Here is a 56,656-nt window from a genome sequence, read left to right on the forward strand (position 1 = left end):
ACCACGATGACCGGCTCGTGCATGCCGACGCACATCGCGTTCGGCTGCGGGTCCTGCTGGACGTACAGCGGCGGGACCTTCTCCAGGTCCAGGATGTGACAGGCGTCCAGCAGCATCGCGTGCAGATGCTGGAACTGCCGGTCCGAGACCCGCACCGAGTCGGACAGGAACAGCAGCCGCATGCTCCGCTCGGGCAGCAGTCCGCTGAGCGCCTTGAAGACGGTGTCGAAGCCGCTCAGCCGGCGCAGGGCCACCAGCGCCGAGCGGTCGGCCGGGTGCTCGTACGCACGCGAGGAGATCTCCGGGAAGCGCCGGCGGCGCCTGCCGGGCGGATGCTCGGCTCCGGTCTGCGGATGGTCGTAGGACATCGGTCCCCCAGGTGCGTCGGTGTACCGGATCCGGACCGCACGCCCGGACCGCTGGCCGTCCATGCCCCCGAGGCAGGGCCCAGCCTAGGCCCTCCTGTCCGGATCAACCCGGCGTCGCGAGGTGCCGCACCTCACAGCCGGTCTGATCCGAACGGCAGAGCCTGGCGGAGATACCGTGGACGGGCAGCACAGCGAAGGAGTACCACGTCATGGAGTACAACGCCGCGTCCGCCTGGCTCATGGCCGCCGAGCAGGAGGGCGCCGGGAACTTCCTGCGCATCCTCCTGATCGTGATGGTGGTCGGCTGTGTGCTGACCGCCTGGCTCCTGCTCCGGGGTTACAGGCGGAAGGACGACTGATCGCGCGGGAAGGTTGCCCGAGAGCGGAGTCGGGGTGATCGCCGCGGAGTCGCCCGCATACGATGGGCCGACGTCTTTATCCCGCCCACACGCGATAGGTCCTGACGAAGATGAGCCTGCACACCACCGCCGCCCAGCTGGTCACTCTCGCCTCCGAGGGCGGGGAGCACGGCGGCAACCACAACAGTCTCAACCCGCTGGTCACCGGTGGCGGTGCGTTCATCGTGCTGATGCTGCTGCTGTGGGTGACCACCCGCTTCAACCGCGACCGCTGATCTCCGGGACGACTCCGGCCGTCGGAGTCCACAGACCGGGCCGGTAGGGTCTGCACGCATGGGAGAGCAGGACATGCCTACCGGTCCGGTGAACGAGACGCCACGGGACACGAGCGGCGGCAAGCGCCGTCTCGGCGTCATGGGCGGAACGTTCGACCCGATCCACCACGGTCACCTGGTGGCCGCGAGCGAGGTCGCCGCGGCGTTCCACCTGGACGAGGTCGTCTTCGTGCCGACCGGCCAGCCCTGGCAGAAGAGCCACCGCACCGTCTCCCCGGCCGAGGACCGCTACCTGATGACGGTCATCGCGACCGCGGAGAACCCCCAGTTCTCCGTCAGCCGCATCGACATCGACCGCGGCGGTCCCACCTACACCGTCGACACCCTGCGCGACCTGCGCGCGCTCAACCCCGACACGGACCTGTTCTTCATCACCGGCGCCGACGCCCTCGCCCAGATCCTCACCTGGCGGGACACGGAGGAGCTGTTCTCCCTGGCGCACTTCATCGGGGTCACCCGCCCGGGCCACCACCTCAACGACCCCGGACTCCCCGAGGGCATCGTCTCGCTCGTCGAGGTGCCCGCCCTCGCCATCTCGTCCACGGACTGCCGTGCGCGAGTCGCCAAGGGCGACCCCATCTGGTATCTGGTGCCGGACGGAGTCGTGCGCTACATCACCAAGCGCGAGTTGTACCGCGGCGAGTGAGCCGAGAGGGGCACCGGTGAACGACCGATACGACACGGGCCACGGGGGCGAGTACGGGGGTGACCCGTACGAGCTCGTCGGCTACGACGAGTACGGCCGCCCTGTCTACCGGCAGGTGCCGCAGCAGCAGCCGCCACATCAGCCGTCCCACCAGCAGTACGACGCCTACGCGCAGCAGCAGGCGCCGCAGCAGGGGTACGGCTACGACCCGTACGCCACGGGCGGGCAGCAGCCCGTCCCGCCGTACGACCCCTACGGGACCGGCCGGCAGCCCGCCACCCCCTCGTCGTACGACTCCTACGACTCGTACGACGCCTACGCCCCCTACGGGCAGCAGGCCGCCGCCCCGCAGCCCCGGGTCGCCGAGCAGACCGCCTACATCCCGCAGCAGACCGGACCGGGCGACGAGCGGGACGTCCCGGCCGCCCCCGCGCGGGACGACGACCGCGACTACCGCACCGAGCAGTTCTCGTTCGTCGAGGAGCCCGACGGCGACTCCGAGGACGTCATCGACTGGCTGGCGTTCACCGAGAACCGCACCGAGCGCCGCGAGGAGGCCCGGCGCCGGGCCCGCAGCCGGCTCATCGCCCTGGTCGTCGTCCTCGCCCTGGTCGCCGTCGGCGGCGTCGGCTACCTCTGGTACGCCGGGAAGCTGCCCGGCCTGTCCTCCTCCGACGACAAGACCGGTACCACGGCGGCCGGCGGCGCCCAGAAGCGCGACGTGATCGTCGTCCACCTGCACGACACCAAGAAGGGCGACACCTCCACCGCCCTGCTGGTCGACAACACCACCACGAAGCAGGGCACCACCGTCCTGCTGCCCAACTCCCTCGCCCTGACCGGCGACGACGGCTCCACCACCACCCTCGCCAAGTCCGTCGACGACGACGGCTCCTCCGGCACCCGCGAGGCCCTGGACACCGTCCTCGGCACCTCCATCCAGGGCACCTGGCGGCTCGACACCCCCTACCTGCAGAACCTCGTCGACCTCGTCGGCAACATCGAGATCGACACCGACACCGACGTACCCGACCCGGACGCCGAGAAGAAGGGCCAGTCGCCGCTGGTCAACAAGGGCGAGAAGCAGACCCTCAGCGGCAAGATGGCCGTCGCCTACGCCACCTACCGCGCCCCCGGCGAGGCGCAGAACGCCCAGCTGGAGCGGTTCGGCCAGGTCATGCACGGCGTGCTGCGCAAGCTGACCTCGGACACCGAGGGCGCGACCGTCACCGTGCAGACCCTCGGCATGATCATCGAGCCGCCGCTCACCGACAAGGACCTCGGCGCCTTCCTCGCCGCCCTGTCCGACCTCGCCAAGAGCGGCGACCACAAGACCGCGATGCTGCCCGTCCAGGGCGACGGCACACTGACCGCCGAGGCCGGCGACAGCGTGGTCAAGGACGTCCTCGGCGGCACCGCGAAGAGCCCCGACCAGGGCGCGGCCGTCCGCGTCTCGGTGCGCAACGCCACCGGTGTGAAGGACAACACCGAGAAGGCCCGCGTGGTCCTCCTCAACGGCGGCTTCACCTTCCTCGAAGGCGGCACGACGAGCGGCGCCGAAGCCACCTCCGAGGTCACCTACGCCGAGGCCGCCCACAAGCAGGACGCCACCGAGGTCGCCAAGACCCTCGGCCTGCCCGCGAGCGCCGTCACCAAGGGCGAGGTGTCGTCCAACGCGAACGTGACGGTCGTCCTCGGCCAGGACTACCGGCCGTAGCCGCGCACGGGCCCCGCGTAATGGCGTGGGGCCCCGTCGGCGGTCCGTGAGACCCTGGAAGGCAAACGACCGCCGACGGAAAGCCTTGTAGTGACCGCGACCGACCGCTCTCTCGAGCTCATCACCACCGCCGCCCAGGCGGCCGCCGACAAGCTCGCCCACGACGTCATCGCCTACGACGTGAGCGACGTCCTGTCGATCACGGACGCCTTCCTGCTGGCGTCCGCCCCCAACGACCGCCAGGTCAAGTCGATCGTCGACGAGATCGAGGAACGGCTCCTGAAGGAACTCGGCGCCAAGCCGGTGCGCCGCGAGGGGGACCGCGACTCCCGCTGGATCCTGCTCGACTACGTCGACATCGTCGTCCACGTCCAGCACAGCGAGGAGCGCGTCTTCTACGCCCTGGAGCGGCTGTGGAAGGACTGCCCCGAGCTGGAGCTGCCCGCCGACGCCAAGGCCACCCGCGGCAAGGCGGAGGAGCACGCCAAGCTCCAGGCCGCCGAGGAGGCCGCCGAGCTGGACGGTGAGTGGCGGTGACCGCCACCGGTGAGGTGACCGCCGGGAAGCAGGGCCGGGGCCGCCGCGTCATCCTGTGGCGGCACGGGCAGACCTCGTGGAACGTGGAGCGCCGCTTCCAGGGCACCACGGACGTCGAGCTGACCGAGACCGGCGTCGCCCAGGCGCGCCGCTCCGCCCGGCTGCTGGCCTCGCTGCGGCCCGACGCGATCGTCGCGTCCGACCTGCGGCGGGCCGCGAACACCGCCGCCGAGCTGGCCACGCTCACCGGCCTCGAGGTGGCCCACGACGAGGGGCTGCGCGAGACCTACGCGGGCGTCTGGCAGGGCCTGACGCACGACGAGATCATCGCCCGGTACGGCGAGGAGTACGCCGCGTGGAAGCGCGGCGAGGCCGTGCGCCGCGGCGGCGGCGAACTGGAGACCGAGGTCGCCGACCGCGCCGCCCCCGTGGTGCTGCGGCACGCCGAGAAGCTGCCCGAGGACGGCACGCTCGTCGTGGTCAGCCACGGCGGCACCATCCGCACCACCATCGGCCGGCTGCTCGGCCTGGAGGCCCACCACTGGGAGAGCCTGGGCGGCTTGTCCAACTGCTGCTGGTCCGTCCTCGGCGAGGGCGCCCGCGGCTGGCGGCTGCTGGAGCACAACGCCGGCACCCTGCCGGAACCGGTGCTCGGCGACGACGACTGACGGCCCGGGGACCCGGATTTCACTTTCCGGCAGGTCGCAGGCTAAAGTTCTTCTTGTTCGCCCGCCGAGCGGGGAGAACAGATGGGGCTATAGCTCAGTTGGTAGAGCGCCTGCATGGCATGCAGGAGGTCAGGAGTTCAATTCTCCTTAGCTCCACGGTTGAATCCCGTCCCCCACAGGGGGGCGGGATTTTTCGTCTCTGCCGTTGAGTGAAGGCGGCCCGAGAGGCGTATACCTCTTCGGAGGCGCGTCGGCGGGTGCCGTGTCCGGACTGGTACCACGGCGTCGCTGACCGTGTCGGTCCGGTCGTGGCAGAATCAAACGGCCGGAAGGGGGCGCGGCCCGACGGGAGGGAGTAGCGATGCCTTCGAGCATCCTCGAGGAGGTCGGCCACCTCCTCGGCGAAGCAGCGTTGACACGGAACACGGCCACCCGGCTCAGCTGCCCTTCCTGCGGTTCCGCGCACGTGGCCCAAGTCCTCGGCGACAACGGCGGAATCTCCTACGTGTGCACGGCCTGCGGCCACAGCTGGAGCTGATCGATGGGTGCACACAGGCGGAAGTGCGACTGGTGCGGCAGCGGCACGCCGATCGTCCGCGACATGGAACCGGTGAACCCCGACTACCAGTACTGGTGCGAGGAATGCGCGCGGGCGCTGATCATAAAAGGCGACCCGATCGAGACGTACCGTGAACTGGAGGGCGAGCCGATCTACGGCCGTCTGCTGGAGGAGCACTGCACTCTCAAGCGCTTCTATTCGTTCGTGACCGCTTGAGTCCCGGTGACCGCGTGAGCGCCGCGCACAGCAGGAACGCGCAGCCGGCCGCCGCGTAGAGGCCGGAGAGCGGCAACTCGGCGGTGCTCTGGCGCAATTCGGGCCGCCCGTCGCCATGTGGCACCCACCACAGGGCGTACGAGCAGAACACCAGGGCGGTGCCCGCGGCGGTCACGCGGTGTCTCCGCGCGGTGAGCAGCAGCACCAAGGGCACGCACCAGACCCAGTGGTGCGACCACGACACCGGGCTGATCAGCAGCGCCGTCACCGCGCACCCGAGCACGGCCCACGCCCGTTGCCCGCGCAACTCCGCCGCGACCGCCACGGCCAGCCCGGCGACGGCCGTGAGCGCCGCCGCCACGACCCACGCGGCCCCGGGGTCCGGGGTGTGGAGCAGCCGGGCCAGGACGCCGCGCAGCGCCTGGTTCGCGGTCTCCTCGGCGTGCCCGACCCGCCCCGCGCGGAACACCATGCAGCTCCAGAACCGCCAGGAGTCGTACGGCAGGACGGCCGCCGTGAGCAGGGTCACGCCGGCGAACGCGGCCACCGCCCCGCGCGCGTGCCGCAGCCAGGGAGCGCCGGTGCCCCTCGTACGGCGGGCGACGAGGCCGGTGACGAGCAGGAACACCGCGAACAGAGCGGGCGTCAGCTTCACCGCCGCCGCCAGGCCGATGCCGAGCCCGGCCAGGCGGTCCCCGGGCCGGCGGGTGAGGTCCCACAGCACCAGCACGGCCAGCAGCAGGTTGATCTGGCCGTACCGCAGTGTCGTCCACACCGGCTCGCACCACACGGCCGCCGCCGCGACCCACCAGACGGTCTCCGCACGGGTGTGCCCGACGAGCCGCAGCGACAGCCGGACGAAGGCGACCAGCAGGAGCAGGTTCCCCGCCGTCGCCAGGACGCGCAGGCTCTCGGTGTCCGGCAGCGTCAGCGGGGTGAACAGCAGGGCCGCGAAGGGCGGATAGGTGGTGGGCAGTTGCGCGGCGGTGGTCCGCAGGGCGTACAGATCGCCGCCCGCGCGGACGGTCGCGCCCTCCGCGCGGTACACCATCAGGTCGATCATCGACACCTGCGCGGACCGCTGCGCGACCCAGAACGCCGCGAAGGAGAAGAGGCACACCCCGAGGGCGGTCGGCACGTGGCGGTGGACTGCGGAGAACGCGATCACGGTCACCGGCCCGACCATAGCGCCCGTATCCGGGCAGAACGGAAACGATTTGGTGTTCCACCGGGTGGACCGTGTAATGTTCTCTGTGTCGCCGCGAGGAAAGACCGCAAGGAAAACCGAAACGGACGACACACCGCAAGGGGCTATAGCTCAGTTGGTAGAGCGCCTGCATGGCATGCAGGAGGTCAGGAGTTCAATTCTCCTTAGCTCCACAGCAGATCCCGCCGGATCGGAAATGATCCGGCGGGATCTTTTCGTGTATCCCGCCTCGTCCCTCAGCGGCCGAGCGCCCGGCGGCCGCGTCCCTGGGACAGCACCGGCAGATTGCTGCGGGCCGGCTGCTGGGAGCGGTTGTCCTCCTCCAGGCGCAGGGCCAGCGCCGGACAGCGGCGGACCGCGCGCAGCGCCTTCGCCTCGGCGTACCGGGGGACGGCCGCCTGGGCGACGGTCGGGAAGCCGTCCGCGCCCAGCTCGAAGACCTCCGGGAGGATGTCGGCGCACAGGCCGTGCCCCCGGCACAGCGTCCAGTCGACGTAGATCTTCTGGCGGCTGGGGCCGTTCTCCTCGTCCGTGGCGCCGCCCGGGACGCCCGTCGGGGCCCTGCCCCCCTCGAAGAGCGGCAGAACGCCCTCCACGGGCCGTCCGCAGCCGTTGCCGAGGACATGGGCGGCGAGGTCGTCGGTGAACGCCTTGACGGTCGACTCCAGGAACATCGCGGAGCCGTCCGGGTGCGAGCAGGCGCCCCGCCGTTTGACGTTCCTGGCGACCTGCTTGAGCGCCTCCAGGGCGGCCGGTCCGCCGCCGTTGAGGATGTCCTCCATGCCGCGCGCGGCGGCCGGCAGGCCGAGGTAGCAGGGGCCGCACTGGCCCGCGCTCTCCTCCGCCAGCCACTGCGCCACCCGCAGCGACTCGCCCAGCGGGCAGGTCTCCTGGCTGATGGGCAGGATCGCCCCGGCGCCCAGCGAACCGCCCACCGCGTCCAGCGAGTTGCGGGAGACGATCGCCTCGTTCACCGTCGCCGCGTCGATCCACTTGCCGTGGTAGCCGCCGGTCAGCACGCCCTGCGGGACCGGCGGGGCGCCGGCGAGCTGCAGGACGTAGCGCAGCGGCACCCCGGTGGGGACCTCGATCACCATCGGGCGGGCGACCGCGCCGGAGACCGTGAGCATCACGGTGCCCGGCTCGTCGTACAGCCCGGTGTTGCCGTACCGCTCCGGGCCGATCCGGGCGGCGATCGCCAGCTGGGCGAACGTCTCGGCGTTCGACAGCAGGGTCGGGGCGCCGCCGACGCCGCTCTGCGAGGCGCTGATCTTGCGGCCGGGCGGGATCGCCGGGCCGCCGTCGATCGAGCGGATCAGGGAGGCGGCGGCACCGGTGACCATGCGGACCGGGTTGCGCTGCACGCGTGCGCGCAGCGCCGACCGGCGGCCGTTGCCCAGACCGCGCTCGGCGAGCGCGGCCTCCATGGAGCGCTGGGTGGACTCCCGGGTGACCCCCACCACGAGCGTGCGGGCACCCAGGGCCTCGGCGCACAGCAGGGCGCCGTCGAGAATCAGGTGCGGGGCACGGTTGATCAGCACCGTGTCCTTGCGGCAGGCGGGTTCGTCCTCGCTTCCGTTGACCACGACCACCGGCCGTACGCCGCGGCGGATCGCCGACTCGGCGACCGACCGCAGCTTCTTGTGGAAGGGGAAACCCGCGCCGCCGCGGCCCCTGAGGTTGATGCGTTCGGCGAGCTGCGCGAGCTGCTCGCCGCCCAACGGTTCGAGCGGCCCGTGCACCTTCAGGTGCATGGGCAGATCGAGTCTTTCGACAAGGTCGAAGCCCGACGTGAGCTGAGGAAGTCCGACCACGCGGACTTCGGGTACGTCGGGCAGGGCCTCGTTCACTTAAAGCCTCCGGAAGGCGTGTTCCAAGGTTCGCCCGAACCCGGTGCGTCGAAGTCGTAGGACGCACCGGGCAGTGTTTCTGTGGCGGGACCGCTGTTGTCGTATGTGTCGTTCGGGTTGTACGTGCCGTAGAGGGGGTTCGACTCAACCGTGTCGTACACATCACCGCCGCCGTAGGACCCGGCGCCCGGATTGCCATAGGCGGGGATGGTGTGTCCGGTGTCCTGGAGGGGGTCGTACGCCGACCGGGGCGCCTCGCCGACCGGCGGCGGGGACGGGATCGGCCAGGAGCTGTCCACGCGGGGCAGCGATTCGGTGGGCTGCAGGTCCAGCGGCTCGGTGGGCCGGGCGTCCGTGAAGGACTGCTGGGCGCGGCGCGGGCGGGACACCGCGCGGTAGGCGGCCGCGAAGCCGGCGGTGGACTCGGCGGCGCGCTCCTGGTCCCCGCGCGGGGCGTCGTAGCCGGGCAGGGGGGAGGGCTCGGCGCCCGCCCGCGCGCGGCTCGCGTCCAGATCCTCGCGGCCGGGCCTGTCCCCGCCCTCGAACATCCCGTTGATCAGGTCCGCGACCCGGCGCTTGACGGGGCGGGGTGCCGCGCGCAGCGCCAGGGCGGCCATGACGCCGACCAGGCAGAGGCCGTAGAGGAACATGAAGACGGGCTTGGCCGCGCGGCCCGCGAACAGGCCGTGGATCAGGGCCGCGCACCAGGCCGGGTAGGCCAGCATGTGCATGGCCCGCCAGCGGGCGGCGACCGGGGCCGGGGAGGCGAAGGCGCTGCGCAGGGCGCCGGTGAGCCCCACGAAGATCATCAGCAGGCCGGCCAGCGAGCCCAGCCCGATCAGGCCCTGGGTGCCGGTGAAGCCGAGCGAGAACGGGATCAGCGCGCCGAGCAGGTCGACGTGATCCAGGGCCAGCTTGGTGATGACGTGCAGCAGCAGGAACGCGATCGAGGCGACCGCGGTCGTCCGGTGCACCGCCTGACCGATGATCCGCTGCCGCGCGTTGAGGAAGATCCGGTCCTGCGCCACCAGGCCCCAGATCACCGAGCAGGACAGGGAGACCAGGCTGAGCACGCCCGCGCCGAAGTTCAGGAACTCGCGGACCGTGTCACCTCCGGCCAGCACGAGCACCGGTATGAGGACAAGCACGGCAGCGCTCACCACACCGTAGGCCGAGCGGCCCTGGGTGGCGAGCGAACTGTTACTGCGACTACGACGAGAGTTCATGGGGGCAACTCCGAGCGGTTCGGGAAAGCGGTCCCGCGCCGCACTCTAGGTCGCGTCATACCGGCGGGTACGAGGTTTGAGTTATTGCGTTGTTATCAAATGACAATGCGCTTGTTGTGATGCCCCTTAGTGGCTGTTACGCGAAGTAATCCTTGACCTTGGTTCAGCTTTCCCGGACCCCGGTCCGGCTCCCGGCGGTCCGTGGAACGTTGTCGCGGCCCGGTCGGGCCCTGCGGTACCCTGGCGCCATGCGTGCCGTACGCCTTCTGCTTAGCGGGCCGCGCTGATCAGTCCCGGCCACCGGACGAGTCGAGTGGCCGGAATCGGCGCGGCGTCCCCTCCTGTGCGAGGGGATTTTTCGTTTCCCGGCAGCCGCAGGCAGAGACGATCGATGGAGCTTTGAGGATCATGAGCGAGACGAACCCCGCTGCCACCGCCGAGGTGGCCGCGCCGCACCGCTACACGGCCGCCATGGCCGCGGAGATCGAGGCACGCTGGCAGGACTTCTGGGACGCCGAGGGCACCTACGCGGCGCCGAACCCCAGCGGTGACCTGGCCGGCGACCCGGAGCTGGTCGCCAAGCCCAAGAAGTTCATCATGGACATGTTCCCGTACCCCTCCGGTGCGGGCCTGCACGTCGGCCACCCCCTGGGGTACATCTCCACCGACGTCTTCGCGCGCTTCCAGCGCATGACCGGCCACAACGTCCTGCACACCCTGGGCTTCGACGCCTTCGGCCTGCCCGCCGAGCAGTACGCCGTGCAGACGGGCACGCACCCGCGCGTGTCCACCGAGGCCAACATGGAGAACATGAAGGCCCAGCTGCGCCGGCTGGGCCTGGGCCACGACAAGCGCCGGTCGTTCGCCACGATCGACCCGGACTACTACAAGTGGACCCAGTGGATCTTCCTGCAGATCTTCAACTCCTGGTACGACGACGAGGCGAAGCGGGCCCGCCCGATCTCCGAGCTGATCGCGCGGTTCGAGTCCGGTGAGCGCCCCGTACCGGGCCACACGCGCGCGTGGAGCGAGCTGAACGCCGCCGAGCGCGCCGACGTCCTGAGCCGGTTCCGCCTGGCGTACGCCTCCGACGCGCCCGTCAACTGGTGCCCCGGCCTGGGCACCGTGCTGGCCAACGAGGAGGTCACCGCCGACGGCCGCTCCGAGCGCGGCAACTTCCCGGTCTTCAAGGCCAAGCTGCGCCAGTGGAACATGCGCATCACCGCCTACGCCGACCGGCTGCTGGACGACCTGGACGAGCTGGACTGGCCCGAGGCCATCAAGCTGCAGCAGCGCAACTGGATCGGCCGCTCCGAGGGCGCCCGCGTCGACTTCCCCGTGGACGGCGAGCGCATCACGGTCTTCACCACCCGCCCGGACACCCTGTTCGGCGCGACCTACATGGTGCTGGCGCCCGAGCACCCGCTGGTCGAGAAGTTCACCCCGGACACCTGGCCCGAGGGCACCCACGAGGTGTGGACCGGCGGCCACGCGACCCCCACCGAGGCCGTCGCCGCCTACCGCGCGCAGGCCGCCTCCAAGTCCGACGTCGAGCGGCAGGCCGAGGCCAAGGACAAGACCGGCGTCTTCATCGGCGCGTACGCCACCAACCCGGTCAACGGCGAGCGGATCCCCGTCTTCATCGCCGACTACGTCCTGATGGGCTACGGCACCGGCGCCATCATGGCCGTCCCCGCGGGCGACCAGCGCGACTTCGAGTTCGCGCGCGCCTTCGAGCTGCCGATCCACTGCATCGTGGAGCCGACCGACGGCCGCGGCACCGACACCTCGACGTGGGAGGACGCCTTCTCGTCGTACGACGCGAAGATCATCAACTCCACCGGCGAGGGCGTCTCCCTGGACGGCCTGGGCGTCGTCGAGGCCAAGGCGCGCATCACCGAGTGGCTGGAGCGCGAGGGCATCGGCGAAGGCACCGTCAACTTCCGGCTGCGCGACTGGCTGTTCAGCCGCCAGCGCTACTGGGGCGAGCCCTTCCCGATCGTCTACGACGAGGACGGCGTCGCCCACGCGCTGCCCGAGTCGATGCTGCCGCTGGAGCTGCCCGAGGTCGAGGACTACTCGCCGCGCACCTTCGACCCGGACGACGCGAACACCCAGCCCGAGACGCCGCTGTCGCGCAACGAGGAGTGGGTCAACGTCACCCTGGACCTGGGCGACGGACCGAAGAAGTACCGGCGCGAGACCAACACCATGCCCAACTGGGCCGGTTCCTGCTGGTACGAGCTGCGCTACCTGGACCCGCACAACAGCGAGAAGCTGGTCGACCCGGAGATCGAGCGGTACTGGATGGGCCCGCGTGAGGGCCAGCCGCACGGCGGTGTCGACCTGTACGTCGGCGGCGCCGAGCACGCCGTGCTGCACCTGCTGTACGCCCGCTTCTGGTCCAAGGTCCTGTACGACCTGGGGTACGTCTCGTCCGCCGAGCCGTTCCACAAGCTGTTCAACCAGGGCATGATCCAGGCCTACGTCTACCGCGACAGCCGGGGCATCGCGGTGCCGGCCGCCGAGGTGGAGGAGCGCGACGGCGCGTACTACTACCAGGGCGAGAAGGTCTCCCGGCTGCTGGGCAAGATGGGCAAGTCCCTGAAGAACGCGGTCACGCCGGACGAGATCTGCGCCGAGTACGGCGCCGACACCCTGCGCCTCTACGAGATGGCCATGGGCCCGCTGGACGTCTCCCGGCCGTGGGACACCCGCGCGGTGGTCGGCCAGTTCCGGCTGCTGCAGCGGCTGTGGCGGAACATCGTGGACGAGGCGACCGGCGAGGCCACCGTCTCCGACGCCGAGCCCGACGAGGACACGCTGCGGGCGCTGCACAAGGCGATCGACGGCGTGCGCGGGGACCTGGAGGGCATGCGGTTCAACACCGCCATCGCCAAGATCACCGAGCTGAACAACCACCTGACCAAGGCGGGCGGGGCCGTACCGCGGTCCGTCGCCGAGTCGCTGGTGCTGCTGATCGCGCCGCTGGCCCCGCACATCGCCGAGGAGCTGTGGCGCAGGCTGGGGCACACGGACTCCGTCGTGCACCAGGACTTCCCCGTCGCCGACCCGGCGTACGTCGTGGACGAGACGGTCACCTGCGTCGTCCAGATCAAGGGCAAGGTCAAGGCCCGTCTGGAGGTCTCCCCGGCCATCTCCGAGGAGGAGCTGGAGAAGGTCGCGCTGGCCGACGAGAAGGTCGTGGCGGCACTGGACGGGGCCGGGATCCGCAAGGTGATCGTGCGGGCGCCGAAGCTGGTGAACATCGTTCCGGCGTGAGCAGGACACGGGAGCAGGACACGTGAGCGGGCCATGTGAGCAGGCCATGTGAGCGGGCCACGTGAGCGGGGCGTAAGGGCCTGAATGGTCCCCTAGGGGGATGTTCGGGGTTTGCTGCGGGCAGGTTCGGGGTTCTCACGGAACTCCGGGCCTGCCCGTTGCGTTTACCGTGGAAGAGCGGCGCGGTGGGTGCCGCGTCGGCCGAAGGGCCGGAGGAGGAGCGTCGTGGAAGCAGTGATCGCAGTGGTGGCCCTGCTCTTCGTGCTCTTCGTCGTGCTCGGCGTCTACGCCACGGTGAAGGTCGTCGGCGCCGCCAAGCGCGGCGTGGACCGCACCCTCACCCAGGCCCGTCGCACGGTCGAGGACCACACCCTGCGGGCCAAGTCGTTCGCCCAGCCCGGCCCCGCCGGCGAGATCGCCCAGCTGCGGCTGAAGCTGCGCACCTCGATGCGGGCCACCCAGGACGCGCTCGCCGCGGGCGCCGCCGAGGACGAGTCCCTGAAGGAGTCGCTCGCCCTCTTCCAGCGGCTCAGCGCCCACGGACACGAACTGGACGCCGATCTGCGGCGCCTGGAGTCCGAACCGGACCGGGCGACGCTCACCGAGCGGCTGCCCGCGCTGCGGGAGCGCACCGAGCGCATCACGCGGTCGGCGGACTCCCTGCGCTGGGCCGCCCGTGACCGCGCCCACCGCTTCGCCGACGACGACCTGGACACGCTCAGCGCCCAGATCGACGTCGAGGCCGGCGCCCTGCGGCACTGGACGACGGAGGAACCCGCGGCGTCCTCCACCGGCACCCCGCCGCCGCCCTGGCCGGAGGCCCCCGCCGCCGACGCCGCCGCGGACCGGCAGACCTGGCCGGACACCCCGCAGTCGCGGACCGCCGAGGAGCCGACGCGGCCCGCCATCACCCCGCCGGGCCCGCGCCAGAGCTACCCGTGGCAGAAGAAGCCCCGCCCGGAGAGCACCACCTGAGACCAGCGCGCCGAGCCCCGTTCCGGTGCAGGCGAGAGGGCCGGGCTGCCGTACGGGCGGTACGCCAGGTAACCTCCAGCTCATGTCCCGCCATGTCGCGATCGTCACCGATTCAACGGCCTACCTGCCGCCCCGGACGACGGAGCGCCACGGCATCACCACGGTGCCCCTCACCGTGGTCCTCGGCGGCCGGGCGCTCGAAGAGGGCACCGAGATCTCGACTCGCTCCCTCGCCCAGGCACTCCAGAAGCGACGCCCCGTCACCACCTCACGCCCCAGCCCCGAGCTGTTCGCGGAGACCTATCGCAAGGTCGCCGCGTCGGGCGCCACCGGGATCGTCTCCCTCCATCTCTCCGCCGAGCTGTCCGGCACCTACGACGCGGCGGTCCTCGCGGCGAAGGAGGCACCGGTGCCGGTGCGGGTGGTGGACACCGGCATGATCGCGATGGCGCTGGGCTTCTGCGCGGTGGCGGCGGCCGAGGCGGCGGAGACCGGCGGCACCGTGGACGACGCCGTCACGGCGGCCGAGAAGCGGGCCGCCGACACATCCGCGTACTTCTACGTCGACACCCTCGAATACCTGCGCCGCGGCGGCCGGATCGGCGCCGCGCAGGCCCTGTTCGGCTCCGCGCTCGCGGTGAAGCCGCTGCTCCAGCTCGACGACGGCCGGATCGGGCCCCTGGAGAAGGTGCGGACGGCGTCCAGGGCCATCGCCCGGCTGGAGGAGATCGTCGCCGAGCGGGCGGGTGCCGCACCGGTCGACATCGCCGTGCACCACCTCGCCGCCGCAGACCGGGCCTCGGCGCTGGCGGAGCGGCTGCGGGCGCGGTTGCCCGGGCTGGCGGAGCTTCATGTGAGCGAGGTCGGGGCGGTGATCGGGGCGCACACGGGGCCCGGACTGCTGGGGGTCGTGGTCTCGTCGCGGTGACGAGCCGCGCTGAGCCGCGCTGGCTGAGCTGCACTGTGCTTCACGCGTGTGGGTGACGGAGTTATCCACAACTGGGCGGTAATCCCCGGGAATTGACCAAGATCATCGCGAGAGTGGCGATGTGCCCGATCCTCCTCGCATGGCACTTCGATCACGCACACACGGTACGTCCGCCACCAGTGGGCCGGGCCGAGTCCCCGGCTCGGACAGCCGGACCCGTCATCGCCGCCGCCCACCGCTGCGCGGCAGGGGCGCCACCCGGCAGCGGCAGGCCTCCGCCGAGGAACTCCGGCGGCGGGCGGAGCTGCTGTTCGGCGAACGCGCCCCGGAACGCGCCTCGGAACGCGCCGAGGAATGGCGGGAGTCGGGCGCGGGGCCGCCTCCCGACGAGGAGCGGGAGGCGCGGAGGCCCGCCGGGGCGGGGACTTGGCGGAACCGGGCGGGGCTCGCCCTGCGGGAGCGCATGCCGGTGTGGTTGCAGGCCCGGGTCGGGCTGGAGCGGCGGAGTGTGCTCGCGCTGGCCGTACTGCTCGTCGTGGCCGCCGGTTTCGCCGTGCAGCACTTCTGGAGCGGGCGCACCGAGACGGTACGGGCGCCGGAGGTGGTCGAGGCGGCGGCACCGCACGCGGAGGCGGATGCGGATGCGGCCCCGGGCGGTCCGGCCCCGGGGCGGAGGCAGGGGCCGGGCGGGGCGCCGGACGCTCCCTCGGCGGCCGCCACGGGCGCGCCGGGCGCCGAGATCGTCGTGGACGTCAGCGGCAAGGTCCGGGAGCCCGGGATCCACCGGCTGCCGGCGGGGTCACGGGTCGTGGACGCCCTGGAGGCGGCGGGCGGCGTACGGCCCGGCACGGACACCGCCGGGCTCAACCGGGCGCGGTTCCTCGTCGACGGCGAGCAGGTGGTCGTGGGCGGACCCGCTGCCGCTCAGGCCCAGCCGCCTGCCGGGGGAGCCGCGGCGGGCGCGGCCCCGACGGGCCCCGTCTCCCTCAACACCGCCACCGTGGAACAGCTGGACACCCTCCCCGGCGTCGGCCCCGTCCTGGCCCAGCACATCATCGACCACCGCACCCGGCACGGCGGCTTCCGCTCCGTGGAGGAGCTGCGGGAGGTCAACGGCATCGGCGAACGGCGCTTCGCCGACCTGCGGAATCTCGTACGGCCATGACACCCCGGGAACCGCACGGGGAGTCGGCGCCGGGCGCCGGCCGGCGGGAGGTGCACGCCGCGTCCGGGAAGCGGCTGGGCGACGCCCATCCGCGCCAGGAGGGACCGGCGGACCTGCGGCTCGTCGTACCGGCGCTGGCGGCCTGGGCGACGGCGGCGCTGACACTGGGGGCACCACCGGGGTGGGTCGCAGTGGTGGTGGCGGGCGGCACGGGCGTCGCGCTCGCCCTGCTGTGGGCGGCGCGAAGGCGGGATCGCGGCCCGGCGCGGGCGCTGCCCGCCGCATGGCCTCGGATGCCGGTCGTCGCCGTGCTGCTCTGCGTCGCCGGGGCCGCCGCCTCGGCGGGGCTGCACGGGGCGGATCTGCGCCGGGGGCCGGTGCCGGGACTGGCGCGCGAGTACGCCACCGTGACCGCCGACGTCGAACTCACCTCGGATCCCCGGCTGAGCCGCCCGCGCGTCACCGGCAACCGCCTCGCGCGGGCGTCCGTGCTGGTGAACGCGGAGGTGCGGGCGGTGCGAGGGCCGGCCCCGGCGGGGCGGCGGGCGGGGCCGGGGACGACGGTGACGCGGACGCCGGTGCTGGTGATCGTCGACGCGGGAGCCGGCACCCCGGCCGGCCCTCGGGCGAGGCCGTCCCCCTGGCTCGGCCTGCTGCCCTCCACGCGGCTGCGGGTGACCGGGCGGCTGGCGCCCGCGGCGGTCGGCGGGGACCGGATCGCGGCGGTGCTGCGGGTACGGGAGCGAACCGCGCCGGTGGTGGTGGCGGAACCGACGGGGGCGCAGCGGTTCGCGGGGCGGTTGCGGGCCGGGCTGCGGGAGGCCACCGACGGGCTGCCGGCCGACGCGCGAGCCCTGCTGCCGGGGCTGGTGGTGGGGGACACCTCACGGATCGGCCCGGAGCTGGACGCGGCCTTCAAGGAGACCGACCTCGCCCACACGCTCGCCGTCTCCGGCAGCAACCTCACCATCGTCCTCGCCCTGCTGCTGGGCCCGCCCGGCCTGGCCCAGCGGGCCGAGCGGCGCGGGCCGGCCCCACGCCTCGGTGTGTCCCTGCGGGGGACGGCGGTGCTCGGCGGGGTGCTCACCCTGGGGTTCGTCGTGGTGTGCCGGCCCGACCCGAGCGTGCTGCGGGCCGCGGCGTGCGGCGCCGTCACGCTGCTCGCGCTGGCCACCGGGCGTCGCCGGTCCCTGCTCCCGGCGCTGGCGGCGGCCGTACTGGTGCTGGTGCTGTACGACCCGTGGCTGGCGCGGAGCTACGGCTTCCTGCTCTCGGTGCTGGCCACGGGGGCGCTGCTCACGCTGGCACCGAGGTGGAGCGAGGCGCTGCGCCGGCGGCGGGTGCCGCCCCGGCTCGCGGAGGCGCTGGCGGCCGCGGCGGCCGCGCAGGCGGTGTGCGCGCCGGTCGTCGCGGTGCTGTCGGCGCGGGTGAGTCTGGTGGCGGTGCCGTGCAACCTGCTCGCGGAGTGCGCGCTGGCCCCGGCGACGGTGCTGGGGTTCGCGGCGCTGGCGGCGGCACCGGTGGCGATGCCGGTGGCCGAGGTACTGGCCTGGTGCGCGAGTTGGCCGGCCGGGTGGATCGCGGGCATCGCCCGGACGGGCGCGGCGCTGCCCGGCGCCGGAGTCGACTGGCCCGGCGGCTGGGCGGGGGCAGGGCTGCTGCTCTGTGTCACGGTGGCCGTCGTGGCGGCCGGCCGACGGCTGCTGCGGCACCCCTGGCTGTGCGTGGCCGCGGGGCTGCTGCTGGTGCTGGCGGTGGTGCGGCCGCCCCCGCTGACCCGGGTGGTCACCGGGTGGCCGCCGCCGGGCTGGCGGCTGGCGTTGTGCGACGTGGGACAGGGCGACGCGGCCGTGCTCGCGGCGGGCGAGGGCACCGCCGTGGTCGTGGACACGGGTCCTGACCCCGCGCTGGTGGACCGGTGTCTGCGCGGCCTGGGTGTCACCAGGGTGCTGCTCGTCGTGCTCACCCACTTCCACGCCGACCATGTGGCCGGGTTGCCGGGCGTGCTGCGTGGCCGCTCGGTCGGGGCCGTTCAGACGACGGGGTACGAAGAGCCCGCCGACCAGGCGCGGTTCGTGCGCGCGGCGGCGGCCGCGCGGGGGATCCCGGTCACCCGCGCCGTCGCCGGGGAGCGGCGCCGCAGCGGCGGCCTCACCTGGGAGGTGCTGTGGCCGCCACCCGCGGGACCACCGTCGGCGGTACCGGTGCCGGAGGGCCCGAACGACGCCAGCGTCGCCCTGCTCGTCCGGTCGGCGGGGCTGCGGATGCTGCTGCTGGGCGACCTCGAACCCCCGGCCCAGCAGGCGCTGTTGCGGACCCCGGCGGCGGCGCTGATCGGCGGCGTGGACGTCCTCAAGGTCGCCCATCACGGCTCCGCCTACCAGGACCCGGAGCTGCTGCGCCGGACGGCACCGCGGCTGGCGCTGATCTCCTGCGGTACGGACAACCCCTACGGGCACCCGGCGCCCGGCACCCTGGCGGCGCTGCGGGCCGGCGGCGCGGCGGTGCTGCGGACGGACCGGGACGGGGCGGTCGCGGTGGTCGGTGAGGGCGGGGAGATACGGGTGGCGCGAGACTGAGGTCATGAACTCAGCAGAGGTTGACGCATATCTCCGCCGCCTGGGGGTCGCCCGCCCGGCCTGGCCCACCCTCGACGTCCTGCGCGAGCTCCAGCTCCGCCACCTGCAGACCGTACCCTTCGAGAACCTGTCGATCCATCTCGGCGAGGCGGTCGTGCTCGACGAGAAGCGGTTGCTGGACAAGGTGGTCGGCGCTCGGCGGGGCGGGTTCTGCCACGAACTGAACGGCGTGTTCGCCGCGTTGCTGGACGCGCTGGGGTTCGATGTGACGCTGCTTGCGGCGCGGGTGTACGGGGACGAGGGGCGGCTCGGGGTCCCGTACGACCATCTCGCGCTGCGGGTGCGGACGGTGGACGCGGGGGAGTGGCTGGCCGACGTCGGCTTCGGGGCGCACAGCCACTACCCCCTGTCCTTCGAGGAGCGGCATGAGCAGAGCGACCCCGGTGGCGTCTTCCGGCTCGTCGAGGCGGGGCCGGACGCGGCGGGCGTACGCGGCGGTTCGGGGGCGGCGGACGCGGTCGACCTGGACGTGCTGAAGGACGGCGAGCCGGAGTACCGGCTGGAGACCCGGCCGCGGGTGCTCGCCGACTTCGTGACCGGGGCCTGGTGGCACAGCACCTCGCCGGAGTCGCACTTCACGCGGTCGCTGGTGTGCTCCAGGGTCACGGAGGACGGCGGGCGGATCACGCTCAGCGGACGCAAGCTGAAGGCGACGGCGGCGGACGGGACGCGGGAGGAGTACGAGTACGGGGAGGGGGAGGACGAGGAGGTGCTGGCCGTGTACCGGGAGCAGTTCGGGATCGTCCTGGAGAGCGTGCCGGAGGTGCGCCGTTCCGGCGGGTGAGTACCGGCTGGCGGTGTCGGCCGAGGGGTACGCCCCGTTCCGCCGGAGCTGCCGGCCGGCGCGGAGGCCGGTGCGGTGGCCGGCCAGGGGTGACGGAGAATGTTCGCCGTGAGTGATGTGAGACATGTGCTGGTGCTGCCCGACCGTGACGCGGCGGAGGAGGTGGCCGAGGCACTGGGGGAGCGGTTCTCGCTCGACGAGGAGCCGCAGCTGGTCCGGGACGCGCTGGCCGGGGAGGACGACGCCGAGGACGCGCAGTGGCTGGTCGTCGTCGCGGACGCGGAGGGGCGGCTGGACGCGCGGGAGCTGGACGAGTTCGCCGGCGAGTGGGACGGCTGGCGCGAGGAGCCGTAGGGCGGCGGCGTCCCGCTGTCAGTGCCGCGTGCCATGCTTGTCCCGATGGCCAGGAAGACTGCGAATGACGACCCTCTCGCCCCGGTGACGCTCGCCGTGGGCCAGGAGGACCTCCTGCTCGACCGTGCCGTGCGGGAGGTGGTGGCCGCCGCCAAGGCCGCCGACGCCGACACGGACGTACGTGACCTGACCCCGGATCAGCTGCAGCCCGGCACGCTCGCCGAGCTGACCAGCCCGTCGCTCTTCGCGGAGCGCAAGGTCGTGGTCGTACGCAACGCGCAGGACCTGTCGGCCGACACGATCAAGGACGTCACGGCCTATCTGGGGTCGCCCGTCGAGGAGATCACCCTCGTTCTGCTGCACGCCGGTGGCGTCAAGGGCAAGAAGCTGCTCGACGCCGCCCGCAAGGCGGGGGCGCGAGAGGTGGCCTGTCCCAAGATGACGAAGCCGGCCGACCGGCTGGCGTTCGTCCGGCAGGAGTTCCGGGCGGCCGGGCGGTCCGCCACCCCCGAGGCCTGCCAGGCGCTGGTCGACGCGATCGGCAGTGACCTGCGGGAGCTGGCCTCCGCGGTGTCGCAGCTGGTCGCCGACGTCGAGGGCACGATCGACGAGGCCGTCGTCGGGCGGTACTACACCGGCCGCGCCGAGGCCTCCAGCTTCACCGTCGCCGACCGGGCGGTGGAGGGCCGGGCGGCCGAGGCTCTGGAGGCGCTGCGCTGGTCGCTGGCCACCGGCGTCGCGCCCGTGCTGATCACCAGCGCGCTCGCGCAGGGCGTGCGGGCGATCGGCAAGCTCTCCGCCGCGCGCGGCGGCCGGCCCGCCGACCTCGCACGCGAGCTGGGCATGCCGCCGTGGAAGATCGACCGCGTGCGCCAGCAGATGCGGGGCTGGACCCCGGACGGCGTGGCCATCGCCCTGCGCGCGGTAGCCGAGGCGGATGCCGGCGTGAAGGGCGGCGGCGACGACCCCGAGTACGCCCTGGAGAAGGCCGTCGTCATCATCGCGCGGGCGGCGCGGTCCAGGGGGCGGGCGTAGAGCCAGCGGTGGCGCGCAGGCCCCAGGTGCGGGTGTCGGCCGGCGGTCAGGGGGCAGGGCCCGGTCCGGCGGAGGAGAATCGGCCGTATCAGCCGTAATCGCCGGAAGCGCGGAAAGGTGGCGATCGTCATGGCTGAGCACCCCCACGCCGTACTCGTCCGCAAGGGCTACGAGTGCTTCACGAGCGGTGACATGGACGGCCTGCGGGCGATGATGACCTCGGACTGTACGCACCATGTGCCCGGCAGCCACCCCTTGTCGGGTGACTTCAAGGGCCAGGACGCGGTCATCGGCATGTACCGCAGGCTCATGGAGGAGACGAACGGGTCGATGGAGGTCGACCTGCGCTGCGTCGCGGTGGACGGCCGCGGGCACGCCGTCGCCATGCACCACATCACGGCGGACCGCCAGGGCAGGCACCTCGACGATGAGGGAGCCATAGTCTTCCGGATCGTGGGAGAGAAGATCAGCGATCTCGACGAGTGCGTCCAGGACCTCGACGAGGCCAACGCCTTCTGGGCGTGACGCGCTGACACGCTGCCCCCTGACACACGCACGTATGCGTGCGCGCACGCCGAAGGCCCCGCCGCCCGTCCTGGGGAAGGACGAGGCGGTGGGGCCTTCGGATCAAGCTGGTGAGTCCGTTCCCGCGTGGCGAACGCAGGCCGCGAACAGACTCGGGGTGCCGGCCGGGAGCGGATGAGAGAGGGCCCGCCCTGGGTCCTGCCGGCGATCAGACCAGATAAGGGGTTCAGCCCTGGAGGGACGAGACCTTCGCAGCCAGCGCCGACTTCTTGTTGGCGGCCTGGTTCTTGTGGATGACGCCCTTCGAGACGGCCTTGTCGAGCTGACGCGCGGCGGCGCGCTGGTACTCGGTGGCCTTCTCGACGTCACCCGCGGCAGCGGCCTCGCGGGCCTTGCGGATCGCGGTCTTCAGGGAGGACTTGACGGCCTTGTTGCGCAGCCGAGCCTTCTCGTTGGTCTTGATCCGCTTGATCTGGGACTTGATGTTCGCCACGAATGAGCCTTTACAGGTTCAGGCACGGGGCCAGGGAAATGCCGGGTCCCGTACCAGGTGATTTCTTGGGGTCGTGCCTCGCGCTGAGAGGGCATGAGACACAGCCCCCTACACTACCAGCGGCCCTTCCAGTGGCCCAAACCGGTCGCCGCGCCGCACCCGTGGGACCATGGAAGCTACGTATCGATCCGACCCGAGGCATAAGGCGCCTCAAGAGACAGGACCCTGCGTGCCCGCGACCCCTAACAATGTGCCCGAGCCGAGCCGTACCGACCCGGCTCTGATCCGCAATTTCTGCATCATCGCGCACATCGACCACGGCAAGTCCACGCTCGCCGACCGGATGCTCCAGCTGACCGGCGTGGTCGAGCAGCGGCAGATGCGCGCCCAGTACCTCGACCGCATGGACATCGAGCGCGAGCGCGGCATCACGATCAAGTCCCAGGCGGTGCGTCTGCCGTGGGCCCCGACCCACGACAAGAGCAACACGCACATCCTCAACATGATCGACACGCCGGGGCACGTCGACTTCACCTATGAGGTCTCGCGGTCGCTCGCCGCCTGCGAGGGGACGATCCTCCTCGTCGACGCCGCCCAGGGCATCGAGGCGCAGACCCTCGCCAACCTCTACCTGGCGATGGAGAACGACCTCACGATCATCCCGGTGCTGAACAAGATCGACCTGCCGGCCGCGCAGCCCGAGAAGTTCGCCGAGGAGCTGGCCAACCTGGTCGGCTGCGACCCGAGCGACGTCCTGAAGGTCTCCGCGAAGACGGGCCTGGGCGTCGAGGCGCTGCTCGACAAGGTCGTCGCCGAGATCCCGGCCCCGGTCGGCGTCAAGGACGCCCCCGCCCGCGCGATGATCTTCGACTCGGTCTACGACTCCTACCGCGGTGTCGTGACGTACGTCCGTGTCATCGACGGCCAGCTCAACAAGCGCGAGCGCATCAGGATGATGTCGACCGGCGCCACCCACGAGCTGCTGGAGATCGGCACCAACTCGCCCGAGATGCTGCCCGCCGACGGCCTCGGCGTCGGCGAGGTGGGTTACCTGATCACCGGTGTGAAGGACGTCCGCCAGTCCAAGGTCGGTGACACCGTCACCAGCCAGCACAAGGGGGCGACGGAGGCGCTCGGCGGATACAAGGACCCGAAGCCGATGGTCTTCTCCGGTCTGTATCCGCTCGACGGCTCCGACTACCCCGAGCTGCGTGACGCGCTGGACAAGCTCCAGCTCAACGACGCCGCGCTCGTCTACGAGCCGGAGACCTCCGCCGCGCTCGGCTTCGGCTTCCGTGTCGGCTTCCTCGGCCTGCTGCACCTCGACGTGATCCGTGAGCGGCTGGAGCGCGAGTTCGGCCTCGACCTGATCGCCACCGCGCCGAACGTGGTCTACCGCGTGGTCATGGAGGACGGCACCGAGCACACCGTCACCAACCCGAGCGAGTTCCCCGAGGGCAAGATCAACGAGGTGTACGAGCCGGTCGTGCGCGCCACGATCCTGGCTCCGACCGAGTTCATCGGCTCGATCATGGAGCTGTGCCAGACCCGGCGCGGCACCCTGCTCGGCATGGACTACCTCTCCGAGGACCGCGTCGAGATCCGCTACACGCTGCCGCTCGCGGAGATCGTCTTCGACTTCTTCGACCAGCTGAAGTCCAAGACCCGCGGCTACGCCTCCCTCGACTACGAGCCCACCGGCGAGCAGACCTCCAGCCTGGTCAAGGTCGACATCCTGCTGCACGGCGACAAGGTGGACGCCTTCTCGGCGATCACCCACCGGGACCAGGCGTACGCGTACGGCGTCCGGCTCGTCGCCAAGCTCAAGGAGCTGATCCCGAGGCAGGCCTTCGAGGTGCCGGTGCAGGCCGCCATCGGCTCCCGGGTGATCGCCCGCGAGACCATCCGCGCCATCCGCAAGGACGTCCTCGCCAAGTGCTACGGCGGTGACATCTCCCGTAAGCGGAAGCTGCTGGAGAAGCAGAAGGAAGGCAAGAAGCGGATGAAGATGGTGGGTTCCGTGGAGGTTCCGCAGGAGGCCTTCATCGCCGTCCTCTCCAGCGACGACAGCGCGGGATCGGGCAAGAGCAAGAAGTAACCGACGGTTACATCGCCGGTCCCTGGCAAAACGGACAGTAAGGGGCCCGCCGCACGAAAGTGTGGCGGGCCCTCGTTCGTGTGGCGGGTATGTCTCTGTAGGAAGTGACAGGCCGCGGACCCTTACGCAGCGGGCGGCCGGGCTCTAACCTGTCCCTGCTCGATAGTTACTCGCGAGTTAAACAACGGCGCGCGAGTGAAAACCGCCCTGAGCCAGCCGCACCGTCGCGGGCCCCCGGAGGATGTCGTGAGCGACACACAGACTTTGATCGAGAACCGTCCGCCGTCCGTCGCCGGCCTCTTCCTGGAGCGCGTAGCGGCCACCCCGGACGCCGAGGCCTACCGTTACCCGGTGCCGTCCGCCACCGGCGCGGGCCCCGACGACTGGAAGTCGCTGAGCTGGGGGCAGGCCGCCGAGCGGGTGAACGCCATCGCGGCCGGTCTGATCGACCTCGGTGTCGAGCCGGAGCAGCGGGTCGCGCTGGCCTCCGCCACGCGGATCGAGTGGATCCTCGCCGACCTCGGCATCATGTGCGCGGGCGCGGCCACCACCACGATCTACCCGCAGACCAACGCCGACGAGTCGGCGTTCATCCTCTCCGACTCCGGCAGCCGCGTGCTCATCGCGGAGGACGCCGAGCAACTGGCCAAGGCCCAGGAGAAGCGCGCCGAGCTGCCCGAACTGACGCACGTCGTGGTGCTCGACGCCACCGGGGTCGAGACCGGCGACTGGGTGCTCAGCCTCGCCGAGCTCGAGGCCCGCGGCGCCGCCCGGCTGGAGCAGGACCCCGGCCTGATCAAGCAGCGGGTCGACGCGATCACCAAGGACCAGCTGGCCACCCTCATCTACACCTCCGGCACCACCGGCCGCCCCAAGGGCGTGCGCCTGCCGCACGACAACTGGTCGTACATGGCGAAGGCGACCGCCGCGACCGGCCTGATCAGCGCCGACGACGTGCAGTACCTGTGGCTGCCGCTCGCCCACGTCTTCGGCAAGGTGCTCACCTCCGGGCAGATCGAGGTCGGCCACGTCACCGCCGTCGACGGCCGCGTCGACAAGATCATCGAGAATCTGCCGGTCGTGCAGCCGACGTACATGGCGGCCGTCCCCCGCATCTTCGAGAAGGTCTACAACGGCGTCGTCGGCAAGGCCCGCGCGGGCGGGGCCGCCAAGTACAAGATCTTCCAGTGGGCCGCCGGGGTCGCCCGCGAGTACGCCAAGGTCACCCAGGACAACTTCCGCCGCACCGGCACCGCCTCCGCGCCGTTCGGGCTGTCCGCCAAGCACAAGGTCGCCGACACCCTCGTCTACTCCAAGCTGCGCGAGGCCTTCGGCGGACGTCTGCGGGCCTGCGTCTCCGGCTCCGTCGCCCTGGCCCCCGAGATCGGCTACTTCTTCTCCGGCGCCGGCATCCACATCCTGGAGGGCTACGGCCTGACCGAGTCCTCCGCCGCGTCCTTCGTCAACCCCGGCGAGGCCTACCGCACCGGCACGGTCGGCAAGCCGCTGCCCGGCACGGAGGTGCGGATCGCCGAGGACGGCGAGATCCTGCTGCGCGGCCCCGGCATCATGGAGGGCTACCACGGGCTGCCCGAGAAGACCGCCGAGGTGCTGGAGCCCGACGGCTGGTTCCACACCGGGGACATCGGCGAACTGTCCCCCGACGGCTACCTGCGGATCACCGACCGCAAGAAGGACCTGTTCAAGACCTCGGGCGGCAAGTACGTCGCGCCGACCGAGATCGAGGGCTCCTTCAAGGCGGTGTGCCCGTACGTCTCCAACATCCTCGTCCACGGCGCCGACCGGAACTTCTGCACCGCCCTGATCGCCCTCGACGAGGCGGCGATCCTGAGCTGGGCCGCGGACAACGGCCTGGCGGGCAAGCCGTACGCGGAGGTGGTGGCCGCCCCCGCGACCGTCGAGCTGGTCGACGGGTACGTGAAGCAGCTCAACGCGCAGCTCCAGCGCTGGCAGACCATCAAGAAGTTCCGTCTCCTGCCGCGCGACCTCGACGTCGAGCACGGCGAGATCACCCCGAGCCTGAAGCTGAAGCGGCCGGTCGTGGAGCGCGAGTACAAGCACCTCATCGAGGAGATGTACGAGGGGACGCGCGAGGCGTAAGGCCTGACGGCGCGCGGCACAGGCCCGGTGGTTCGGGCGGGCATATTTCGCATGCATATTTCGGATGCCGCCTGAGCCACGGGCATAGTTCAGATGCTCGAATCCGGCCGTCAATGGTCCGGATTCGAGCATGCGCGTACCACGGTCCTCCCTCATGGTGGCTCACTTCGACAACTCCCCGCTGTCGGGCGGGCTCGGTCTGTCACCCTGTCGGCAGCGATCGGCGCGGCCGGTCGCGACCCGACCGTCCGACTGCCCGGGGAGCTGGAGATGGGGGCCATACCGACGCAACGGGAGTCTCCGACGCACCCGGAGACCGACCCCGTCGACGTCCACCTGATCGTGCCGCCGTGCGCCCACGCACGCACCACCCTCACCGCCGGCCCCCTCGCGCCGGGCGCCGCCCGCCGGCTGCTGCGCACGGCGTTACGGGAGTGGGCCGACCTCGGCCTGCCCGGCGCGGAACGGACCGGCGAGGACGCGGCGGTCGTCGTCAGCGAACTGGTCACCAACGCCGTCGTGCACGCGGGCACCGACGTGGAACTGTCCTGCCGGCTGGAGCCGGAGACCGGCGCCCTCGTCGTCGAGGTCTCCGACCGCAACCCCGCACGCGCCCCGCGCGACGGCGCCGCCGAACCCGCCCACGGCACCCCCGAGTACGGCCGCGGACTGCGTCTCGTCGCCGCCCTCTGCGAATCCTGGGGCGTCACCTACCGCCGGGGCGCCAAGACGGTGTGGGCGCGGCTGACCGGCGACGACCACCCGGACCACCAGGACACCGGCGACGCCCTCGGCGTGGCCGGACTGCTCGCCCCCGAGCCCCGGCGGGCCGAACGGGACCGCGAATGGCTCGGACGCGGCGCGCTGTCCTTCCTCGCCGAGGCGTCCGACCTGCTCGCCGGACAGCTCGACGAGGACCTCGTCGCCGCGCTCACCGGCCAGCTGCTCGTGCCTCGGCTCGCCGACTGGTGCGCGATCTGGCTGGAGGACGAGGCGATGGGCCGCGGCCGCTGGTCCGACGGCGGCACCGGCGCCCCCGGCCCCCGCCTGGCCCGCGTCTGGCACACCGCCGAGGACCGCATGGAGGAACTGCGCCGCGCCCTGGAGAAGGAACCGCCCCGGACCCCGGAGGAACCGGACGGCGGCCCGGTGGCCTACCCATGGCCCGCGGAGGCACTGGGCGACACGGCTTGGCAGGCCCCGAGGGCGTACGGGACGGAAACGGGCCCCGGGTCTGCCTTGGGCGCCGGCCCCGCTCCCGGCACCGCCTCGGACACCGCTCCCGCCTTCCGGCCCGCCGCCGCTCCGGGCACCGCCCTCGCCCCCGGAACCGCCGCGAACACCGCTCCCGCCTTCGGGCCCGTCGCAGCCCCGGGCGCCGCGCCCGCTCCCGGAACCGCCGCGGGCACCGCCCCTGCCTTCGGGCCCGTCGCAGCCCCGGATGCCGCCCCCGCCCCCGGCACCGCCTCGGGCACCGCCCCGGCCCCCGACGTCGCCCCGGGCACCGCCCCTGCCTTCTGGCCCGTCACCACCCTGGGCACCGTCCCCGCCCCCGACGCCGCTCCAGGCACCGCCCCCGCTCCCGGCACCGTCCCCGCCTCCCGGCCCGCCGCCGCACCAGGCGCCGCCCCGGTCCCCGACGTCGTCCCGGGCGCCGCCCCCGCCTTCCGCCCCGGCACCGCCCCCACCCCCGGCACCGCCGCGGGCGCCACCCCCGGCACCGCCCTCGCCTTCCGCCTGGTCGCCGGCGGCCGCCCGCTGGGCACGCTCGTCATCGGGCGGGCCGGTGTCGCCGCCCTCCCCGGAGAGATCACCGGTCTGGTGGAGGATCTGAGCCGCCGGGTCGCGCTGGCCATCGGTGCGGCGCGGCAGTACGCCCGGCAGGCCACCATCAGCGCCGTGCTCCAGCGCGGCCTGCTGCCCGGAGCGGTCGCCGAGATCCCCGGCCTGCGCAGCGCCCTCGTCCACGAGCCCTGTGACGTGGGCGGCCCCAGCGGCGACTTCTACGACCTCTTCCCGGCCGGCGACGGCCGCTGGTGCTTCGCCATCGGCGACGTACAGGGCAAGGGCCCCGAGGCGGCCGTCGTCATCGGCCTGGCCCGCCCCTGGCTGCGGCTGCTGGCCCGCGAGGGCTACCGCGTCGCCGACGTACTCGACCGCCTCAACCAGCTCCTCCTCGACGACGCCACCGAGGCCGCCGACGCCGCCGCCCGCGCCCTGGCGGGCCCCGTCGTCCCCGGCGACGGCCCGCAGACCCGCTTCCTCTCCCTCCTCTACGGCGAGCTGGTCCCCTTCGACGGCGGCGTCCGCTGCACCCTCGCCTCCGCCGGGCACCCGTTGCCGCTGCTCCTCGGCCCCGACGGCGACGTCCGTACCGTCGCCCGCCCGCAGACGCTGCTCGGCGTCGTCGAGGACGAGACGTACACCAGCGACACCTTCGAGCTGCTTCCCGGCGACACCCTGCTCTGTGTCACCGACGGCGTCACCGAGCGGCGCAGCGGCTCCCGCCAGTTCGACGACGGCGACGGCCTGGCGGCGGCGCTGGCCGGGTGCGCGGGGCTGAGCGCCGACGACATCGCGGAGCGGATCAGGCGGCTGGTGCACGAGTTCGGCGGCCGCCCACCGGAGGACGACCTCGCGCTGCTCGTCCTCCAGGCCGAGCAGGCCGAGCAGGCCGAGCAGGCCGGTCCGGCAGGGCAACCCGCGTAGTGCGGGACAATGGAGGACATGCCTTCCGCACTCCCCGACGGCGAGCCCGTCCCCGCCGACGGCGCGCTGCCCGCGTCCGCGCTCGCCGGGGCGGCCGACCGCCCCCTCGGGTTCTACCTGCACGTCCCCTACTGCGCGACCCGCTGCGGCTACTGCGACTTCAACACCTACACCGCCACCGAGCTGCGCGGCACCGGCGGCGTCCTCGCCTCCCGCGACAACTACGCCGACACCCTGATCGACGAGATCCGCCTCGCCCGCAAGGTCCTCGGCGACGACCCGCGCGAGGTCCGCACGGTGTTCGTCGGCGGCGGCACGCCGACCCTGCTGGCCGCCGGCGACCTCGTACGGATGCTGGGGGCGATCCGCGACGAGTTCGGGCTCGCGGCCGACGCGGAGGTCACGACGGAGGCGAACCCCGAGTCCGTGGACCCCGCCTACCTGGCCGAGCTGCGCCAGGGCGGCTTCAACCGGATCTCCTTCGGGATGCAGAGCGCGAAGCAGCACGTGCTGAGGATCCTCGACCGCACGCACACCCCCGGGCGCCCGGAGGCGTGCGTGGCGGAGGCGCGGGCGGCCGGGTTCGCGCATGTCAACCTGGACCTGATCTACGGCACGCCCGGCGAGTCCGACGACGATTGGCGGGCCTCGCTGGACGCGGCCCTCGGCGCCGGTCCGGACCACGTCTCGGCGTACGCGCTGATCGTCGAGGAGGGCACCCAGCTGGCCCGCCGGATCCGTCGCGGCGAGATCCCGATGACCGACGACGACGTGCACGCCGACCGCTATCTGATCGCCGAGGAGCGGCTGTCGGCGGCGGGCTACGACTGGTACGAGGTGTCCAACTGGGCCACCTCCGAGACGGGCCGCTGCCTGCACAACGAGCTGTACTGGCGGGGCGCCGACTGGTGGGGCGCCGGCCCCGGCGCCCACAGCCACGTCGGCGGGGTGCGCTGGTGGAACGTGAAGCACCCGGGCGCGTACGCGGCGGCCCTGGCGGAGGGCCGCTCCCCGGGCGCCGGACGCGAGCTGCTGTCCGAGGAGGACCGGCGGGTCGAGCGGATCCTGCTGGAGCTGCGGCTGCGGGAGGGGGTGCCGCTGAGTCTGCTCCGCGAGGACGGGCTGAAGGCCGCGCACCGGGCCCTGTCGGACGGACTGCTCCAGCGCGGACCGTACGAGGAGGGGCGCGCGGCACTGACCCTGCGGGGGCGGTTGCTGGCGGACGCGGTGGTGCGGGACCTGGTGGACTGATCAGCCGCCGGGGGCCGTCACGAAGTCGATCAGCTCCTCCACCTTCCCCAAGAGCTCCGGCTCCAGGTCCTTGTACGACCCCACCCGCTTCAGGATCGCCTGCCACACCGCCCCGGTGTTCTCCGGCCAGCCCAGCGCCCGGCACACGCCGGTCTTCCAGTCCTGCCCGCGCGGGACGTCCGGCCAGCCGGGGATGCCCAGGGCGGACGGCTTCACCGCCTGCCAGATGTCGATGTACGGGTGGCCCACCACCAGGGCGTGCTCGCTCGTCACCGACTCCGCGATGCGCCACTCCTTCGAGCCGGGGACGAGGTGGTCCACCAGGACGCCCAGTCTCGCGTCCGGGCCCGGCGCGAAGCCGGCGACGATCGACGGGAGGTCGTCCACGCCCTCCAGGTACTCCACGACCACGCCCTCGACGCGCAGGTCGTCGCCCCACACCTTCTCGACCAGTTCGGCGTCGTGGCGGCCCTCCACGTAGATGCGCCCGGCGCGGGCCACGCGCGCGCGGGCGCCGGGGACGGCGACCGAGCCGGATGCCGTACGGGTGGGCCGTACGGGACCGGAGGACGGCCGTACGAGGGTCACCGCCCGGCCCTCCAGCAGGAACCCGCGCGGTTCCAGCGGGAACACCCGGTGCTTGCCGAAGCGGTCCTCCAGCGTCACCGTGCCCGCCTCGCAGCGGATCACCGCGCCGCAGAACCCGGTCCCCGGCTCCTCGACCACCAGGCCGGGCTCCGCCGGGACCTCCGGGACGGGCTGGGGCTTTTTCCAGGGTGGGGTCAGGTCCGGAGAGTACTGGCGCATTCGGATGACGATATGGACAGTGCGGGGCGCGCTCAGGGCGACACGCCGAAACGGGCCGCGAGCGTGTCGCGCTGCCGCCGTACGAACGCCGCGTCCACCACCGCCCCGTGGCCGGGCACGTAGACCGCGTCCGGGCCGCCGAGGGACAGCAGCCGGTCCAGTGCGTCCGGCCAGCGGGCCGGGACCGCGTCGGGGCCGGCCTGCGGCTCGCCGGACTCCTCGACCAGGTCGCCGCAGAAGACGACCTCAGGATCGCCGGGGACGAGGACGACCAGGTCGTGCGCGGTGTGCCCGGGGCCCACGTTGGCCAGCAGCGCCTGCCGGCCGCCGCCCAGGTCCAGCGTCCACTCGCCGGACACGTGATGGCGGGGCGCGACGAGGGTGTCCGCGGCCTCCGTCGCCGCCGCCTCGTCCAGGCCATGGCGCATCGCGTCCCCCCGCAGCTCCGCCCGCGCCCGCCGGGACGTCAGCGCGGCGTCCACGCCGACCGCCCCGAACACCTCGGCCCCCGCCAGCGCGGCCGCGCCGAAGACATGATCGAAGTGGGGGTGCGTGAGCGCGAGATGGGTCACACGGCCGCCGGCCAGCCGCTCGGCCTGCGCGCGCAGCCGGGCGCCCTCCGCGAGGCTGGAACCCGCGTCGATCAGCAGTGCCGTGCCGTGCCCTCGCACCAGTCCGGCCGTGCAGTCCCAGCCCGGCAGGCGGCACCGGCCGACCCCGGTCGCGAGCCGTTCCCATCCCAGCTCTTCCCAAGTCACCGTCATACCGCGACGCTAACCGTGACGCCCCCGCGGGCACGACCTCGCAGGACCGGCCTTGCCCGGGGCGTACCCGGCGGCCGTACACTGGGCCGGGTAAGGCTGGCACTCGCATGCGCAGAGTGCCAGGGGGAGCGCCAAGGGGACGAACCGCTGGAGGTGTGCGCGGATGCTCAGTGAACGACGGCTTCAGGTATTGCGCGCCATCGTCCAGGACTACGTCGGAACCGAGGAGCCGGTCGGCTCCAAGGCGCTCACCGAGCGGCACAGCCTCGGCGTCTCACCGGCCACGGTCCGCAACGACATGGCCGCCCTGGAGGACGAGGGGTACATCGCCCAGCCGCACACCAGCGCCGGGCGCATCCCCACCGACAAGGGCTACCGGCTCTTCGTCGACAAGCTCGCCGAGGTCAAGCCGCTCACCGCGCCCGAGCGGCGCGCGATCCAGAACTTCCTCGACGGCGCCGTCGACCTCGACGACGTCGTGGCCCGCACGGTACGGCTGCTGGCGCAGCTCACCCGGCAGGTCGCCGTCGTGCAGTACCCGTCGCTGACCCGGTCCACGGTGCGGCACGTGGAGCTGCTGTCGATGGCACCCGCGCGGGTGATGCTCGTCCTGATCACCGACACCGGACGGGTCGAGCAGCGGATGATCGACTGCCCGGCGCCGTTCGGCGAGACGTCCCTGGCGGATCTGCGGGCGCGGCTGAACAGCCGGGTCGCGGGCCGCCGTTTCACGGATGTGCCGCAGTTGGTGCAGGATCTCCCCGAGGCCTTCGAGCACGAGGATCGCGGCACCGTCCAGACGGTGCTCGCCACGCTGCTGGAGACGCTGGTCGAGCAGACCGAGGAGCGGCTGATGATCGGCGGCACCGCCAATCTGACGCGCTTCGGGCATGACTTTCCCCTCACCATCCGGCCTGTGCTGGAGGCGCTGGAGGAGCAGGTCGTGCTCCTCAAGCTGCTGGGCGAGGCGAAGGATTCGGGCATGACCGTGCGCATCGGTCACGAGAACGCCCATGAGGGACTCAACTCCACGTCGGTGGTGTCGGTCGGCTACGGTTCGGGCGGCGAGGCAGTCGCCAAGCTCGGCGTGGTCGGACCGACCCGCATGGATTACCCGGGAACGATGGGAGCGGTAAGAGCGGTGGCACGGTACGTCGGACAGATCCTGGCGGAGTCGTAAGTGGCCACGGACTATTACGCCGTTCTCGGCGTGCGCCGCGACGCGTCGCAGGAAGAGATCAAGAAGGCCTTCCGGCGGCTCGCCCGCGAGCTGCACCCGGACGTCAACCCCGATCCGAAGACCCAGGAGCGGTTCAAGGAGATCAACGCCGCTTACGAGGTGCTGTCGGACCCGCAGAAGAAGCAGGTCTACGACCTCGGCGGCGACCCCCTCTCGCAGAGCGGCGGCGCGGGTGCCGGCGGCTTCGGCGCGGGTGGCTTCGGGAACTTCTCCGACATCATGGACGCGTTCTTCGGTACGGCGTCGCAGCGCGGTCCGCGCTCGCGGACCCGCCGGGGCCAGGACGCCATGATCCGGATCGAGGTCGAGCTCGACGAGGCGGCCTTCGGCACGACCAAGGACATCCAGGTCGACACCGCGATCGTCTGCTCCACCTGCAGCGGTGAGGGCGCGGCGCCGGGCACCTCGGCCCAGACGTGTGACATGTGCCGTGGACGCGGTGAGGTCTCGCAGGTCACCCGGTCCTTCCTGGGCCAGGTCATGACCTCGCGCCCCTGCCCCCAGTGCCAGGGCTTCGGCACGGTCGTGCCGAACCCGTGCCCGGAGTGCGCGGGCGACGGCCGGGTGCGGTCCCGTCGCACCCTGACAGTGAAGATCCCGGCCGGTGTCGACAACGGCACGCGGATCCAGCTCGCCGGTGAGGGCGAGGTCGGGCCCGGCGGCGGCCCCGCCGGTGACCTCTACGTCGAGATCCACGAACTCCCGCACCCGGTCTTCCAGCGGCGCGGCGACGACCTGCACTGCACGGTGACGATCCCGATGACGGCGGCGGCCCTCGGCACCAAGGTGCCGCTGGAGACGCTGGACGGCATGGAGGAGGTCGACATCCGCCCGGGCACGCAGTCCGGCCAGTCGATCCCGCTGCACGGCCGCGGTGTCACGCATCTGCGCGGCGGCGGCCGGGGCGACCTCATCGTCCACGTCGAGGTGCAGACCCCGACGAAGCTCGACCCGGAGCAGGAACACCTCCTGCGCGAGCTCGCCAAGCTGCGCGGCGAGGAGCGCCCGCAGGGGCAGTTCCAGCCGGGACAGCAGGGGCTGTTCTCGCGTCTGAAGGACGCTTTCAACGGCCGCTGAGAAGCGTCCTCGGGGTGGCTCGGCCCAGGTGGTGCCTGTGGTCTATGCCATACGCGGGGCGGATTCGGTCTTGTTCGGGGGACGTGACACCATGCGGTCATGTCCTCCGCACTGACCGATCTCTTCCCCCATCCGATCGTGCAGGCCCCCATGGCGGGCGGCGTCTCCGTGCCGCAGCTCGCCGCGGCCGTGTCCGAGGCCGGGGGGCTCGGTTTCCTGGCCGCCGGGTACAAGACGGCCGACGGCATGTACCAGGAGATCAAGCAGCTGCGGGGGCTCACCGGCCGCCCCTTCGGTGTGAACCTGTTCATGCCGCACCCGGAGTATGCCGAGCCCGCCGCCGTCGGTGTCTACGCCCACCAGCTCGCCGGTGAGGCCGCCTGGTACGAGACGGAGCTGGGCGACCCGGACAGCGGCCGGGACGACGGCTACGACGCCAAGCTCGCGGTGCTGCTGGACAACCCCGTGCCGGTCGTCTCCTTCCACTTCGGCGTCCCGGGCCGCGACGTCCTCGACGCGCTGCGCCGCGCCGGCACCCTCACCCTCGTCACCGCCACGACCGCCGACGAGGCCCGGGCCGTCGAACAGGCCGGCGCCGACGCCGTGATCGTGCAGGGCGTGGAGGCGGGCGGCCACCAGGGCACCCACCGGGACATCGCGGAGAACGACGGCTCCGGCATCGGGCTGCTGTCGCTGCTCGCCCAGGTCCGTGAGGCTGTACGGCTGCCCCTCGTCGCGGCCGGCGGCATCATGCGCGGCAGCCAGATCGCCGCCGTCCTCGCCGCGGGCGCGAGCGCCGCCCAGCTCGGCACCGCGTTCGTGGCCACGCACGAGTCCGGCGCCCACGCCGTGCACAAGCAGGCGCTCACCAACCCGCTGTTCACGCGTACCGCGCTCACCCGCGCCTTCTCCGGCCGGCCCGCGCGCGGACTCGTCAACCGCTTCGTCCGCGAACACGGGCCGTACGCCCCCGCCGCCTACCCCGACCTGCACCACCTGACCGCCCCGCTGCGCAAGGCGGCCGCCAGGGCCGGTGACGCGCAGGGCATGGCGCTGTGGGCGGGACAGGGCCACCGGATGGCCCGCGAACTGCCCGCCGGTCAGCTCGTGGAGGTGCTGGCGGCCGAACTCGCGGCGGCTCGGACAGCGTTGTCGGGCGGTGGCACGGCATGACGGCACCGGTGTTCGTGGTCGAGCACTTCAACGCGGGCGGCGGCGGCCGGTACGTCCTCGACGGCCCCGAGGGACGGCACGCCGTCTCGGTGAAGCGGCTGCGCGCCGGCGAGGACGTCATCCTCACCGACGGCGCCGGGACCTGGGCCGACTGCGTGGTGCTCGGCACCGAGGGCAAGGACCGGCTGATCGTCCGGATGGACTCGGTCTCCGAGGAGCCGCCGGAGCAGCCCCGCATCACCGTCGTCCAGGCCCTGCCCAAGGGCGACCGCGGGGAACTCGCCGTCGAGACCATGACCGAGGTCGGCGTCGACGCGATCGTGCCGTGGCAGGCCGCCCGCTGCATCACCCAGTGGAAGGGCGACCGCGGGCAGAAGTCCCTCGCCAAGTGGCGCGCGACCGCCCGCGAGGCCGGCAAGCAGTCCCGCCGGGTCCGCTTCCCCGAGGTCGCGGAGGCGGCGACGACCAAGCAGGTCGCCGCCCTGCTCGCGCGGGCCGACTTCGCCGCCGTGCTGCACTCGGACTTCGAGTACGGCAGCGAGCCGCTGGCCACCGCCGAACTGCCCGCCCAGGGCGAGATCGTGCTGGTCGTCGGTCCCGAAGGCGGTGTCGCCGCCGACGAGTTGGAGCTGTTCCGGCAGGCCGGCGCCAAGGCGTACGTCCTCGGCCGGAGCGTGCTGCGCACCTCGACCGCCGGTACGGCCGCCGCCGCCCTCCTCCTCGGCCGCACGGGCCGCTGGGACTGACGTCAAGGACCCGCTGCCGGGCCCTGCGCCTGACCTTCCGCCGCCGCGCGGCGGGCGGCGACGGCCCGCAGCAGCTCCCAGCCGTCCACCTGCCCGGCGCCGGGCAGCAGTCCGCGCCGCGTCGCCTCGTCGACGAGCGCGCGCACACTGCCCGGCTCGTTCAGGTTGAGCCCGTTGTGATGCTCGTCGATCACGTATCCGCCGGGCTGGTAACCGCCCTCGACAGGCCGGCCGGGACCCTCACGGAAGACGATCCGCGTGCGCTCCCCGTCCCGGAGCAGGCTGACCACCTCCTCGCACGGCTGCCCGTCCCCGTGCCGGTGCCGGACACTCCACAGGTAGGTCGTCGACTCGTCCACCACGAGCTTCCGCAGGCTGCCCTTCTTGCGCATCGCGCCAGGCTAGGCCTCCCCGCACCGCTTCGGCGCCGGGTTTTCCGTCGGCAGCAGCTGGACGTCCTCGCGGCGGACGGCGAAGGACTCCTGGAAGACGCTGCTGTTGAGGCGGGCCGGGTCCCAGAGCCAGATCCACTCGCCGGTGCTGCCGAAGGAGAGGACCGGGTGGCCGGTGGGGGCCGGGCCGTTCTCGACCGCGAGGGGCTTGCCCGGGTCCACGGGGCGGACGCACACCAGTCGGCCCTTGACGCCGTAGTAGCCGGGCGGGTTGGTGCCGTCGCGGGCGGTCGTCTCGGCCGCCCGGCCCGCCGCGCTGGTCGCCTGTTCCACGCCGATGACGACGGCGGTCAGCGTGTAGGCCACCCCCAGCACGGTCGCCAGCACCACGGCGAACAGCCGGAAGCCGCCGTCCCGGGCCAGCACGTGGAAGTGCCGCAGCCAGCCCACCACCGCCACGAAGAACAGCACGCTGCCCAGCGCGAGCGACATGGGCACGGCCGCGACCAGGTACGTGCCGAGCGTCGGCGCGGGCACGGCCGCCGCCCGGATGTCGAAGCGGTCCAGGTACACGTTGTGCATCTCCCCGCCGAGCCAGCGCACCATCGACCACACCACCGGCACCGACAACGGGATCAGCCAGGCGGCGTGCCGGGTGAAGAACGTGCGGCGCAGGGCGAGTGCCACGCCGGTGCCGACGAAGGCGACCGCCGCCAGCGCCAGCATCCCCGACCACAGGAACCCCGGGCCGACGTCCCGGCCCACCAGCGCGCCGACGCCGGCCAGAGCGGTCGTGCCGGCCAGGCTCGCCGCCCACCGCGCCCGGGGCCCGAGGTCGCGGGTCTCCTTCATCGTCCGGCCCAGCGGCAGCGCGCCCGCCGTGCTGAGGACGGCGGGCAGCAGCTTCCACAGCCCGTCCGCCCACACCACGTACATGCCGCAGACGATCGCCGCCACGATTCCCGCCGCGGCCGCGCCCTGCCACGCCAGCCGGATCCGCCGCTCCCGCGGGGTCTCGTCGCGTGGCGGGTTCGCGTCGGAGTGGCCGGGCACCCGCAGTCCGTGTCCGGAGTGGAAGGCCACCCCGCCCAGGGCGCGGGCCGTCAGCTCCGCCTCGGCCGCCGCCCGGGAGTCCGGGCCCGCGGGCACGGTCACGGCCCGCTCTTCGTCGGCGAGGCCGAACCAGGTCCAGGCCCGGTGCAGACGGCCGCCGGACGGCGGCCTGCGGTACACCTGGTACGTCGTCCGGGGCGGGCGCTCGTGCTCGACGAGGCCCGCGTCCCGCACCCAGGCACCCGACTCGGACTGCTTGAAGAGCCGTTCGACCTCGGCCGTGGCCGTGCGGACGGCGCCGAAGCGCGCCCCGTGCAGCCGCACCTCCACGACGAGCGTCACGCGCCGCGGGTCGGCGGCGGTCGCCCGCTCGGCGGCCTCGGCGGGCCGTACCGCCCAGCCCCGTTCCTCGAACAAGCCGGTGACGTAGTCGACTTCGTCGGCGTGGTCGACCACGTCGACCAGGATCCGCACCCGGCGCCGACGAGGAGGCGCGGGCGGGGCGCCGGCCGGTTCCGTCCCCGCCGGTACACCGGGGCCGGGAGTGTCGGGAGTGGAACGGGTGGGCGGCGGCAACGGTCCTCCTGGACGAGGCGGTTGGGGCGAAACCCGATTGTGACGCGCGGGGCCCCCGAGTGGCCGTATGCGCTCTACCGCGGCACGCGAGACAGTGGGAGCATGCCCACCATGGGTGCTTTGAGGCGGATTTGGGGTCGGCCGAGAGCCCGCCGGACGGCTGCGACGGCGTCGCTCGTGGCGGCCGTCGCCGTCGGTGCCGTGGCCTGCGATCCGGGCGGGCTGAGCGCGGCGACCGTGGCGTACACCACCGACCAGACCGTGACCCGGGAACTGGAGCGGCAGAAGGCGGACGTGCGGTGGCTGACCTGCACCGCGAACTTCGGCGACGACGGCCGCTCGACGCCCTCCGCGAGCGAGGACACCGTCGCCGACGTCGAGTGCCAGGGCGAGACCTCCGACGGCAAGGAGATCACCGTCAGCGGCAAGGTGACCCGTGCGGTCGACGGCCGCTGCATCCGCGGGGACATCGTCGCGAAGGTCGACGGCAAGGAGTGGTTCCACGTCAAGGGCCTCGGCGACTGCACCGCCCCCAGCACCCCGCCCGTGAACCGCCCGCCCGGCACCGGCCCCGACCCGGCCGTCACGGTGACCGTCACCAAGACCGTCTGGTGCCACGGCGACCCCGAGTGCTGGCCCCCGGGGAAGTGACCGAAACCGCTGGTCGCGGGCGCCGCCCCTGCATAGGGTGATCGAGTGACTGAGTCCACGCCGGGGTATCTCCGATTTCCGCATCCGCACGGCGAGTTGGTGGCCTTCACCGCCGAGGACGACGTGTGGCTCGCCCCCCTCGACGGCGGGCGGGCCTGGCGGGTCAGCGCCGACAACGTGCCGGTGACCCACCCGCGCGTCTCGCCCGACGGCACCACCGTCGCCTGGACCTCCACCCGCGACGGCGCCCCCGAGGTGCACATCGCGCCGGTCGACGGCGGCCCGTCCAAGCGGCTGACGCACTGGGGCAGTTGGCGCACCCAGGTGCGCGGCTGGACCCCCGACGGCCGGGTCCTCGCCCTCACCACGCACGGGCAGGCCAGCCTGCGGCGCAGCTGGGCGCACGCCGTCCCGCTGGACGGCGGCCCGGCCGCCCGCCTGCCGTACGGGCCCGTCGGCGACGTCGCCCACGGCCCGCACCCGGTGCTGCTGTCCGCGCCGATGGGCCGCGAGGCCGCCTGGTGGAAGCGCTACCGGGGCGGTACGGCGGGCAAGCTGTGGATCGACCGTGAGGGCGACGGCGAGTTCGTACGGCTCCACGAAGAGCTGGACGGCAACATCGAGTACCCGTTCTGGGTCGGCGACCGCATCGCCTTCCTCTCCGACCACGAGGGCACCGGGGCCGTGTACTCCTCCCTCGCCGACGGATCCGACCTGCGCCGCCACACCCCCCTTGGGGGCACCTCCCGCTCGAGCGAAGCCGAGAGTGGGGGAGGCTTCTACGCCCGGCACGCGGCGAGCGACGGCACCCGTGTCGTCTACGCCTGCGCCGGCGAGCTGTGGCTGCTCGACGACCTCGACGGTGCCGAGCCGCGCCGCCTCGACATCCGGCTCGGCGGGCAGCGCACCGACCGGCAGCCCTACCAGGTGAACGCCGCCCGCTGGTTCGGCGCCGCCGCCCCCGACCACACCGGTCGGGGCAGCGCGGTCGCCGTGCGCGGCGCCGTGCACTGGGTCACCCACCGCGCCGGCCCCACCCGCGCCCTCGCCGCCACACCCGGCGTACGGGCCCGGCTGCCGCGCACCTTCCGGGTGGACGGCGAGGAGTGGGTGGTGTGGGTGACGGACGCCGAGGGCGACGACGCCCTGGAGTTCGCGCCCGCCACCGGCCTCGCCCCCGGCGCGACCCCGCGCCGGCTCGCCGCCGGGCGGCTCGGGCGCGTGCTGGGCCTGGCCATGGCACCGGACGGCAGCCGCGCCGCCGTCGCCGCGCACGACGGGCGGGTGCTGCTGGTCGAGCGGGAGACCGGCGAGGTCCGCGAGGTCGACCGCAGCGAGCACGGCGACGCCACCGGGCTGGTGTTCTCGCCCGACTCGGCCTGGCTGGCCTGGTCGCACCCCGGGCCCAGCCCGCTGTGCCAGCTGAAACTCGCCAACACCACCGACCTGTCGGTCACCGAGGCGACCCCGCTGCGGTTCCAGGACTACGCGCCCGCCTTCACCCTCGACGGCAAGCACCTCGCGTTCCTCTCCAGCCGCTCCTTCGACCCCGTCTACGACGAGCACGTCTTCGACCTGGCGTTCGTCACCGGCGACCGCCCGCACCTGATCACCCTCGCCGCGACCACGCCCTCACCGTTCGGCCCGCAGCGGCACGGCCGCCCCTTCGACGCGCCCGACAAGGACGAGACCCCCGACAGCGAGGGCACCCCGGCCACCCGGGTCGACCTCGAAGGCCTCGCCGACCGGATCGTGCCGTTCCCCGTGGAGGCCGGCCGATACTCCGGCCTGCGCGCCGCCAAGGACGGCGTGCTGTGGCTGCGCCACCCCGTGCAGGGCGTCCTCGGCGTCTCCCGGGCCACCCCGGACGACCCCGACCCGCACACCGAGCTGGAGCGTTACGACCTCGTTCAGCAGCGCCTGGAACACCTGGCGAGCGACGCCGACCACTTCCGGGTCAGCGGCGACGGCAAGCGGGTGCTGCTGTGGACCGACGGGCGGCTGAAGGTCGTACCCAGCGACCGGCGGGCGTCCGGCGACGACGACAGCGACACCAACATCACCGTCGACCTGACCCGGGTGCGCCAGACGATCGACCCGGCCGCCGAGTGGCGGCAGATGTACGACGAGACCGGCCGGGTCATGCGGGACCACTTCTGGCGGCCCGACATGAGCGGCGTCGACTGGGACGGCGTCCTGGACCGCTACCGCCCCGTCCTCGACCGGGTCGCCACCCACGACGACCTGGTGGACCTCCTCTGGGAGGTGCAGGGCGAGCTGGGCACCTCGCACGCCTACGTCATCCCGAACGGCGGCCACGGCCACGGGGACCGGCAGGGCCTGCTCGGCGCCGACCTGTCCCGGCACGCGGACGGCACCTGGCGCGTCGACCGGGTGCTGCCCTCCGAGACCTCCGACCCGCAGGCCCGCTCCCCGCTCGCCGCGCCCGGCGTCGCGGTGCGCGCCGGGGACGCCATCCTCGCGGTCGGCGGACAGCCCGTCGACCCGGTGACCGGGCCCGGGCCGCTGCTCGTCGGCACGGCGGGCAAGCCGGTCGAGCTGACCGTCTCGCCGGCCGGCGGCGGCGGGCCGCGGCACACCGTGGTCGTACCGGTCGCCGACGAGGAGCCGCTGCGGTACCACGCCTGGGTCGCCGACCGGCGGGCGTACGTCCGTGAGCGGTCCGGCGGGCGCCTCGGCTACCTCCACGTGCCGGACATGCAGGCGCCCGGCTGGGCGCAGATCCACCGGGACCTCAGGGTGGAGGTCGCCCGCGACGGCCTGATCGTGGACGTCCGGGAGAACCGGGGCGGGCACACCTCCCAGCTCGTCGTCGAGAAGCTGGCCCGGCGGATCGTCGGCTGGGGCGTGCCGCGCGGCATGCGGCCGTACAGCTATCCCCAGGACGCGCCGCGCGGACCCGTGGTGGCGGTCGCCAACGAGTTCTCCGGCTCCGACGGGGACATCGTCAACGCGGCGATCAAGGCGCTCGGGCTCGGCCCGGTGGTAGGCACCCGCACCTGGGGCGGCGTCATCGGCATCGACAGCCGCTACCGCCTGGTCGACGGCACCCTCGTCACCCAGCCGAAGTACGCGTTCTGGCTGGAGGGCTACGGCTGGGACGTGGAGAATCACGGCGTGGACCCGGACGTGGAGGTCGTACAGCGCCCGCAGGACCACGCGGCGGGGCGGGACGTCCAGCTGGACGAGGCGATAAGGCTGGCGCTGGAGGCACTGGAGGCCACTCCGGCGAAGGCACCGCCCGCGGTGCCGTGACCGGCCCCCGCCCGCCCGCACCCGGCGACGATACGATGCCCCCAGAGACGATCAACCGCGAGACCCCCGGAGGGAACATGGCAGGGGAGCCACAGGACGACTGTCTGTTCTGCAAGATCGTCGCCGGAACCATCCCGGCCACGATCGTCCGTGAGACGGAGACGACCGTCGCCTTCCGGGACATCAACCCCCAGGCGCCCACCCACGTCCTGGTGATCCCCAAGGCGCACCACGCGAACGCCGCCGAACTCGCCGCCGCCGCCCCGGAGCTGGCCGCCGACGTGCTGCGCGAGACGCAGGCGGTCGCCGACGAGGACAAGCTGGACAGCTACCGCGTCGTCTTCAACACCGGCAGCGGCGCCGGCCAGACCGTCTGGCACGCGCACGCGCACGTGCTCGGCGGCCGCGGGCTGGAATGGCCCCCCGGGTAAGCCGTCGTGTCCGTACGTGAGTTCGTCGTCCTCGGCACCGCCAGCCAGGTCCCGACCCGGCACCGCAACCACAACGGCTACCTGCTGCGCTGGGACGCCGAGGGCATCCTCTTCGACCCGGGCGAGGGCACCCAGCGCCAGATGGCGCGCGCGGGTGTCGCCGCCCACGACCTGAACCGGATCTGCGTCACGCACTTCCACGGGGACCACTCGCTGGGCCTGCCGGGCGTCATCCAGCGGATCAACCTGGACCAGGTGCCGCACCCGGTGACCGCCCACTACCCGCGCTCCGGGCAGCGCTTCTTCGACCGGCTGCGGTACGCCACCGCCTACCGGGAGACGGTGAAGCTGATCGAGGCGCCGGTCGACGCGGACGGCGACCTCGCCCGCACCTCCTCCTACACGCTTCAGGCCCGCAGGCTCTCCCACCCCGTGGAGTCGTACGGCTACCGGCTGGTGGAGCCGGACGGCCGGCGGATGCTGCCCGAGCGGCTGGCCGCGCACGGCATCAAGGGCCCGGACGTCGGCCGGCTCCAGCGCGAGGGCGCGCTCGGCGGGGTCACCCTGGAGGACGTCAGCGAGGTCCGGCACGGGCAGCGGTTCGCGTTCGTGATGGACACCCGGCTGTGCGACGGGGTGTACGCGCTGGCGGACGGCTGCGACATGCTCGTCATCGAGTCGACCTTCCTCGACGAGGACGAGCACCTCGCCGTCGAGCACGGCCATCTGACGGCGGGCCAGGCGGCGCGGGTGGCCAGGGCGAGCGACGTGCGGCATCTGGTCCTCACCCACTTCAGCCAGCGCTACACCGACCCGGAGGAGTTCGAGCGCCAGGCCCGCGCGGCCGGGTTCGAGGGGGAGCTGACCGTGGCGCACGACCTGCAGCGAGTGCCGGTTCCGAAACGCAGGTAAATGGGGCGTACGATGCAATGATGCCCATCCCCAAAGCAGAACTGCACCTCCACATCGAAGGCACTCTGGAGCCGGAGCTGGCGTTCGAGCTGGCCGCCCGCAACGGGGTGACCCTGCCGTACGCGACCACGGACGAGCTGCGTGAGGCCTACCGGTTCGAGGACCTCCAGTCCTTTCTGAACCTGTACTACGAGCTGATGGCCGTCCTGCGCACCGAACGGGACTTCGAGGACCTGGCCGACGCCTACCTCGCCCGCGCCGCCGCGCAGGGCGTCCGGCACGCGGAGATCTTCTTCGACCCGCAGGCCCATCTCTCCCGGGGCGTGGCGATGGGCACCGTCGTCGAGGGGCTGTGGCGGGCGCTGGCCCGCAGTGAGGCCGACCACGGCGTCTCCACCAAGCTGATCATGTGCTTCCTGCGCGACGAGTCCGCCGGGTCCGCGCTCGCCACCCTGGAGGAGGCGAAGCCGTACCTGGACCGGATCACCGGCATCGGCCTGGACTCCGCCGAGGTCGGGCATCCGCCGGTGAAGTTCCGCGAGGTGTACGAGGCCGCCGCCGCGCTCGGGCTGCGCCGGGTCGCGCACGCGGGCGAGGAGGGGCCGCCGGAGTACATCACCGAGGCCCTGGACGTGCTCGGCGTCGAGCGCGTCGACCACGGCCTGCGCTGCATGGAGGACCCGGCACTGGTCGAGCGGCTGGTGCGGGACCGTGTCCCGCTGACCCTGTGCCCGCTGTCCAACGTGCGGCTGCGCGCCGTGGACACCCTGGCCGGCCACCCGCTGCCCGCGATGCTCGACGCCGGGCTGCTGTGCACGGTCAACTCCGACGACCCGGCCTACTTCGGCGGCTACGCGGGCGACAACTTCGACGCCGTACGCCGTGAACTCGGCCTGAGCGACGAGCGGCTGCGCGAACTGGCCCGCAACTCCTTCCTCGCCTCCTTCCTGGAGGACGACGAGGAGCGGCGGGAGCGCTACCTGGCCGAGGTGGAGGCGTACGAGTTCCCGTAGGCCGGTGCCCCCGCCGTGTCGTAGGCGGCCCGCTCGGCGGCGCCGGTGGCGGTGTCCACCGGGATCTCGACGACCGTGAGGTCCGCCGCCGGGGTCCGGCGCCGGTCGGCGAGCACGGCCACCGCCGTCATCGGGACGGCGATCACCAGCAGCCCGGTGGCGAGCACGAGGCCCATGCCCGTGAAGCCCGCCCGCTCGGACAGCAGGCTGCCGGTCAGCGGGCCCGCCGCCGTGCCCAGCGCGGACGCCGAGCCGACCAGCACCGCCCACCGGCCGCGCGGGTCCAGGGAGGCGGCGAGCCCGATGACGTACGACAGGACCACCGGGTAGAGGGCGTTCCAGGCGATCTCGCCCGCCGCGAAGGCCGGCAGGGACGTCGCCGAGGCGCTGAGCGCGATGCACCCGGCGATCAGCGTGGTGCCCACGCCGATCGGCAGCGCCCGCCCGAGCCGTGCCCCGAGCGCCCCGGCGCCCAGCACGCCCAGCAGGCCCGCGCCGAGCGCGACGGCGAAGACGACACCGACGGCCGCCTCGGTGAGGTGCGCCTGCGTCAGACCGATCCGGCCGCTGACGCCCCACAGGGCGTTCTGCGCCAGCGACCAGCAGGGCATGGCGGCGGCGAGGACGAGACCGGCGCGCAGGTGGGGGAGCCGGGCCCGTTCCTCCCGGACGACGGGGACGGCCGTGCGGCCGGGCAGCCGGCCGGTGACCGGCCACACGGCGAGCGCGGTCAGCGCGATCGCGGCGAGCGGCAGCCCGTGCGCCGGGCCCAGGTGGGGCACCGTCAGATAGAGCGCGCCCGCGAGCGCGGAGACGCCGAGCAGGCCGGCGGTGGAGGCGCGGTGCGGGTCATTCTGGGCGGCGATGCCGGACGCGGCGACCGCGGTGACCGTGCCGGACCCGAACCCGCCGAGCACCGCGCCCACGACGACGGCCGGGACGGTGCCGGTCAGCGCGGCGCAGCCGTAGCCGAGGGCGGCCAGGGTGAGGCCGGTACGGGCGAGGAGGCGGGCCCCGAGCCGGTCGACGTGCGCGGCCAGCAGGAAACCCGCCGACGCCGAGGCGAGGAGCAGCGCGCTGCCGACGGCGCCCGCCTGGGTGGCGGTCAGCGGCAGGCCCGCGTCCAGGCGGCCGACGGTGGTGGGCAGCAGGTAGGGGGCGAGGTACCCGGCCGTGAAGAGGGCGACGAGGGGCCAGGGCAGGGTGGTGCGGGGGGCGGACACGGGCGTTCCCGGGGCATGCGGAAGAAGGCTCAGAAAGGGGGAGGGGCGCAGGCCGTCGACGGACAGGAACGCGCGGGCAATTTGTATCAAGCACGCGGTTGCGCGAAGAAGCGCGGGGGGTGTGATCCGGGTCACTCTTCGGTTTGGGGTCGCCGAAGCCGGGTAGGCGGAGCTGCTTTCGCAGGTGAGGGGGCGGTTATCGCCAGTGGGCGGCGCCCCCGGCCGCCGGTGCCGTCGCCTCGATCTTCTTCCGGACCTCCCGCATGACGGCCACGATCCGCTCCTCGTGCCCCGGCGTCAGCCGGGCCACCGGCACCGAGCAGCTGATCGCGTCCTGGGCGGGGGCGTCGTAGCGCAGCGCGAAGCCGAATCCGACGATGCCGGGCACGCCCTCCTCGCGGTCGACCGAGTAGCCGCGCGCCCGCACCTCGGCGAGGTCGGCCACGAGCGACGCCCGGTCGGCGTGGGTGTTGGGGGTGAGGGTCCGGTACGGGCCCTCGGGCAGGGTGTCGTCGGGGCGTTCGGCCAGCAGGGCCTTGCCGAGGGCGCCCGCGTGGGCCGGGAGGCGGCGTCCGACGCGGCTGATGGTCCTGAGGTATTCGTGCGACTCCCGCGTCGCCAGATAGGCCACGTCCCGGCCGTCCAGCCGGCCCATGTGGATCGTCTCGCCCAGCGCCTCCGACGCCTCGTCGAGATACGGCCGCACGAGCCGCACCCGCGGATCGGAGTCGAGATAGCTGGTGCCGGTCAGCAGGGCGTGGATGCCGATGCCGTAGAGGGAACCGGTGATGTCGGTGCGCACCCAGCCGCGCGAGATCAGGGTCTGCAGCAGGGCGTACATCGAGCTGCGCGGCACGCCGAGTGCGTCCGCCAGCTCCTGGAGCCGGGCCGGACGGTCGCCGCGCTCGGCGAGCAGTTCCAGCAACTCGACCGTGCGCGCCGCCGACTTCACCTCGCGGACACCGCCGCCGCCTGTCTCCGACATGGGGCGATGGTATGCGCGAGGGTGCTGCGGCGGTGGGCCCCGGCCGCTATCTTCATACGAGAACGTCGTCTACGTAGGGAGATGACTGTGCTCCGTGACCTCCGGATCGCCCGGGTGACGCTGACCCCCGTGCTGGTCGCCGACCCGCCGCTGCTCAACACCCAGGGCGTGCACCAGCCGTACACACCCCGGCTCATCGTCGAAGTGATCACGGAGGAGGGGGTCACGGGAGTCGGCGAGACCTACGGCGACACCAAGTACCTCGACCTTGCACGGCCCTTCGCCGCCCTCCTCGAAGGGCACCGGGTCGACGACCTCAACGGCCTGTTCACCCTCGCCGACCGGCTCGCCGTGGACGCCGCCCGCGTCGACGGCGCCGTCGACGTCGGCGGACTGCGCGGCGTCCAGACCGTCGGCAAACTGCGCCTGTCCGTCGTCTCCGCCTTCGAGGTCGCCTGCCTCGACGCCCTCGGCAAGTCGCTCGGCCTGCCCGTGCACGCGCTGCTCGGCGGCAAGGTGCGGGACGCGGTCGAGTACAGCGCCTACCTCTTCTACAAGCCGGCGGCCCACCCCGAGGGCGTGCCGGCCGAGCCGGACGACTGGGGCGCCGCGCTCGACCCCGCGGGGATCGTGGCGCAGGCCCGCACACTCGAGGGGCGGTACGGATTCGGCTCCTTCAAGCTCAAGGGCGGCGTCTTCCCGCCGGACGAGGAGATCGCCGCCGTACGGGCCCTCGCCGAGGCCTTCCCCGGGCACCCGCTGCGGCTCGACCCCAACGGCTCCTGGTCCGTCCCCACCTCGCTGAAGGTGGCCCGGGAACTGGAGGACGTCCTGGAGTACCTGGAGGACCCCACCCTCGGCACCGCCGCCATGGCCGAGGTCGCCGCCGGCACCCCCGTGCCCCTCGCCACCAACATGTGCGTGACGACGTTCGCCGAGATCGAGGAGGCCTTCACGCGGAACGCCGTCCAGGTCGTGCTCTGCGACCACCACTACTGGGGCGGACTGCGCCACACCCAGCAGCTCGCCGCGATCTGCCGCGCCTTCGGCGTCGGCGTGTCCATGCACTCCAACACCCACCTCGGCATCTCCCTCGCCGCGATGACCCACGTCGCGGCCACCGTGCCGGACCTCCACCACGCCTGCGACTCCCACTACCCGTGGCAGTCCGAGGACGTCCTCACCGAACGCCTGACGTTCACCGGCGGCGCCGTACGCGTCCCCGACGCACCCGGCCTCGGCGTCGAACTCGACCGCGCCCGGCTGGCCGCCCTGCACCGCCGGTGGGCCGACGACGACGGCCGCCTGCGCGACCGGGACGACGCGGCGGCGATGCGGGTGGCGGAGCCCGGCTGGGAGAGCCCGAGGATGCCGCGCTGGTGAGAGGACCGCCCGGGACGGCCGGGACGGGTGACGTCCGCGTGACGGCGGTCGCGCTGTCAGTGGCGTGGTGCACACTGGCCCTGATCCGCATCACGTTCAGGGAGTGCACCGTGAACGCGTCCGCCGCCGTCCCCACCGCCGCCGACGAATCGACCGCGCTCGCCAGGCCCGCCGGAAAGGGCTGCCCGCCCCTGGTCGACCCGCTCGCCGCCCTGCGCGCCCCCGGCGACCCGCCCTGGGACGTCTATCTCACCGGCACCGTCTTCCTCGACATCATCTTCACCGGCCTCGACTCCGCGCCGGTGCGCGGCACCGAGTCCTGGGCGCGCGGCATGGGATCCAGCCCGGGCGGCGTCGCCAACATGGCGGCCGCCCTGGCCCGGCTCGGCCTGAAGACCTCCCTCGCCGCCGCGTTCGGCGACGACCACTACGGCGACTACTGCTGGGACGCGCTCGCCCAGGGCGAGGGCATCGACCTCACCCCCTCCCGCAGGGTCCCCGGCTGGCACTCCCCGGTCACCGTCTCCATGGCCTACGAGGGCGAGCGGACCATGGTGTCCCACGGCCACGAGCCGCCCCCCGAGGAACCCGCCCCCGACTGCCCGCCCCGCGCCCGCGCCGCCGTCGCTTCCCTGGTGCCCGGCACCTCCGCGCCCTGGATCGCCCAGGCCGCCGCCCAGGGCACCCGGATCTTCGCCGACGTCGGCTGGGACGACACCGGCACCTGGGACCTGTCCGCCCTCCCCGACCTGCGGCACTGCGAGGCCTTCCTGCCCAACGCCGAGGAGGCGATGCGCTACACCGGCACCACCTGCCCGCGCGCCGCCGCGCACGCCCTCACCGCCCATGTGCCGCTGGCCGTCGTCACCCTCGGCGAGGAGGGCGCGTACGCCGTGGACAGGCGCACCGGCGAGACCGCCGAGGTCCCCGCCATCGAGGTCGAGGCCCTCGACCCCACCGGCGCGGGGGACGTCTTCGTGGCCGGCTTCGTCACCGGCACCCTCGCCGGCTGGCGGCTCGCCGACCGCCTCGCCTTCGCCGGTCTCATCGCCGCCCTCTCCGTCCAGGAGTTCGGCGGCTCCCTCTCCGCGCCCGGCTGGTCCGAGATCGCCACCTGGTGGCGCAAGGTCCGCTCGCTCGACGACCAGGACCCCGCCGCCCTGGAGCGGTACGCCTTCCTCGCCGGCCTGGTCCCGGAGGACTGCGCCCAGCCGTGGCCGCTGCGGCGGGCGGTGCCGACGATCGGATTCGGCCGCTCGGCGTGAGGCGGGGCGGGGCACCGCGGCGGCCGCCGCCGTTCGAAAAGCCCTACGGCGTTGCCCGTGCCCCGTCGTACCCTTGGAATCGCGAGGCCGCCCTCAGCTACGCGGCCGTGATGAGGAGGAACCGCAGGCCTTAAGCGCCGGCCCATGACTCAGACACCCACAGCTCACACCCCCGCGCAGGGGCAGGCGAGAGCACAGTTCACCGTCCCCGCCCAGCACCCCATGGTGACCGTGCTGGGTTCCGGCGACTCCCTTCTGCGCGTGATCGAGAAGGCCTTCCCGGGGGCCGACATCCACGTCCGGGGCAACGAGATCAGCGCGGTCGGCGACCCCCGTGAGGTCGCCCTGATCCAGCGCGTGTTCGACGAGATGATGCTGGTGCTCCGCACCGGACAGCCGATGACGGAGGACGCAGTGGAACGCTCGATCGCCATGCTCAAGGCGAGCGAGAACGGGGAGAGCGACGGCCTGGAGACCCCGGCCCAGGTGCTGACGCAGAACATCCTGTCCTCGCGCGGCCGCACGATCCGGCCCAAGACCCTCAACCAGAAGCGGTACGTCGACGCGATCGACAAGCACACGATCGTCTTCGGCATCGGCCCCGCCGGTACCGGCAAGACGTACCTGGCGATGGCCAAGGCGGTGCAGGCCCTGCAGTCCAAGCAGGTCAACCGCATCATCCTGACCCGCCCCGCGGTGGAGGCCGGCGAGCGCCTGGGCTTCCTGCCCGGCACGCTCTACGAGAAGATCGACCCCTACCTGCGCCCGCTGTACGACGCGCTGCACGACATGCTCGATCCCGACTCCATCCCGCGCCTGATGGCGGCCGGGACGATCGAGGTCGCGCCGCTCGCCTACATGCGCGGCCGCACCCTCAACGACGCCTTCATCATCCTGGACGAGGCCCAGAACACGAGCCCCGAACAGATGAAGATGTTCCTCACCCGCCTCGGCTTCGACTCGAAGATCGTGATCACGGGTGACGTGACCCAGGTCGACCTCCCCGACGGCACCAAGTCCGGTCTCCGTCAGGTCCAGGAGATCCTGGAGGGCGTCGAGGACGTCCACTTCTCCCGGCTGTCCTCCCACGACGTCGTCCGGCACAAGCTGGTGGGCCGTATCGTCGACGCGTACGAGTTGTACGACAGCAAGCACGGCACGGAGAACGGCGCCCACAAGGGCCGTGGCAAGTCCGCTGCCAAGGGCTCCAAGGGGAAGTAGACCAGCACGACCATGTCGATCGACGTCAACAACGAGTCCGGAACCGAGGTCGACGAGCAGGCGATCCTCGACATCGCCCGCTACGCGCTCGCGAGGATGCGCATCCACCCGCTCTCCGAGCTCTCGGTGATCGTCGTGGACGCCGACGCCATGGAGCAGCTGCACATCCAGTGGATGGACCTGCCGGGGCCCACGGACGTCATGTCCTTCCCGATGGACGAACTGCGTCCGCCGTCGAAGGACGACGACGAGCCCCCGCAGGGCCTCCTCGGCGACATCGTGCTCTGCCCCGAGGTCGCCGCCAAGCAGGGCGCCGACGCGCCGACCAGGCACACCATGGACGAAGAGCTCCAGCTGCTCACCGTCCACGGTGTGCTGCACCTGCTCGGCTACGACCACGAGGAGCCCGACGAGAAGGCCGAGATGTTCGGCCTGCAGGCCGCCATCGTGGACGGCTGGCGCGCGGAGAAGGGCCTCACCGGTCCGTCCCCGGCCCCCACCGTGTCATGAGCATCCCGCTCGTCTCCGGCGCGATCGCTCTGGTCGTCGTGGCGTGGCTCGCCGCCTGCGCGGAGGCGGGCCTCGCGCGGGTCTCCAGCTTCCGCGCGGAGGACGCCGTACGCTCCGGGCGGCGCGGCAGCGCCAAGCTCGCCCAGGTCGCCGCCGACCCGACCCGCTACCTCAACCTGGCGCTGCTGGTCCGTGTCGCCTGCGAGATGGCCGCCGCCGCGCTCGTCACCTACGCCTGCCTCAAAGAGTTCGACAGCACCACCGAGGCGCTGCTCATCGCCATCGCGGTGATGGTCCTGGTGTCGTACGTCGCGGTCGGCGTCTCCCCGCGCACCATCGGCCGCCAGCACCCCGTGCACACGGCGACCGCGGCGGCGTACGTGCTGCTGCCGCTGGCCCGGGTGCTGGGCCCCATCCCGTCGCTGCTGATCCTCATCGGCAACGCGCTCACCCCCGGCAAGGGCTTCCGGCACGGCCCGTTCGCCTCCGAGGCGGAACTGCGGGCCCTGGTCGACTACGCGGAGCGGGAGTCGCTGATCGAGGACGAGGAGCGCCGCATGGTGCACTCCGTCTTCGAACTCGGCGACACCCTGGTCCGTGAGGTGATGGTGCCGCGTACCGACCTGATCGCCATCGAGCGGTACAAGACCATCCGGCAGGCCCTCACCCTCGCCCTGCGCTCCGGCTTCTCCCGGATCCCGGTGACCGGCGAGAGCGAGGACGACATCGTCGGGATCGTCTACCTCAAGGACCTGGCCCGCAAGACGCACATCAGCCGGGACGCGGAGAGCGAGCTGGTGTCCACGGCGATGCGGCCCGCGTTCTTCGTCCCGGACACCAAGAACGCCGGCGACCTGCTGCGCGAGATGCAGAAGGAACGCAACCACGTCGCCGTCGTCATCGACGAGTACGGCGGCACGGCCGGCATCGTCACCATCGAGGACATCCTGGAGGAGATCGTCGGCGAGATCACCGACGAGTACGACCGGGAACTGCCGCCCGTGGAGGAACTGGGCGAGGACCGCTACCGGGTCACCGCCCGCCTCGACATCACCGACCTCGGCGAGCTCTACGGCCTCGACGAGTTCGACGACGAGGACGTGGAGACCGTCGGCGGCCTGCTCGCCAAGGCGCTCGGCCGGGTCCCGATCGCCGGGGCCTCCTCGCTGGTGCCGCTCCCCGACGGGCGGAAGCTGCGGCTGACCGCCGAGGCCGCCGCCGGCCGCCGCAACAAGATCGTCACGGTGGTGGTGGAGCCGGTGGCCCCGGCCGACCCGGCCGAGGAGGAGACACCCGAGTGACCCCCCAGGAGCTGCGCGCCTTCTGCCTGTCCTTCAACGCGGCCGAGGAGGACTTCCCGTTCAACCCGGAGACCTCGGTCTTCAAGGTCCGGGGCAAGCTGTTCGCCCTGACGAACCTGGACGCGCGGCCCCTGACGGTCAACCTCAAGTGCGACCCGGAGGACGCCCTGCGCCTGCGCGCCGAGCACGAGGGCCTGATCGTCCCCGGCTGGCACATGAACAAGCGCCACTGGAACACGGTCACCGCCGACGCCGGACTCCCGGACCGCCTGGTCCGGGAGCTCATCGAGGACTCGTACGACCTCGTCGTGGCCGGCCTACCGCGCGCCGAGCGACTCCGCCTCGACCGCCCCTGAGGCCCGGCGCCGCAGCCCCACCGCGACCAGCACCGCCGCCACCAGCACGATCCCCGCGTCCAGCGCGATCACCGTGTGGACGCCCGCCAGCAGATCGTCCGAGGCCGTCGCCAGCACGCCGAGCAGGGGGATGCCCACGGTGAGGCCGACCTGCTGGGTGGAGGTGACCAGACCGGTGGCCAGACCCTGCTCCGCGTCGGGCACGCCGGACGTGACCGTCAGGCCGTACGAGATGATCGCGCCCAGGTGGAACATGCTGGCCAGGGACACGGCCGCGGTGGCCAGCCACACCGACCAGCCGCCCGTGCCGAGGCCGAGCAGCGCGGCGACCAGCGCGCCCTGCCCCGCGAGGGACACGACCAGGGTGCGGCGGGCGCCGAGCCGGGCGACGACCCTCGGGGTGAACGAACCGGCCACCACCGACAGCACGCCCTGCACCCCGAAGACCAGCCCGGTCCGGAAGGCGGACAGGCTCAGGACCTCCTGGAGGTAGAGGGTCAGCACGAAGATCACCGTGGACATCATCGAGAAGGTGACCAGCCCGCCCAGGTTGCCCCACGCCACCGTGCGGCGGCGCAGCATCGGCAGGGACACCAGCGGCGCGTCGGAGCGGGACTCCACGACCGCGAACACGGTGAGCAGGACGAGCCCCACGACCAGGCCGACCAGGACGTCCACGCGGCCGAAGCCGTGGTCGGCGGCCGTCGACAGGGCGTAGATCACGGCGAGCAGACCGCCGGTGACGGTGACCGCGCCCGGCACGTCCAGACGGGGCCGGTCCGGGGTCCGGGACTCCGGCAGCAGCGCGGGCGCCAGCGGCAGCACGATCAGGGCGAACAGCGCGAGCAGGCCCATCGTGGAGCGCCAGCCGAGCACATCGGTCAGCACGCCGCCCGCCACCATGCCGACGGTGAAGCCGAGCGACATCAGGGTGCCGGAGATGCCCAGCGCCCGGTCCCGGGCCGGGCCCTCCGCGAAGGTGGTGGTCAGCAGGGACATCCCGGTCGGCACGATCGCCGCCGCGCCCAGCCCCTGCAACGCCCGTCCGGCGAGGAACGACGCCGGGTCCCAGGCGAAGGTGGCCAGCACCGAGGCGGCGGCGAACAGGGCGAGCCCGGACAGGAACAGCTTCCGGCGGCCGTACAGGTCGCCGACGCGGCCGAACAGCAGCAGGAATCCGCCGGACGGCAGCGCGAACGCCGTCACCGCCCACTGCAGCGCGGACGGGCTCATGCCGAGGTCGGCGCCGAGCACCGGCAGGGCCACGTTGAGCACGGAGAAGTCCAGCGCGACCATGAACTGGGCCGCGCAGAGCACGAATAGGACGAGTTTGTCGCGCGTCGACAACCGGGTGCTGTCGGGCGGGCGGGGAACGGACGGGGTGGAAGTGGTGGTGTCGATCGCCATGTGCATGAGCATCCGGCGGTCGGAATACGGCTGGGGAGTCGGAACTTATGGTGGTGGTGGCAACACCAGCCGGCACACAGGCAGGACGAGGGGGATCCTTACGTGTCCGAGGACGCGACGAAGACGCATCGACGGCGTGAGCTGCGCGAGTTCCTGATGAGCCGACGTGCCCGGGTCACCCCGGCCGAGGCGGGACTGCCCGCGGGCGGCGCCCGGCGGCGGACGCCCGGACTGCGGCGCGAGGAGGTCGCCGTCCTCGCGGGCGTGGGCGCCTCCTGGTACCAGTGGCTGGAGCAGGGCCGTGACATCTCCGTCTCGCCTCAGGTCCTCGACGCGGTCGCCCGGGTGCTGCGGCTGAGCAACGCCGAGCACCGGCATCTGTACGTGCTCGCCGGACTCAACCCGCCCGCGCCCGAAGTGGCCCCGGAGAAGCGGCACATGTGCGACGGGCTGCGGCGGCTGATCGACACCTGGATGCCGTGTCCGGCGCACATCATGGACCCGTACTACAACACCGTCATGTACAACGACGCGGCCGCGATCGTGCTCGGCATGCGGCCCGACCAGACGCAGAACTGCGTCGTCGACTTCTTCACCGACCCCATGTACCGCGCCCGCGACGTCAGCTGGGAGCGCAACGCGCGCACGGTCGTCGCCCAGTTCCGTGCCGCCTGCTCGGCCTGCCCCGACGACGAGGGGTTCCAGGCGGTGCTGGCGCAACTGAAGGAGGCCAGCCCGGAGTTCACCCGGCTGTGGGAGGAGCGGGACATCGAGGACGCCGGGCAGATCCGCAAGGAGCTGGAGCATCCGCTGGCCGGCCTGCTGGTGCTGGAGGCCACGGTGATGAAGGTGCCCGCCCGGCCGGATCTGACGATCGTGCTGCACACCCCGCTGGAGGAGGCGAACACCGCGGCCAAGCTGGAGTGGCTGGCCTCGCCGGAGTCGCGGCGCGGGGCGCTGTACCCCGTTGCGGGCTGACCCCCGTACCGCTACGTATCCTCGAGCCATGACCGACAGCAGCGCGCTTGACCCCGAGGACCGCAAGATCGTCACCCTGGCCCGCTCGGCCCGGGCCCGCAACGGTGTGCCCGAGGGGGCGGCCGTACGCGACGAGACGGGCCGTACGTACGTGGCCGGGACCGTCGCCCTGGACTCGCTGAGGCTGAGCGCCCTGCGGACCGCGGTGGCGATGGCGGTGGCGTCCGGGGCGAAGTCGCTGGAGGCCGCGGCGGTGGTGACGGAGGCGGAGTCCGCGGCGGCGGAGGACCTGGCGGCCGTACGCGACCTGGGCGGACCGGAGACGCCGGTGCTGCTCGCGGGCCCGGACGGCACGGTCCGGACGACGGTGACGGCGGGCTGAGCCCGTTCGTCTTCGGCTGAGGCCCCAGGGGGCAACCCCGGCGGGCCGGGTCTCAGAGCGCGTCCGGCCCGCGCTCGCCCGTCCGGACCCGGACGACGGTCTCCACCGGCAGCGCCCAGACCTTGCCGTCGCCGATCTTCCCCGTCTGCGCGGCCCTCACGATCGCGTCGATCACGGCGTCGGAGTCCGCGTCCTCCACGACGACCTCGATCCGGACCTTCGGCACCAGGTCGACCTGGTACTCGGCGCCCCGGTAGACCTCGGTGTGGCCGCGCTGGCGGCCGCAGCCGCTGGCCTCCGACACGGTCAGCCCCTGGATGCCCAGCTCCTGGAGCGCGTTCTTGACCTCGTCGAGGCGGTACGGCTTGACGATCGCGGTGATGAGCTTCATGCCTGCGGCCTGACCTTCTGCGCGGGGGGAACGGGGGAGGACGAGGTGACCGGGCCGCCGTGGCCGCCCAGGACCCCGTGATCGTAGGCCGTCTCGGCGTGCACCGTAAGGTCCAGCCCGGTGTGCTCCTGCTCCTCGCTAGCCCGGAAGCCCATGGTCCGGTCGATCGCCTTCCCGATGCCGTACGTCGCCAGGAAGGCGTACGCGCCGACGACGGCCACGGCGACCAGCTGCCTGCCCAGCTGCCCGAGCCCGCCGCCGTGCAGCAGGCCCTCCGGGCCGCCGGTCATGGACTCCACCGCGAAGACGCCGATCAGCAGGGTGCCGACGACACCGCCGACCAGGTGCACGCCGACGACGTCGAGGGAGTCGTCGTAGTTCAGCTTGAACTTCCAGCTCACCGCGTAGGAGCAGACGACACCGGCGGTCAGGCCCACCACCAGCGCGCCGAGCAGGGACACCGAACCGCACGACGGGGTGATCGCCACCAGACCGGCCACGGCACCGGAGACCGCGCCCAGCGTGGTCGCGTGGCCGTCCCGCCTCTGCTCCACGAAGAGCCAGCCGAGCAGACCGGTGCAGCCGGCGGCCAGGGTGTTGAGGAACACGGCGGCCGCGAGACCGTTCGCGCCGAGCGCCGAGCCCGCGTTGAACCCGAACCAGCCGAACCAGAGCAGACCGGCCCCGAGCACCACCATCGGCAGGTTGTGCGGGCGCATCGCGTCCTTCTTGAAGCCCAGCCGCGGGCCGAGGACCAGGCACAGGGCGAGACCCGAGGCGCCGGAGGTGATCTCGACGGGCAGGCCGCCCGCGAAGTCCAGCGCGCCCAGCCTGTCGAGGATCCAGCCGCCGGGGCCCCAGGTCCAGTGGGCGACGGGAACGTATACGAGCAGCGTCCACACCGGGACGAAGACCAGCCACGCGCCGAACTTGGCGCGGTCCGCGACGGCGCCGCTGACCAGCGCGGCGGTGATGACCGCGAAGGTGAGCTGGAAGGTGGCGAAGAGCACGGTGGGGACGGTCCCGTGCACGCTGTCCGGGCCGATCCCGGACATGCCGAGGTGGTCGAGTCCGCCGATCAGGCCGCCCGCGGCGT

The 56,656-nt window shown here is 72.8% G+C and carries 52 protein-coding genes and 2 tRNA genes (2 of these 54 only partly in view); 40 read left to right on the forward strand and 14 right to left on the reverse strand.

The genetic code is table 11. The annotated features are described in order from the left end of the window. Positions 1 to 368, reverse strand: partial view of a M48 family metallopeptidase gene (locus AMK31_RS02220; RefSeq protein WP_073938952.1) — the beginning only. Its footprint begins 745 nt before the window's first position; 368 of the gene's 1,113 nt are visible here — the first part of the coding sequence; the start codon lies at positions 366 to 368; its stop codon lies off the left edge, out of view. Between the two features lie 209 nt (positions 369 to 577). Between AMK31_RS02220 and AMK31_RS40850 the strand changes: the two genes are divergently transcribed. The 9 genes from AMK31_RS40850 to AMK31_RS02250 all read left to right on the forward strand — a co-directional run bounded on the left by AMK31_RS40850 (position 578) and on the right by AMK31_RS02250 (position 5,405). After that, positions 578 to 727 (forward strand): hypothetical protein, encoded by a 150-nt coding sequence (locus tag AMK31_RS40850; protein WP_198948398.1) that lies wholly within the window; start codon positions 578 to 580, stop codon positions 725 to 727. A gap of 110 nt (positions 728 to 837) precedes the next feature. Beyond that, positions 838 to 1,002, forward strand: coding sequence for a hypothetical protein (locus AMK31_RS40855; RefSeq protein ID WP_198948399.1), 165 nt, complete (start codon positions 838 to 840; stop codon positions 1,000 to 1,002). A 58-nt stretch (positions 1,003 to 1,060) separates the two neighbouring features. Then, complete coding sequence (nadD, locus tag AMK31_RS02225; protein ID WP_073938547.1) at positions 1,061 to 1,708, forward strand: nicotinate-nucleotide adenylyltransferase; 648 nt, start codon at positions 1,061 to 1,063, stop codon at positions 1,706 to 1,708. Positions 1,709 to 1,724: 16 nt separating this feature from the next. Further along, on the forward strand, positions 1,725 to 3,425 hold the full coding sequence (locus AMK31_RS02230) for an LCP family protein (protein WP_073938549.1): 1,701 nt from the start codon (positions 1,725 to 1,727) through the stop codon (positions 3,423 to 3,425). A 90-nt stretch (positions 3,426 to 3,515) separates the two neighbouring features. Continuing rightward, positions 3,516 to 3,962: a ribosome silencing factor gene (rsfS, locus tag AMK31_RS02235; protein ID WP_073938551.1), complete on the forward strand. Its 447-nt coding sequence runs from the start codon at positions 3,516 to 3,518 to the stop codon at positions 3,960 to 3,962. Continuing rightward, a complete protein-coding gene (locus tag AMK31_RS02240) occupies positions 3,953 to 4,630 on the forward strand; it encodes a histidine phosphatase family protein (protein WP_073938553.1) in 678 nt (225 codons plus the stop codon). Before rsfS ends, AMK31_RS02240 begins: the two co-directional genes overlap by 10 nt. A gap of 83 nt (positions 4,631 to 4,713) precedes the next feature. Further along, positions 4,714 to 4,786, forward strand: a tRNA-Ala gene (locus AMK31_RS02245). A 205-nt stretch (positions 4,787 to 4,991) separates the two neighbouring features. After that, the gene (locus tag AMK31_RS39530) at positions 4,992 to 5,168 is read left to right on the forward strand and encodes a hypothetical protein (protein ID WP_107468491.1); all 177 of its coding nucleotides are present in this window, start codon (positions 4,992 to 4,994) and stop codon (positions 5,166 to 5,168) included. A 3-nt stretch (positions 5,169 to 5,171) separates the two neighbouring features. After that, the gene (locus AMK31_RS02250; RefSeq protein WP_003976229.1) at positions 5,172 to 5,405 is read left to right on the forward strand and encodes a hypothetical protein; all 234 of its coding nucleotides are present in this window, start codon (positions 5,172 to 5,174) and stop codon (positions 5,403 to 5,405) included. Here AMK31_RS02250 and AMK31_RS02255 read toward each other — a convergent pair. After that, positions 5,374 to 6,591 (reverse strand): glycosyltransferase 87 family protein, encoded by a 1,218-nt coding sequence (locus tag AMK31_RS02255; RefSeq protein WP_073938556.1) that lies wholly within the window; start codon positions 6,589 to 6,591, stop codon positions 5,374 to 5,376. The two genes, AMK31_RS02250 and AMK31_RS02255, sit on opposite strands and share 32 nt — an antisense overlap. A gap of 121 nt (positions 6,592 to 6,712) precedes the next feature. On the opposite strand from AMK31_RS02255, the gene AMK31_RS02260 reads away from it, so the two are divergent. Next, positions 6,713 to 6,785: transfer RNA gene (locus tag AMK31_RS02260), tRNA-Ala, on the forward strand. A 63-nt stretch (positions 6,786 to 6,848) separates the two neighbouring features. On the opposite strand, the gene AMK31_RS02265 is transcribed toward AMK31_RS02260, so the two are convergent. Beyond that, on the reverse strand, positions 6,849 to 8,462 hold the full coding sequence (locus AMK31_RS02265; RefSeq protein ID WP_073938557.1) for an NADH-quinone oxidoreductase subunit NuoF family protein: 1,614 nt from the start codon (positions 8,460 to 8,462) through the stop codon (positions 6,849 to 6,851). Then, positions 8,459 to 9,688: a cytochrome b/b6 domain-containing protein gene (locus tag AMK31_RS02270; RefSeq protein ID WP_198948400.1), complete on the reverse strand. Its 1,230-nt coding sequence runs from the start codon at positions 9,686 to 9,688 to the stop codon at positions 8,459 to 8,461. Before AMK31_RS02270 ends, AMK31_RS02265 begins: the two co-directional genes overlap by 4 nt. A 408-nt stretch (positions 9,689 to 10,096) precedes the next feature. Here AMK31_RS02270 and leuS point away from each other — a divergent pair, with 408 nt between their 5' ends. The 9 genes from leuS to AMK31_RS02320 all read left to right on the forward strand — a co-directional run bounded on the left by leuS (position 10,097) and on the right by AMK31_RS02320 (position 21,375). Beyond that, entirely contained in the window at positions 10,097 to 12,970 is a 2,874-nt protein-coding gene (gene leuS, locus AMK31_RS02280) for a leucine--tRNA ligase (RefSeq protein ID WP_073938559.1), read from the forward strand. A 225-nt stretch (positions 12,971 to 13,195) separates the two neighbouring features. Continuing rightward, the gene (locus AMK31_RS02285) at positions 13,196 to 13,945 is read left to right on the forward strand and encodes a hypothetical protein (RefSeq protein ID WP_073938560.1); all 750 of its coding nucleotides are present in this window, start codon (positions 13,196 to 13,198) and stop codon (positions 13,943 to 13,945) included. Between the two features lie 82 nt (positions 13,946 to 14,027). Then, positions 14,028 to 14,873: a DegV family protein gene (locus tag AMK31_RS02290; RefSeq protein ID WP_073938561.1), complete on the forward strand. Its 846-nt coding sequence runs from the start codon at positions 14,028 to 14,030 to the stop codon at positions 14,871 to 14,873. Positions 14,874 to 15,012: 139 nt separating this feature from the next. Beyond that, positions 15,013 to 16,038: a ComEA family DNA-binding protein gene (locus AMK31_RS02295; RefSeq protein ID WP_107468492.1), complete on the forward strand. Its 1,026-nt coding sequence runs from the start codon at positions 15,013 to 15,015 to the stop codon at positions 16,036 to 16,038. After that, the gene (locus AMK31_RS02300; protein WP_073938565.1) at positions 16,035 to 18,617 is read left to right on the forward strand and encodes a ComEC/Rec2 family competence protein; all 2,583 of its coding nucleotides are present in this window, start codon (positions 16,035 to 16,037) and stop codon (positions 18,615 to 18,617) included. Before AMK31_RS02295 ends, AMK31_RS02300 begins: the two co-directional genes overlap by 4 nt. A gap of 4 nt (positions 18,618 to 18,621) precedes the next feature. Further along, positions 18,622 to 19,461, forward strand: a complete 840-nt coding sequence (locus AMK31_RS02305; RefSeq protein ID WP_073938568.1) for an arylamine N-acetyltransferase family protein — start codon at positions 18,622 to 18,624, stop codon at positions 19,459 to 19,461. 108 nt (positions 19,462 to 19,569) lie between these two features. Then, complete coding sequence (locus AMK31_RS02310; protein WP_073938954.1) at positions 19,570 to 19,815, forward strand: hypothetical protein; 246 nt, start codon at positions 19,570 to 19,572, stop codon at positions 19,813 to 19,815. A 45-nt stretch (positions 19,816 to 19,860) separates the two neighbouring features. After that, positions 19,861 to 20,850 carry a DNA polymerase III subunit delta gene (gene holA, locus AMK31_RS02315; RefSeq protein WP_198948401.1) on the forward strand — a complete coding sequence of 330 codons (990 nt, stop codon included), beginning with the start codon at positions 19,861 to 19,863 and terminating at the stop codon, positions 20,848 to 20,850. Positions 20,851 to 20,979: 129 nt separating this feature from the next. After that, entirely contained in the window at positions 20,980 to 21,375 is a 396-nt protein-coding gene (locus tag AMK31_RS02320) for a nuclear transport factor 2 family protein (protein WP_073938956.1), read from the forward strand. A 226-nt stretch (positions 21,376 to 21,601) separates the two neighbouring features. Here the strand turns inward: AMK31_RS02320 and rpsT are convergent, their stop codons facing one another. Then, positions 21,602 to 21,868, reverse strand: coding sequence for a 30S ribosomal protein S20 (rpsT, locus tag AMK31_RS02325; RefSeq protein WP_073938569.1), 267 nt, complete (start codon positions 21,866 to 21,868; stop codon positions 21,602 to 21,604). Between the two features lie 229 nt (positions 21,869 to 22,097). On the opposite strand from rpsT, the gene lepA reads away from it, so the two are divergent. The 4 genes from lepA to hemW all read left to right on the forward strand — a co-directional run bounded on the left by lepA (position 22,098) and on the right by hemW (position 30,047). Next, a complete protein-coding gene (gene lepA / locus AMK31_RS02335; RefSeq protein ID WP_073938571.1) occupies positions 22,098 to 23,966 on the forward strand; it encodes a translation elongation factor 4 in 1,869 nt (622 codons plus the stop codon). Positions 23,967 to 24,212: 246 nt separating this feature from the next. Beyond that, on the forward strand, positions 24,213 to 26,087 hold the full coding sequence (locus AMK31_RS02340) for an AMP-dependent synthetase/ligase (protein WP_073938573.1): 1,875 nt from the start codon (positions 24,213 to 24,215) through the stop codon (positions 26,085 to 26,087). Positions 26,088 to 26,357: 270 nt separating this feature from the next. Further along, entirely contained in the window at positions 26,358 to 28,796 is a 2,439-nt protein-coding gene (locus AMK31_RS02345) for a SpoIIE family protein phosphatase (RefSeq protein WP_079186639.1), read from the forward strand. A gap of 18 nt (positions 28,797 to 28,814) precedes the next feature. Then, on the forward strand, positions 28,815 to 30,047 hold the full coding sequence (gene hemW / locus AMK31_RS02350) for a radical SAM family heme chaperone HemW (protein ID WP_073938575.1): 1,233 nt from the start codon (positions 28,815 to 28,817) through the stop codon (positions 30,045 to 30,047). Here hemW and AMK31_RS02355 read toward each other — a convergent pair whose 3' ends face one another. Beyond that, positions 30,048 to 30,854: a DUF3097 domain-containing protein gene (locus tag AMK31_RS02355; protein ID WP_073938577.1), complete on the reverse strand. Its 807-nt coding sequence runs from the start codon at positions 30,852 to 30,854 to the stop codon at positions 30,048 to 30,050. 32 nt (positions 30,855 to 30,886) lie between these two features. Next, on the reverse strand, positions 30,887 to 31,618 hold the full coding sequence (locus AMK31_RS02360; RefSeq protein WP_073938579.1) for an MBL fold metallo-hydrolase: 732 nt from the start codon (positions 31,616 to 31,618) through the stop codon (positions 30,887 to 30,889). A 163-nt stretch (positions 31,619 to 31,781) separates the two neighbouring features. On the opposite strand from AMK31_RS02360, the gene hrcA reads away from it, so the two are divergent. The 4 genes from hrcA (at position 31,782) to AMK31_RS02380 (ending at position 35,854) form a co-directional block, all read left to right on the forward strand. Continuing rightward, on the forward strand, positions 31,782 to 32,798 hold the full coding sequence (gene hrcA / locus AMK31_RS02365; RefSeq protein ID WP_073938580.1) for a heat-inducible transcriptional repressor HrcA: 1,017 nt from the start codon (positions 31,782 to 31,784) through the stop codon (positions 32,796 to 32,798). Beyond that, positions 32,799 to 33,935, forward strand: coding sequence for a molecular chaperone DnaJ (dnaJ, locus tag AMK31_RS02370; protein WP_073938582.1), 1,137 nt, complete (start codon positions 32,799 to 32,801; stop codon positions 33,933 to 33,935). Positions 33,936 to 34,034: 99 nt separating this feature from the next. Further along, entirely contained in the window at positions 34,035 to 35,108 is a 1,074-nt protein-coding gene (locus AMK31_RS02375; RefSeq protein ID WP_073938584.1) for a nitronate monooxygenase, read from the forward strand. Then, the gene (locus AMK31_RS02380; RefSeq protein ID WP_073938586.1) at positions 35,105 to 35,854 is read left to right on the forward strand and encodes a 16S rRNA (uracil(1498)-N(3))-methyltransferase; all 750 of its coding nucleotides are present in this window, start codon (positions 35,105 to 35,107) and stop codon (positions 35,852 to 35,854) included. The genes AMK31_RS02375 and AMK31_RS02380 overlap by 4 nt, the downstream gene beginning before the upstream one ends. Positions 35,855 to 35,856: 2 nt before the next feature. On the opposite strand, the gene AMK31_RS02385 is transcribed toward AMK31_RS02380, so the two are convergent. Further along, on the reverse strand, positions 35,857 to 36,246 hold the full coding sequence (locus AMK31_RS02385) for a hypothetical protein (protein ID WP_079186640.1): 390 nt from the start codon (positions 36,244 to 36,246) through the stop codon (positions 35,857 to 35,859). Positions 36,247 to 36,255: 9 nt separating this feature from the next. After that, positions 36,256 to 37,875, reverse strand: a complete 1,620-nt coding sequence (locus AMK31_RS02390; RefSeq protein ID WP_143204196.1) for a hypothetical protein — start codon at positions 37,873 to 37,875, stop codon at positions 36,256 to 36,258. 111 nt (positions 37,876 to 37,986) lie between these two features. Here AMK31_RS02390 and AMK31_RS02395 point away from each other — a divergent pair, with 111 nt between their 5' ends. The 5 genes from AMK31_RS02395 (at position 37,987) to AMK31_RS02415 (ending at position 44,158) form a co-directional block, all read left to right on the forward strand. After that, positions 37,987 to 38,526: a hypothetical protein gene (locus tag AMK31_RS02395; protein ID WP_107468493.1), complete on the forward strand. Its 540-nt coding sequence runs from the start codon at positions 37,987 to 37,989 to the stop codon at positions 38,524 to 38,526. 45 nt (positions 38,527 to 38,571) lie between these two features. Beyond that, a complete protein-coding gene (locus tag AMK31_RS02400; RefSeq protein WP_073938589.1) occupies positions 38,572 to 41,802 on the forward strand; it encodes a S41 family peptidase in 3,231 nt (1,076 codons plus the stop codon). Positions 41,803 to 41,879: 77 nt separating this feature from the next. Then, positions 41,880 to 42,233 (forward strand): histidine triad nucleotide-binding protein, encoded by a 354-nt coding sequence (locus AMK31_RS02405; RefSeq protein WP_073938590.1) that lies wholly within the window; start codon positions 41,880 to 41,882, stop codon positions 42,231 to 42,233. Between the two features lie 6 nt (positions 42,234 to 42,239). Continuing rightward, positions 42,240 to 43,145 carry a ribonuclease Z gene (locus tag AMK31_RS02410; RefSeq protein WP_073938592.1) on the forward strand — a complete coding sequence of 302 codons (906 nt, stop codon included), beginning with the start codon at positions 42,240 to 42,242 and terminating at the stop codon, positions 43,143 to 43,145. A gap of 20 nt (positions 43,146 to 43,165) precedes the next feature. After that, a complete protein-coding gene (locus tag AMK31_RS02415; protein WP_073938960.1) occupies positions 43,166 to 44,158 on the forward strand; it encodes an adenosine deaminase in 993 nt (330 codons plus the stop codon). On the opposite strand, the gene AMK31_RS02420 is transcribed toward AMK31_RS02415, so the two are convergent. Both AMK31_RS02420 and AMK31_RS02425 read right to left on the reverse strand, forming a co-directional pair. Further along, positions 44,122 to 45,381: an MFS transporter gene (locus AMK31_RS02420; RefSeq protein WP_073938595.1), complete on the reverse strand. Its 1,260-nt coding sequence runs from the start codon at positions 45,379 to 45,381 to the stop codon at positions 44,122 to 44,124. The genes AMK31_RS02415 and AMK31_RS02420 overlap by 37 nt on opposite strands. Before the next feature lie 196 nt (positions 45,382 to 45,577). Next, positions 45,578 to 46,366, reverse strand: coding sequence for an IclR family transcriptional regulator (locus AMK31_RS02425; RefSeq protein WP_073938598.1), 789 nt, complete (start codon positions 46,364 to 46,366; stop codon positions 45,578 to 45,580). Between the two features lie 87 nt (positions 46,367 to 46,453). On the opposite strand from AMK31_RS02425, the gene AMK31_RS02430 reads away from it, so the two are divergent. The 6 genes from AMK31_RS02430 to AMK31_RS02455 all read left to right on the forward strand — a co-directional run bounded on the left by AMK31_RS02430 (position 46,454) and on the right by AMK31_RS02455 (position 52,402). Next, positions 46,454 to 47,749 carry a glucarate dehydratase family protein gene (locus AMK31_RS02430; protein ID WP_198948402.1) on the forward strand — a complete coding sequence of 432 codons (1,296 nt, stop codon included), beginning with the start codon at positions 46,454 to 46,456 and terminating at the stop codon, positions 47,747 to 47,749. Between the two features lie 191 nt (positions 47,750 to 47,940). Further along, a complete protein-coding gene (locus tag AMK31_RS02435) occupies positions 47,941 to 49,014 on the forward strand; it encodes a carbohydrate kinase family protein (protein WP_073938961.1) in 1,074 nt (357 codons plus the stop codon). Positions 49,015 to 49,158: 144 nt separating this feature from the next. Further along, a complete protein-coding gene (locus AMK31_RS02440) occupies positions 49,159 to 50,235 on the forward strand; it encodes a PhoH family protein (RefSeq protein WP_073938601.1) in 1,077 nt (358 codons plus the stop codon). A gap of 12 nt (positions 50,236 to 50,247) precedes the next feature. Continuing rightward, positions 50,248 to 50,745, forward strand: coding sequence for an rRNA maturation RNase YbeY (gene ybeY, locus AMK31_RS02445; RefSeq protein WP_073938602.1), 498 nt, complete (start codon positions 50,248 to 50,250; stop codon positions 50,743 to 50,745). Next, entirely contained in the window at positions 50,742 to 52,046 is a 1,305-nt protein-coding gene (locus AMK31_RS02450) for a hemolysin family protein (RefSeq protein WP_073938604.1), read from the forward strand. The genes ybeY and AMK31_RS02450 overlap by 4 nt, the downstream gene beginning before the upstream one ends. After that, on the forward strand, positions 52,043 to 52,402 hold the full coding sequence (locus AMK31_RS02455; RefSeq protein ID WP_073938606.1) for an MmcQ/YjbR family DNA-binding protein: 360 nt from the start codon (positions 52,043 to 52,045) through the stop codon (positions 52,400 to 52,402). The genes AMK31_RS02450 and AMK31_RS02455 overlap by 4 nt, the downstream gene beginning before the upstream one ends. On the opposite strand, the gene AMK31_RS02460 is transcribed toward AMK31_RS02455, so the two are convergent. Continuing rightward, positions 52,364 to 53,809: an MFS transporter gene (locus AMK31_RS02460; protein ID WP_073938962.1), complete on the reverse strand. Its 1,446-nt coding sequence runs from the start codon at positions 53,807 to 53,809 to the stop codon at positions 52,364 to 52,366. The genes AMK31_RS02455 and AMK31_RS02460 overlap by 39 nt on opposite strands. Positions 53,810 to 53,965: 156 nt before the next feature. On the opposite strand from AMK31_RS02460, the gene AMK31_RS02465 reads away from it, so the two are divergent. After that, positions 53,966 to 54,787 (forward strand): helix-turn-helix transcriptional regulator, encoded by an 822-nt coding sequence (locus AMK31_RS02465; RefSeq protein ID WP_073938963.1) that lies wholly within the window; start codon positions 53,966 to 53,968, stop codon positions 54,785 to 54,787. A 28-nt stretch (positions 54,788 to 54,815) separates the two neighbouring features. Next, on the forward strand, positions 54,816 to 55,169 hold the full coding sequence (locus AMK31_RS02470) for a cytidine deaminase (protein ID WP_073938607.1): 354 nt from the start codon (positions 54,816 to 54,818) through the stop codon (positions 55,167 to 55,169). Positions 55,170 to 55,221: 52 nt separating this feature from the next. Here the strand turns inward: AMK31_RS02470 and AMK31_RS02475 are convergent, their stop codons facing one another. Both AMK31_RS02475 and AMK31_RS02480 read right to left on the reverse strand, forming a co-directional pair. Beyond that, positions 55,222 to 55,560, reverse strand: a complete 339-nt coding sequence (locus AMK31_RS02475; RefSeq protein ID WP_073938608.1) for a P-II family nitrogen regulator — start codon at positions 55,558 to 55,560, stop codon at positions 55,222 to 55,224. Continuing rightward, positions 55,557 to 56,656 carry the 3' portion of an ammonium transporter gene (locus tag AMK31_RS02480; RefSeq protein WP_073938611.1) on the reverse strand. It continues 232 nt past the right edge of the window, so the window shows 1,100 of its 1,332 coding nt (coding positions 233-1,332); the start codon falls outside the window, past its right edge; its stop codon occupies positions 55,557 to 55,559. Before AMK31_RS02480 ends, AMK31_RS02475 begins: the two co-directional genes overlap by 4 nt.

Origin of the sequence: Streptomyces sp. TSRI0107, from assembly GCF_001905845.1 — a bacterium.
In the GTDB taxonomy this organism is placed as follows: Bacteria; Actinomycetota; Actinomycetes; order Streptomycetales; family Streptomycetaceae; genus Streptomyces.

What these genes read in the sequence shown, in the direction of transcription:
- AMK31_RS39530 (WP_107468491.1), top strand. Translation starts at nt 4,992, where the DNA reads ATGCCTTCGAGCATCCTCGAGGAGGTCGGCCACCTCCTCGGCGAAGCA.
- AMK31_RS02375 (WP_073938584.1), top strand. Translation starts at nt 34,035, where the DNA reads ATGTCCTCCGCACTGACCGATCTCTTCCCCCATCCGATCGTGCAGGCC.
- hemW (WP_073938575.1), top strand. Translation starts at nt 28,815, where the DNA reads ATGCCTTCCGCACTCCCCGACGGCGAGCCCGTCCCCGCCGACGGCGCG.
- AMK31_RS02300 (WP_073938565.1), top strand. Translation starts at nt 16,035, where the DNA reads ATGACACCCCGGGAACCGCACGGGGAGTCGGCGCCGGGCGCCGGCCGG.
- AMK31_RS02305 (WP_073938568.1), top strand. Translation starts at nt 18,622, where the DNA reads ATGAACTCAGCAGAGGTTGACGCATATCTCCGCCGCCTGGGGGTCGCC.
- AMK31_RS02470 (WP_073938607.1), top strand. Translation starts at nt 54,816, where the DNA reads ATGACCGACAGCAGCGCGCTTGACCCCGAGGACCGCAAGATCGTCACC.
- AMK31_RS02440 (WP_073938601.1), top strand. Translation starts at nt 49,159, where the DNA reads ATGACTCAGACACCCACAGCTCACACCCCCGCGCAGGGGCAGGCGAGA.
- holA (WP_198948401.1), top strand. Translation starts at nt 19,861, where the DNA reads ATGGCCAGGAAGACTGCGAATGACGACCCTCTCGCCCCGGTGACGCTC.
- AMK31_RS02320 (WP_073938956.1), top strand. Translation starts at nt 20,980, where the DNA reads ATGGCTGAGCACCCCCACGCCGTACTCGTCCGCAAGGGCTACGAGTGC.
- AMK31_RS02415 (WP_073938960.1), top strand. Translation starts at nt 43,166, where the DNA reads ATGCCCATCCCCAAAGCAGAACTGCACCTCCACATCGAAGGCACTCTG.
- AMK31_RS02290 (WP_073938561.1), top strand. Translation starts at nt 14,028, where the DNA reads ATGTCCCGCCATGTCGCGATCGTCACCGATTCAACGGCCTACCTGCCG.
- AMK31_RS40850 (WP_198948398.1), top strand. Translation starts at nt 578, where the DNA reads ATGGAGTACAACGCCGCGTCCGCCTGGCTCATGGCCGCCGAGCAGGAG.
- AMK31_RS02460 (WP_073938962.1), bottom strand. Translation starts at nt 53,809, where the DNA reads ATGGCGATCGACACCACCACTTCCACCCCGTCCGTTCCCCGCCCGCCC.
- nadD (WP_073938547.1), top strand. Translation starts at nt 1,061, where the DNA reads ATGGGAGAGCAGGACATGCCTACCGGTCCGGTGAACGAGACGCCACGG.
- AMK31_RS40855 (WP_198948399.1), top strand. Translation starts at nt 838, where the DNA reads ATGAGCCTGCACACCACCGCCGCCCAGCTGGTCACTCTCGCCTCCGAG.
- leuS (WP_073938559.1), top strand. Translation starts at nt 10,097, where the DNA reads ATGAGCGAGACGAACCCCGCTGCCACCGCCGAGGTGGCCGCGCCGCAC.
- AMK31_RS02385 (WP_079186640.1), bottom strand. Translation starts at nt 36,246, where the DNA reads ATGCGCAAGAAGGGCAGCCTGCGGAAGCTCGTGGTGGACGAGTCGACG.
- AMK31_RS02450 (WP_073938604.1), top strand. Translation starts at nt 50,742, where the DNA reads ATGAGCATCCCGCTCGTCTCCGGCGCGATCGCTCTGGTCGTCGTGGCG.
- AMK31_RS02345 (WP_079186639.1), top strand. Translation starts at nt 26,358, where the DNA reads ATGGGGGCCATACCGACGCAACGGGAGTCTCCGACGCACCCGGAGACC.
- hrcA (WP_073938580.1), top strand. Translation starts at nt 31,782, where the DNA reads ATGCTCAGTGAACGACGGCTTCAGGTATTGCGCGCCATCGTCCAGGAC.
- AMK31_RS02295 (WP_107468492.1), top strand. Translation starts at nt 15,013, where the DNA reads ATGGCACTTCGATCACGCACACACGGTACGTCCGCCACCAGTGGGCCG.
- AMK31_RS02405 (WP_073938590.1), top strand. Translation starts at nt 41,880, where the DNA reads ATGGCAGGGGAGCCACAGGACGACTGTCTGTTCTGCAAGATCGTCGCC.
- AMK31_RS02465 (WP_073938963.1), top strand. Translation starts at nt 53,966, where the DNA reads ATGAGCCGACGTGCCCGGGTCACCCCGGCCGAGGCGGGACTGCCCGCG.
- AMK31_RS02475 (WP_073938608.1), bottom strand. Translation starts at nt 55,560, where the DNA reads ATGAAGCTCATCACCGCGATCGTCAAGCCGTACCGCCTCGACGAGGTC.
- AMK31_RS02360 (WP_073938579.1), bottom strand. Translation starts at nt 31,618, where the DNA reads ATGACGGTGACTTGGGAAGAGCTGGGATGGGAACGGCTCGCGACCGGG.
- AMK31_RS02380 (WP_073938586.1), top strand. Translation starts at nt 35,105, where the DNA reads ATGACGGCACCGGTGTTCGTGGTCGAGCACTTCAACGCGGGCGGCGGC.
- AMK31_RS02425 (WP_073938598.1), bottom strand. Translation starts at nt 46,366, where the DNA reads ATGTCGGAGACAGGCGGCGGCGGTGTCCGCGAGGTGAAGTCGGCGGCG.
- AMK31_RS02250 (WP_003976229.1), top strand. Translation starts at nt 5,172, where the DNA reads ATGGGTGCACACAGGCGGAAGTGCGACTGGTGCGGCAGCGGCACGCCG.
- AMK31_RS02270 (WP_198948400.1), bottom strand. Translation starts at nt 9,688, where the DNA reads ATGAACTCTCGTCGTAGTCGCAGTAACAGTTCGCTCGCCACCCAGGGC.
- AMK31_RS02395 (WP_107468493.1), top strand. Translation starts at nt 37,987, where the DNA reads ATGGGTGCTTTGAGGCGGATTTGGGGTCGGCCGAGAGCCCGCCGGACG.
- AMK31_RS02355 (WP_073938577.1), bottom strand. Translation starts at nt 30,854, where the DNA reads ATGCGCCAGTACTCTCCGGACCTGACCCCACCCTGGAAAAAGCCCCAG.
- AMK31_RS02255 (WP_073938556.1), bottom strand. Translation starts at nt 6,591, where the DNA reads ATGGTCGGGCCGGTGACCGTGATCGCGTTCTCCGCAGTCCACCGCCAC.
- ybeY (WP_073938602.1), top strand. Translation starts at nt 50,248, where the DNA reads ATGTCGATCGACGTCAACAACGAGTCCGGAACCGAGGTCGACGAGCAG.